A 55250-nucleotide genomic window follows, 5' to 3' on the forward strand; every position below is an offset into this window, starting at 1 on the left:
GCCCGCTGCTGCGCCGAGCGCAGCATCACCCGCGACAGCTCCCGCCGCGCCGACGGCCGTACCGGGCGCTCCCGGCGCGTCACCGCCGCCTGGCCAGGCCCAGAACGCGCCGCCCACCGTTGCGCCAGCCTTCACCCGCGCGCCGCAGGTGACCGCGCCGCTGCCGGCGCCTCCACCGCCGGAACCCGGCGTGAAGGCCATCAGCGCGGGGGGCGTCGCCCCCGGCGCTCCCACCCGTATGGAGGATTTCCGCGGCCAGCGCCGCGAAACCCAGCAGGGCGGCCGCACGGTCTTCACCGAGCCGGGCCGGATCATCGTGGTCGATCCCGGCGGACAGCAATATGTTCGGCACAGCGAGGTCAACCGCTTCCGTTATGGTGCGCGGGACATCCAGACCCGTACCGTCGGCGGCGAGACCCGTACCGTCGTGATCAGGCCTGACGGCACCCAGGTGATCACCGTGGTCGGCCCGGACGGCCAATTGCTGCGCCGGATCCGCCGCGACCAGCGCGGTCGCGAGATCATCATCATCGACAACAGCTTCCGACGTCCCGGCGTGGGCATCGGAATCGGCGGCTTCTTTGTCAACCTCGCGCCGCCGGTGGTGCGGATTCCCTACAACCGCTACATCGTCGATGCGGAATACGCCGAGCCGGAGTTGATCTACGACACCCTGATTGCGCCGCCGGTCGAGCGCATCGAACGGCGCTATTCGCTGGACGAAATCCGCTACAGCCCGACCGTGCGCCAGCGGATGCCGAGCATCGACCTCAACACCATCACCTTCGAAACCGGGTCGTGGGAAATTCCGCCGGATCAGGCATCCAAGTTGCAGGCGATCGCCGATGGCCTGAACCGGGCGATCCAGCGCAACCCGCGCGAGGTGTTCCTGATCGAGGGCCATACCGACGCGGTCGGCAACGACGTCGACAATCTGTCTTTGTCGGACCGCCGCGCCGAATCCGCGGCCACCCTGCTGACGCAGCAGTTTGGCGTGCCGCCGGAAAACCTGACCTCGCAGGGCTATGGCGAGCAGTACCTCAAGGAGCAGACCGACGGGCCGAGCGTGATCAACCGGCGCGTCACCATCCGCAACATTACCCCGCTGCTCAATGGCGGTCAGGCGTCGTTGCCGCCGCCCCCGCCCGGCATCGCACCGCCGCGCCGATGAGCCGGATCGACCACGCATAAGGAATGGCCGGGAGCGATCCCGGCCATTCTTCGCTTCAGGCGCTCAACGCCCGCGGCGGCACGCAGGCCTCGCAAATAGCCCTGGCGTGCCGGTGATCGGTGCCACAGCAGCCGCCGAGCAGACGCATCATCGGAAAATCCCCGCGAAGCTGCCGGTAGCGGCGCCCGAGGTCGGACGGATCGCCGGAATCCAGCGTCTCGGACTCGTCGAGTTCCGCGTGGCTCTTGGTCGAGGCGTTCGCCCTGACCCCGTGGATGCGTTGCGTCCAGGCTTCCCCCGCCTTCAACGCATTCTCGAAATGCGAGGGATGGGCGCAGTTGATCAGGAAGTATTCCGGCGCGCCGCCGGTCTCGCGGTCGACGGCCTCAATCGCCTCCCGCAGCGTTTCGCCGTTCACGAGGCGGCCGTCGGTCTCCACCGTGAACGAGATGGCCGCGGGAATCCGCAGCGCGCGCGCCGCCCGTGCAATCCCGATCGCTTCATTCACCGTATTGAGCGTATAGCCCGTCACCATGTCGGCCCCGCCCTCGACGAAGGCGGCGATCTGCGCCCGGTGATAGGCCTCGGCTTCCCTGGCCGTCATGTTGCCCGATTTGTAGCCATCGCCGCGCGGGCCGATCGCGCCGCTGATGACGCAGGGCGCGCCCGGCCGTTCCCAGCCGGCCCGCAATTCCTCCAGGAACGCGATCGAGCCAGCATTGATCGCCCTGAGCGCGGGCGCATCGTAGCCAAGCTTCGCGCCCCAATCCGGATTGGCCCGCCATGTCGGGCTGTCCAGCACGAAGCCCAATCCGTGGTCGCGGGCGACCGCCAGATAGCTGTCGTAGTAGCGCTTCAATTGCTGCCGCCCCTCGGGACGATCGAGCAGCACAAAGGCGGCGAAGTGCGGCAGGTCGATCCCCTCCTGGAAGATCAGCGTGGTTTCCATGCCGCCATCGGTAAGGAAGGTGCCGCCGCGGCGTTGCGGCAGATCGTGTCGGTATTTGGCCATTTCAACTCTCCGAGAAATTTGGATGCCGCGGATAGGTATCCCCCACCTCGGTCAGGTCCGGCGATGTTGTTGCCTCATAGTGTCGCGGCCGCCTAGGCGGCTTGCGGTACGGATGAACCCGGAGCCTCGAAATGATACGAATTCAAATGCTTGTGGCTAAGGCCCATAGCCGGCGCGCCGGGCGACAACGGAGAAACCGTACCATGAGTGCAGTTTTGGAGACCCGGACGGGAAAGGGCGAGGCGACACGCGAGCGAATTCTCGAGATTGCGGAAGCGTCCGTGCTTGCGAAAGGTTTTGGAGCGACCTCGATCGACGAAGTGATCGCTGAAGCCGGCCTCACCAAGAGCGGCTTCTTCTACCACTTCAAGGACAAGAACGCGCTCGCCCGCGAGATGGTCCGCCGATACGTCGCGACCAACGACCGGCTGTTCGACGAAATCTTCGCGCGCGGTCATCAGCTTTCCGACGACCCGCTGCAGGCTTTCCTTATTTCTCTGAAGCTGCTTGCTGAAACCATGGGCGACCTGCCGAACGGCCATCCCGGCTGCCTGATTGCGAGCATCTGCTATCAGGAGCGGCTGTTCGACCGCGAGGTGCGCGAACTCATGGCGCAATCGGTGCGAGGCTGGAACGCGCGCTTTCGCAATATCCTCGACGGCATCGCATTGGTCCACCCGCCGCGGGAGCCGGTCGATCTCGATGATCTCGCCGATATGCTGTCCTGCGTCATCGACGGCGGCATCATCATGTCGAAATCGCTCAACGATCAGAGCCGTCTCGAACGGCAGATCCTGCTCTACCGAAGCTGCATCAAGCTGATGTTTGCCGCGCCGCCGGCTTCCTGACGGACAAGAGCGGCCGCGCCCAGCTATTGACCGGCGGCGGCAAGACCGAGCGCCTCCGCCATGACGCGGAACACGTCGGTGTTGTCCATCGAGCCGTGGACCCGTTCGCTGCCCGGTCCGGTCGCGGTCAGGATGACGTCCTCGCCGGAATGCACGCTGGCGCCCATCATCGCCGGCAGGTTGCCGAAGCGGAGCACGACGCCGGGGACGTCCTTGTATTTTTCGTTGGGCTTGAAAGTGCCGGGATCGTCGTCCTTGACGGTCGGCTCGTTGGGATTGTCGAGCTTCGGGCGGAAGGTTTCGTAGTGGTCGGGCAGGCTCGCCGAAAAGATCGCCAGCCGCCGGCTGACGTCGACGCGCGCCGGATAGCCTTCGGCATCGGGCGTGGGATAATTTGGAAATCCGGCTTTTTCATACACGCCCACCCGCTCGCGCAGCGGCACGTTGGGCGTCGTGCTCATGTCGTCGTTGATGGTGCCTACAAGGCTGTTGGGATGATTGTGGTCCGCCAGCACCAGGATCAGCGTGTCGTCGCCGCGCGCTCGCGCCCATTTGCGGGCGAGGGCGACCGCGTTGTCGAGCATGATGGTGTCGTAAACCGCACGCTCCATGTCCATGAGGTGCGCGTATTTGTCGATCATCCCTGACTCCACCATCAGGAAAAAGCCGGCCTCGTTCTTCGACAGCACGTTGAGCGCGGCTTGCACCTGCTCGGTCAGATCAGGCTGGTCGGGGAATTTCTTGACGCCGCCGCCCCTCAGGAATTTTCGATCCAGCGCGCCGTCCATGTTTCCTGGAGCGAACAGGCCCAGCAATTGCCGCGTGTCGGACCTGGCGTTCAGCGCCTCCAGTTCGGTCTTCGTCGTCGCAACCGCGTAACCGGCGTCGCGGAATCTGGCGACATAATCGACGTCGTCCTTGCGTTTGGACCCGGGCGCGGCCTGCGGCAGGAAGTTCGCCGCGCCGCCGCCCATCAAGACGTCGGGTCTCGCCGCAAAAAACTGTTCGACGATCTGGTCGTAGGCGGCGCGGCGGCGGGTGTGCGCCACCATCGCCGCCGGCGTGGCATCCTCGACCTCGGTATTGGTGACAATGCCGATGGCCATGCCGCGTCGCCGCTTCGCGAGACTCGTGATGGTCTCCACCCTGGGGTCATCGAACGGATTTGCGGTGCGGTCGGCATAGACACCCATGGCGTTGACGGCGGTCTTGTGGCCGGTGGCGTAGGCGCTGGCGGCATTCGCCGAATCGGTGATGATCGAATCCGAACCGGCGGTCGCCACCAGCGCCATGTGCGGCATGTCGTCGATCGCAAGCTTGCCGAGGCTCTTGCCTTCCGCGATCCCCTTGGAGAGCAGGCGGGCGGCGACGCGGTGCGCCGGCGACAGCCCGTCGCCGATGAACAGGATGACGTTCTTCGCCTTGCGCGGCCCGGTGTCGTACACCGTCCAGGCGACGCTGCGGCTGCGCACGCCGTCGCTGGCTTCGACCTTGACCTCGCCCGGCCTGTTCAGCGTCACGCCGCGAAGCACGAGCGCGGACTGGTCCTTGCCGTCTTCGCGCTCCACGAACGTGCCGGGCTGGCCGAACGCCACAGCGTGGTCTTCGCCGTTCACGGTCACTTTCAGCTTCGACGGATCGACGCGATCGGAAAATTCGATCTTGAAATCGAAGCGCGCGCCGGCGAGGACCGCCGCGCGGTCGATCGGATAAATGGTCTGGGCAAGCGTCGGACATGCCGAGAGCAGGGCGATAAGGGTTGCAGCCGCGATGGGTTTGATCATGGAGTCGCACCGTTTCCGAACTGAAGCAAAGCAAAGCGCGGCCGGCCCTGGGGCCGGACATGGCTTCGCCCTCATCGTAGCGCGGCCGCATGACAACCCCGTTACAATTCATCCGGATGCGCCGACAGCGCCGGCGCCATTCAGCACTTGTCGCTGTCGAGCCTGAAGATGTCGGAGCCTTCCCTGGTCGAAAGCAGACCCGTCTTGCCGTAGATATCCAGCTTGGCGCGGGTATCGGCGATGTCGAGGTTGCGCATGGTCAGCTGGCCGATGCGGTCCGCCGGCGTGAACGCCGCGTCATCGACCTTCTCCATGCTCAGCCGCTCCGGCTGGTAGGTCAGGTTGGGGCTCTCGGTGTTCAGGATCGAGTAGTCGTTGCCGCGGCGCAGCTCGAGCGTGACCTCGCCGGTGACCGCGCGCGCCACCCAGCGCTGCGCGGTCTCGCGCAGCATCAGGGCCTGCGAATCGAACCAGCGGCCCTGGTAGAGCAGCCGGCCAAGGCGCATGCCGCTGATCCGGTATTGCTCGATCGTGTCCTCGTTGTGGATGCCGGTAACCAGGCGCTCATAGGCGACGTGCAGCAGCGCCATGCCAGGAGCTTCGTAGATGCCGCGGCTCTTCGCCTCGATGATCCGGTTCTCGATCTGGTCGCTCATGCCAAGACCGTGCCGGCCGCCGATCGCGTTGGCCTCGAGGAACAACGCCACCGGATCGGAGAAATTCCTGCCGTTCAGCGCGACCGGCTGGCCCTCCGCAAAACGCACCGCGACCGTTTCGGCCTTGACCGCACAGTCATCGCGCCAGAACGGCACGCCCATGATCGGATTGACGATCTTGATGCCGCTGTCGAGGTGCTCGAGATCCTTGGCCTCGTGGGTGGCGCCCAGAATGTTGCTGTCGGTCGAGTAGGCCTTTTCGGCGCTCATCTTGTAGGCGAATCCGTTGGCGGTCATGAACGCCGACATTTCCGCGCGCCCGCCGAGTTCGTCGATGAACAGCTGGTCGAGCCAGGGCTTGTAGATCCGTAAGCCCGGATTGGTCAGCAGGCCGTAGCGGTAGAACCGCTCGATGTCGTTGCCTTTGTAGGTGGAGCCGTCGCCCCAGATATTGACGCCATCCTCTTTCATCGCCGCGACCAGCATCGTGCCGGTGACGGCGCGCCCGAGCGGGGTGGTGTTGAAATAGGCGATGCCGCCGGTGGAGACATGGAAGGCGCCGGACTGGATCGCGGCGATGCCTTCGTGGACCAGCTGCATGCGGCAATCCACGAGGCGGGCTTTCTCCGCGCCGAACTCCAGCGCTTTGCGCGGAATCTCGTCGTAGTCGGCCTCGTCGGGCTGGCCGAGATTGGCGGTATAGGCAAAGACGCGCGCGCCCTTCTGCTTCATCCAAAGCAGGGCCGCACTGGTGTCGAGACCGCCGGAGAAGGCGATGCCGACCTTTTCCCCCTTGGGGAGGCTTTTCAGGATCGTGCTCATGGACCTTCCAATCGGTCGAAATGGCGGATGTCGTCTGCGGCCTTTGTGCGCGCATATCAAATTTGGGGGCGGCGGGCACGCGATTAATGAGCCTCGCGATCAGCCTTGTATTCAGCCTTGGCGTGCTACCCGGCGACCGGGACCGGATTATCCCGCCTCGCGGCCGCGCCAGCGCCGCCATAGCCGATAGCCGGGCCAGCCCCAGCGCGCCAGCGCGGCCTCAATCTGCGCATCCGAGCGCCGCGTCGATGGCCAGCGGTAGATCCAGGCGTAAGCCAGCCAGATCACCAGGAAGCTCACCAATCCAGCGGCGGCGACGTCGGTGAAGAAATGCCCGCCGAACGCCATCCGCAGCACCGAGGTCGCGACCCCGAACACGGTGGCCGCCGCATAGGCCAGAGGTCGCCACGCCGGCGGCGTCAGCGCCGCCGGCGCGTAGGTCCAGAACGCGGTGGCGCCCTCGCCGGAGAAGAACGAGCAGTTCCGCCCGCAAGCCCCGCGCGGATCCCACCACGGCACGAACTGCCAGGGACCGTTGAACTCGGTCACCACCACCGGCCGCGGCCGCCCCCAATAGCTCTTGAAGACGACATTGGTCAGCACCACCGCGGAAAGCAGGATCGTGACCAGCAGAAACACCGCCGCCCGTCCCGGGATCAGCATCGGCCGGTCCGGCCGCACCAGCTTCGCCACGATGGCGATCAGCGAGGGCAGCGCCAGCGCCCATGCGATCCACATCGCAGCGTCGCGCACGAACTCGGCAAGCCAGCTCTGCTTCAGTGGAAACGATGCGCTGGCGGGATCGTAGAACAACGCCGCCAGCTTCAGGTCGAGTTCGGGGTAGATCGCAAACAGCAACCCGGCGACGAGCGCGAGGCCGAGAGCGGTGAAAAGTCCTGATCGATTCATGGCGCGGGGTTTAGCCGAGGCGACTGGTCTTGAAAAGCATCACAGCGACGGCATTGGCGGCGGCGGGCGCGAGGGGAGCGGCGGCGCGCGCCAGGCGCCGGCGGTACGGCCGGCGATCAGCCAATAGACGAGGCCGGCGACGATCCCGGCGCCGGTCATGATTTCGAGATGGCGGCGGACGATACCGTCGAACCGCATGATCTGCGGATCGAACGGGACCAGACCGAGATAGCAGGCCGCGCCGACGATGGCGCCGCCGACCGCATAGGCGAGCACGCTGCGGATGCTGAAGGCTTCGGTAACGAGGACGACGACCAGCGCCGGCAGTAGCGCAAAGCCGGACAGGAAGATGAAACCGAACCCGAGCACGACGTTGATGGCGTCCTGATCGATCGGGCCATAGCCGAGATCGCTGAATTCCGGATACAGCACCGTGCCGACCACGATCATCCCCGCCACCAGGCAGGCGGCAAGGAATGCGAACAGGATGACGAAGACGCGGCCGACCAGCGCCATCGCCCTCAATCCGTCATCGCCATGGCGCGCAGCGCCTGGCGCTCGCGCGCGGAGAGTTTTTCCGTCTCCGACTTGAGCTGGCCGCAGGCCGCCAGAATGTCGCGGCCGCGCGGGGTGCGCACCGGTGAGGAATAGCCGGCGTCAAAAATGTACTCGGAGAATTTTTCGATCTGGTCCCAGTCCGAGCATTCATACTTTGTGCCCGGCCATGGATTGAACGGGATCAGGTTGATCTTGGCCGGGATGCCCTTGAGCAGCTTCACCAGCAGCTTGGCGTCATCAAGGGAATCGTTGACGCCCTTGAGCATCACATATTCGAAGGTGATGCGCCGCGCGTTCGACGCGCCCGGGTAATCGCGGCAGGCCTGCAGCAATTCGGCGATCGGATATTTGCGATTGAGTGGCACCAGTTCGTTGCGCAACTCGTCGCGCACGGCGTGCAGCGAGACCGCCAGCATGACCCCGATTTCGTCGCCGGTGCGCGCGATGTTGGGCACCACGCCCGACGTCGACAGCGTGATACGGCGGCGGGAAATGCCGACGCCTTCATTGTCGGCGACGATCAAGAGCGCGTCGCGCACCGCGTCGAAATTGTACAGCGGCTCGCCCATGCCCATCATCACAACATTGGTGACGAGGCGACTGCCGGTCGGCGTCTCGCGGTCGGCCCAGTCGTTGAGGCGGTCGCGCGCCACCATGACCTGGCCGACGATTTCGCCCGCGGTGAGGTTGCGCACCAGCCGCTGGGTGCCGGTGTGGCAGAACGAGCAGGTCAGCGTGCAGCCGACCTGCGAAGAGACGCACAGCGTGCCGCGATCGGTTTCGGGAATGTAGACGCACTCAACCTCATGCGCCCTCTGGAATGCATCGCCACTCGGCAGCCGCAGCAGCCATTTGCGGGTGCCGTCGCTGGAAATCTGCTCGGCGGCCACCTCGGGGCGGTCGACGGTAAAATGCTGCGCGAGTTGCGCGCGCATTTCCCTGGAAATACTGGTCATCTCGTCGAATGTCCTGGCGCCGCGGACATACATCCAGTGCCAGAGCTGTTGCGTGCGCATCTTGCGCTGCGCGGGCTGAACGCCGATCTCGCCCAGCCGCTGCGCGATCTCGGCGCGCGACAGGCCGATCAGCGACGGTTTGGTAGGAGGGATGTAAGTTTCAAGCGGAAGCTTTTCCAACGGCGAATTCGCCCCGGAACCGGCCGCGCTGGCGCTGGTCAAGATGTCGGTCATCGCCATCAGATAGGCTTTCCGGCGACCGCTGGAAAGCCTCCAAATGCATCGATTGCCGGCTTACTGCCGCCTAGCGCTTGCAATCCTGCGACAGCCGGTCGAGCGCCTGGGACAGCCCCTTCAGCGAGAAGATGTCGGTGGTCTCGGTGCCCTTGGCCGACAGACCCTTGACGGTGAGGTCGGAGGACTTGCGCATGGCATCGACCAGTCTTTCTTCCTCGGCCGCGTTCTTGATCCAGAGCCCGTCGCCCTGAGTGTACATCGCATAGGATGCCCCGCCGACTTCGAGCAGGGATTCCGAACCCGGCTTCAGCGCGTAGCCGATCATGATCGAGACTTCGTTAACGACTTTCTCGGCCGGGCGCGTCGAGACGAAGGCATAGGCCGGATCGCGCGGGCGATTCGGCGGGTTGGTCTTCGACGAAGACGGCTTGGCCAACGCGAAACACACCTTCCTGCCGTTTGGCGTCGCGGTGTAGGCGCCCCAGGTGCCGTACTGGCCGATCAGGGTCGGCTCCGCGCCGCCCGCTGCCGATGTCGCCTCCGGCTTCGCCGCGGACTTGGCCGCCGGCGCGGGCTTGGGTGATTCTTTCGCCGCGTCCTTGGCTCCCTTCGGGGCAGAGCCTTGCGCGTGCGAAAGCGATATCATCCCGCACAACGCCGTCATCGCCATCAGAAATGTCAGGATTCGCCGCACGGACAACTAGTTCCCTCATCATTGTGACTGGAAGATGGCCCAAGGGCGCATCGTGCCGCCTGCGATGGATAGCCGGGAATTGCTTTTTTGGGAAGGCGGTTACAGCTTTCCCCACTGCCGTGTGCGAACCATTCTCGATCTGCGGTCTTCTCCGCAAACCTTACCAAAACCTTACCGGCGAACTCGTCATATAGTCGTGGACTCAACCCTTCGCGCGGCCCTCGCGCTGCCGCGCCCATTGCGCGTCGGTCCACTGCAGCAGATCCTCAGCGCCGGAGCTGCGCAGATGCGAGCCGCCGTCCTGCACCACCATCTCGCCATTGATATAGCCGGCCTGGTCGGAAATCAGGAAGCTCGCCAAATTGGCAAGCTCGCCATGTTCGCCGGCGCGGCCGAGCGGGTTGCGGTGCGACCAGCTCTCGTCGCGGCCCTGGGGACGCAGTTGACCCGAAGCTCCCGGGGTCGGGAACGCGCCGGGCGCGATCGCGACCGTGCGCACGCCCTTCGGACCCCATTCGACCGCCAGGCTTTTCGTCATCGCAAGCACGGCGGACTTCGCCATCGACGACGGCACCGTGAAGGCGCGGCCGGTGATCGTCGATGTCGAGAGAATGCTCAGCACCACGCCCTCGTGTCCGCCTTCGATCCAGCGCTTGCCCGCGGCGAGCGTGCAGTACATCGTGCCGTGCAGCGTCGGCGCCAGGATCGCGTCCGCCGCGCGGAACGACAGATGCTCGGTCTGCGCGATGAAGGTTGCGGCGGCATTGTTGACCAGCACGTCGAGCGGCGCCTCGCGCCAGACCTCGTCCATCAAGGCATCGACCGCCGCGCCGTCGCGGATATCGCACCTTGCCACCGCGACCTTGCCGCCGAAATCAGCGCGCATCTGCGCCGCGGTCGCCTCCAGCAATTCGAGCCGGCGGCCGCAGATCACCAGCTCCGCGCCGAGTTCGACGAAGCGGCGTCCCATCGCAGCGCCGAGCCCCGAGCCGCCGCCCGTGATCAATATCCGCTTCCCAGCCAGCAAACCCTTTTCAAACATCGTTTGAATCCCCTCGATCGCCATAAGCCCACGCATCCGAAACGGATTGTAGCCCGGCTGCAAATCCGGCATGAAGCATCAAGCCTTCCTTTTGCGTCTGAAAATCAGGTGTGTCCATGAAAGCCATCCTCTGCACGCAGTATTGCCAACCCGACGATCTCGTGCTGGCCGAGCTGCCGGATCCCGTGGCCGAGCCGGGCCAGGCGGTGATCAGAATCAAGTCCGCGGCGCTGAATTTCTTCGACATCCTGATGATACAGGGCAAGTACCAGATCAAGCCGCCGTTTCCGTTTTCGCCGGCGGCCGAAGTCGCGGGCGTGATCGAAAGCGTCGGCACCGGCGTCACCGAGCTGAAGGTCGGCGACCGCGTGGTGGCGTCCTGCGGCCATAATGGCGCGCGCGAAAAGATCGCGTTGCCGGCGGATACGATCGTGAAGATTCCCGACAATCTGGATTTCGATCGCGCCGCCGGGATCATCATCATCTACGGCACTGCGCTGCACGCGCTGGAAGATCGCGCCAGCCCCAAGCCCGGCGAGACGCTTGCCGTGCTGGGCGCCGCCGGCGGTACCGGCCTTGCGGCCTGCGAACTCGGCAAGCTGATGGGCCTGAAGGTGATCGCCTGCGCGTCATCGGACGAGAAGCTCGAGTTTGCGAAGGCGCATGGCGCCGAACTCACGCTGAACTACGCCAAGGAAGATTTGAAGGAAGGGCTGAAGCGGCTGACCGGCGGCAAGGGTGTCGACATTGTCTTTGATCCGGTCGGCGGCAGCTATGCCGAGGCGGCGCTGCGCGCCATCGCCTGGGAGGGACGGTTCCTGGTGATCGGCTTTGCGGCCGGCGACATACCGAAGATGCCGCTCAATCTGGCTCTGCTCAAGGGCTGCGACATCCGCGGCGTGTTCTGGGGCGCATGGACCCGGCTCAACCAGAAAAAGAACCGCGCCAATCTTGAAAAGCTCGTCAAGTGGACCGCGGAAGGCAGGATTTCCTCGCACGTCGACCGCACCTTTCCGCTGGCGCAAACCGCCGAAGCGCTGAAAGTGCTCGCCGGCCGCAAGGCGATGGGCAAGGTGATCCTGCATCCCTGAGTCACGGCGCGCAGGCGCCGCCGCGCCTCGCTCGGCGTTTTCCGAACGGCAGTCTTCGCCATGATCGATACGCCGCGGCCCCTGCGCGTCGGGGCCCGCTGACCGGCGACGCGCGTCGTCTCGACGAGATGACCCGCGCGATGTTCGCGTACTGTGTCTATCGGATGCGAAGCTCCGCCCCAATCAAACCAAGATATCTCCCAATTCGCGCGAGCTCAGGTCGTCTTTTGAGCCCATTCCGCGTGCGAGTTTAGCGCCTGGTAAAGCGGGGGTCGGATGCGCCGACAATAGCCAAGAAACGAAGAAACAGCGCGGCGGTGACGCTCGTTATTGCGTTCAGGAGTGGGGAGATCGCCATGGTGGAGAATACGAGGCTGGCTCGGTCCAGAGAAGCGCTCGACAGGTTCGATGAAGCCATCCGCGATCCTCGATTGTATGAGGAGCAAAGATATGACGAGCGGCACGAGCGACCCCACGCGCTGTCCTACGAGCCGGACGAGGCCGCGCCGGGTGAGCCGCCGCCACACGCCCCGGTACCGCTCTTCCTCTCCAATCATGAGGATCGATTCCAGCAGGAGCTTTCCCGGTACACCTTCGCAAGCGGCGGTGAGTTTGCGAGCGGCCGCCTGAAGAAGTCACGGCTGCCGCGTATCGCGACCGGCGTCGTTTCGATATCGGCGATAGGCGCCCTGCTCGCGTTGCTGTCGATCGATTCGACGCGTGCCGTGATCTTCCGGGGCTCGCTCGGCGGCAGTGTGCCTGCTCAATTCGGCGCGGTCCAACCGGAACCGGCCACACCAGCGCAGCAGCGCATCGCCGCGCCGCCCGTCACAGCACCGTCCGCTACATCGCCGCCGGTAACAGCAGAAGCTTCGGCGCCTGACGCTGCCGCAGCCCGGCGCTCGCCGGCCGACGCCATGGCCTGGGCGTCGCCGACACGCGATGAAATCGCCGCTGCCTATCAAGGAACGACCAGGAGCAAGTCGGCGCCTGAGCCGGCAGCGCGCGAGGCCGCCCGTGAGGCGACCTCGACCGCCCCCGCGGTCCGCGAGGCCGCGCCGGCAACCCGCGAAACCGCACCGACACGACGGATCAATCCGGACGAACTCGCCGCGCTCCTGAAGCGGGCCAAGGGCCTGCTTGCGATCGGCGACATCGCGTCTGCGAGGTTGCTGCTCGAACGGGCGGCGGACGCGCGCGAAGCCGAGGCCGCGCTGATGCTGGCCGGAACCTATGACCCGCAGGTGCTGGGTAGCCATGACATGCGCAGCGTTTCGCCCGATCCCGCGGCGGCGCGGGTCTGGTACCAGAAGGCTGCCCAACTCGGTTCGGCCGACGCACAGCGCCGTCTCGGCCAGCTGCAGCGATAGCGACCTCTCGAAGAAACCGAAACCACTCGAACGATATGACGCAGGGGGTTACATGCGACGCTTATTTGGAATGGCCTTGCTTGCCGTGACGGCGACTTGCGGCCCGACCGCCCGAGCCGCCGATACCGAATACGACCCGGCCAAGGTCAGTGAAAGTCTGAAGGCCATTTTCCAGTTCGGTTCGGTCGCCACCAAGCAGGCGCTGAATGCGAATACGGTCACCCTGATTTCCGGCACGATCGGCGGCACCTATGTGCAGTTCGGCGCCGACCTCGCCTCCGTGCTCGACGACGGAAACAAGTTGCGCGTACTTCCGATCGTCGGGCGCGGTTCGGTGCAGAGCGTCGCCGACATCCTGTTCCTGCAGGGCGTCGATCTGGGGATCGTGCGGGCCGACACCCTCGACTACCTCGAAAGGAAGGGCTTCGCAAAGGACATCAAGAAGCAGTTCACCTATGTGACCAAGCTCTACAATGAAGAGATGTACGTCATCGCTTCGAAATCGGTTCGCAGCCTGAGCGACCTTAACGGCAAGAAGGTCAGCGTCGACCTTCCGAACGGCGGCACCTTCGTCACCGCCGCGATCGTGTTCGAACGGCTCGGCATCAAGCCGAGTTTCCTCTATCTCGAACAGCGCATCGCGATGGAAAAGATGCGCGCCGGCGAGATCGACGCGGTGGTTGCCGTGGGCGGCAAGCCGTACAAATCCGTCGCCGCGTTCAAGGACGACCGCTTCCATCTGGTCCCGGTGGATTACTCGAAGCCGTTGCAGAACGACTATTTGCCGGCGAGCCTGACGGCCAAGGATTATCCGAACCTGATTGCGGAAGGTGAAAGCGTCGACACCATCGCGGTGCCGGCGGTGCTGGCCGCCTATAACTGGGCGCCCAACACGGAACGGTACCGCAAGCTGGCCCAGTTCGTGGACGCCTTCTTCACCAAGTTTCCGACCTTCCAGAACCCGCCCTTCCATCCGAAGTGGAAGGAGGTTTCGCTGTCGGCGCCGTTGCCGGACTGGCAGCGGCTTCCGGTTGCCGAGCAATGGTTGAAGAGCCGCAACATCGAGGCCGTGACGCGCGCCAAGTTCGACGACTTCCTGAAACAGAGCCCGGCGACAGCCGCAACGGTGAAGACGGGCGCCGACAAGGAAGCCCTGTTCAAGCAGTTTCAGGCCTGGGAAGCCGAGAGGAACGCCAGGGCGCAGGTTCGACCGGCGGCTCGATAACCGCCGGCTACTGCGTCACATCGGCGGTGTCGATCCCGCGCTTCAGCGCGGCGCGGGCGGCCTCGCGATGCACCTCGGTGATGTGGCCGGCGACCAGGCGGATGGCGGTCGCCAGCACCGCGGCGTCGTCGGTAAAGCCGAGTAGCGGCAGCATGTCCGGCATGAAATCGAACGGCAGGATGAAATAGGCGACGGCGCCGAGCAGCGCCGCCTGAACGTGGCGCGGGGTCTGACTGTCAAACGCGCAATAATAGGCGGCGAGCAAATCCTCGGCGAAGGGCAGCTTCGCCACCACCTGCTTCAGCTTGACCCAGAAGCGCCGACGCACGCCCTCGTGGTCCTGCGCCAGCTGTTCGGCCGGCTCGAAACCCGCGCCATGATCGGAAGATACCATCGCAACGCTCCTTCGAATCCGCCGCGGCGAATCGCCCCCGCTCGGCTCCGTTACGAAGAACAGTTGGGGTTGTCCGGCGGCAGCCGCAAGATCGCCGCCCGGGAACTCAGGAGACCCCCAATTGTCGGGCGATCGCGTTCATGGCCCTGGCCAGATCGATGTCGCGCCGGGTGACGCCGCCGGCATCATGGGTGGTCAGCACCACTTCGACCGTCCTGTAGACGTTCTTCCATTCCGGGTGGTGATCATTCTTTTCGGCCACCAGCGCGGCGCGGGTCATGAAACCGAAGGCTTCGTTGAAATCCTTGAAGGTAAAGGTCCGGGCGATCGCCTCGCGGCCGGCCGTCTCGGACCAGCCGGAAAGCTCCGTCAACGCTGAATTCCGCGCCTCTGCAGACAGCCGCTCCGTCATGACCACCTCCGCTTGCTCGCTGCCGCTACCATAACACCTGGGTGGGTCGTGGCGAGGCGCCAAAAATAGGCCGCAGACCGGCCCAATGCCATTTTGGTGGACGATGGTAACCATGACGCAGATGTCACCACGGCCTGGCAAGAAGTTTGCTAAGAATATTCGGTTAAGCGTGCCGGCGACGTGACCTTTCACATCTAACGATGGTCCAGGGATTGATGACCGACGCCTCCCTTTCGCCGGACAAGCCGACCCCGCCCCGACCGGCGAAGCGGCGGCTGCTGTTTGTCGCGCTGGCCGGCGCACTGGCGCTCCTCGGCGCGTTGGCCGCCAGCTATTACTTCGCGTCGCGGACGGTTACGCTGCGAATCGCGGTCGGCCCCGCCAACAGTGACGATCTCAGGGCAGTCCAGGCGTTGACGCAGGCCTTCAACAACCAGCGCAGCAGCCAGGTTCGGTTGCGTCTGGTGCAGACCGATGGCGCCGCGGCAAGCGCGGCGCTGCTCGGCGAGAGCAAGGCCGACCTCGCCATCATCCGGGGTGACCTTGAGGTGCCGCGAAATGCCCAGGCGGTGGCAACGCTACGCAAGAACGTCGCGGTGCTCTGGGCACCCAATGCCGGCAAGGCCAAGGGCAAGAAGGCCGCGCCCGGCATCACGAAGATCACGCAGCTCTCCGGACGTCGCATCGGCGTCGTCGGCCGCACCGAGGCCAATGTCAGCTTGCTGAAGTTGATCCTGCGACAGTACGGCGTCGATCCGAGCAAGGTTGAGATCCTCCAGTTTCCGGTCAACGAGGCCACCGACGCCATCCGCAGCCAGAAGGCCGACGCCTATCTCGCAGCCGGCCCGGTCAACAGCAAGATTACCGCGGACGCGATCACGGCTTCGATGCGCGACGGCGGAACACCGACATTCCTCGCGATCGACTCGGCCGCGGCGATTGCGCAAAACCACCCCGCCTACGAGGCTTCCGAGATTCCTGCCGGAACCTTTGGCGGCGCGCCGGACCGGCCGGAGGAGGAGGTCAAGACGATCGGCTTCTCGCATCATATTGTGGCGCGCAAAGCGGTCTCCGAATCGACCGTAGCCGCCTTTACCCGGCAGTTGTTCGCAGTCCGGCAAGCGCTGAAGAACGAATTTCCGCTGGCGGCGAAGATAGAGACGCCGGATACCGACAAGGACGCCACGATTCCGGTCCATCCAGGTGCAGCCGCCTTTGTCGATGGCGAGGAAAAAACCTTTCTCGACCGCTACAGCGACTATATCTGGTGGGGACTGATGGGGCTGTCGGCGATGGGTTCGGTCGGCGCCTGGTTTGCCGGCTACCTCAGGAAGGACGAGCGTAGCGTCAACACCCCGCAGCGCGACCGGCTTCTGGACATGCTCACCGCCGCCCGCCAGTGCGATTCGATGGAAGAACTCGACCAGATGCAGTCGGAAGCGGACGCCATTCTGCGCGAGACGCTGCAATGCTACGAGCATGGCGCGATCGAGGAAGGCACGCTGACCGCCTTCAACATCGCGATCGAGCAGTTCCACAACGCGGTGGCCGACCGCAAGGCGCTGTTGATGAGCGCACCGCAGAGCCTGCTACGGGCCAGCGCCCAGTTCCGCGCAGCCAGCAGTTCCTGATCGACCAAGTTCTTCGGCCATGTCAGGATCGAGGGCGCCAGCGGCCAGTTGACGGTCACGTTGCGGGACCGAGCCGATGTCGCGCTGTGGTCGACGACGCTCGATCCCAAACCGCTGTAGCGTCGCGAAAGCTACCGCTTACCGCTAGGAGCCGCCATTTTTCAGCAGCGCCTGCAACGCTTCCGTCGAGTGGGGCTTGGCCAGTCGAGGCTTGCCCGCGAAAACCGCCGGAAGCTTCGCGTCGACGCCGTAGCCGGTGACGAAGGCAAAGGGAACGTCCAGCGACTGCAGCCTTTCGGCGACGGCAAAGCTCTTCTCTCGGATCAGCCCGACATTCAGCAGCGCGAATTCCGGGGCCCGGTGTTCGATCAGCTCAAGCGCCTTGGCCACATTGGCCGCAGTCCGCACTTCCTTCACGCCAAAGCCGAGAAGCGTGTCTTCGAAGTCGAGCGCGATGATCGGATCGTCCTCGACCACCAGCACGTCGCTGGGCATACCGGTAGGCGCGGGTTCCATGTTCTTGCCCCATCAACATTCGGCAGTTTAATTGGAAGACCCGGGCCGAAGCCCCGGGGAGGTGGAGGTCAGTCGACCGCCCATGAGCGCATCGCCGGTTCCGAACCTGAAACCACCACATGTTGGCGCCGTCGTCTGTGCACTAGTGGACATATAGATCCGATGGGATCAATTATTGTCCCCGGTGGGGAAGGGGAACATCCAATGCCTTCGCAACGCCGCGATGCGGTCGCCGATCGGCCGTTCAACAATCTGCTGCGCCGATTGAACGACGCCGACTTCGCGCTGATCGAGCCCGATCTCGCGATGACTGAGGCCAATCCAAGCGATTTGCTTTACAACCCCGGCGACAATGTCGGGACCGTCCACTTCCCCTGCGGCCCCAGTCTGGTGTCCTGCATGGTGACCAACGAGGACGGCCGCGACGTCGAGACCATCCTGATCGGCCGCGAAGGCGCGGTCGGCGGCATCGTCAGCCAGGGACATCTGCCGGCCTATACCCGCATCACCGTCAAGTTTGCCGGCCCGTTCGCGCGGCTGCCGGTCGGCAAGCTCGACGCGGCGAAATCGAAGTCAAGGACGCTCGACAACATCTTCGCGCGCTACGCTGATTGCATGCTGGCCCAGATCTTCCAGTCCACCGCCTGCAACGCGATCCATTCGATCGAACAACGTACCGCGAAATGGATCCTTGCCGCGATGGAGCGCACCGACGGCAAGGACGTGGTGCCCCTGACCCACGAACAGCTGGCGACCCTGCTCGGGGTCGGCCGCTCCTACGCCAGCCGGGTCATCCAGATCTTCAAGGCGGAAGGGACGCTGGAGACGCGGCGCGGCTCGATCCTGGTTCGCAACCCGGACGCGCTGCAGAACCGGTCCTGCCGTTGCAATGAGGCCGTCAAGGCCCATTTCGAGGAGGTGCTGCGGGGGGTCTATCCCGACCCCGAAAAGGGCACTTAGAGCGCTTTCAAGCGGTTCGCGACAGGCTCCATGCCGGTCATGCCAAAATCGATCAACCGAATGCCAAACAAACCATTGTTTTTTGGCGTTTTCTGAATATATTGCGCTGCAACGCGTAAGGTATGCCCGGTCCTTTGGCCGGGCTTCCTTTTTGGGGCGAGGTTCGAGGCCGATAGCCCCATTCGCATTTCAGGTTTTGAGCGCGATCCGGAAAAGTGGGTCCCGGTTTTCCGGAGAGATCGCGCGTTCCTTGCACGACCAGAAGAAGAGCCATGAACCTTCGCAACGTCGCCATCATCGCCCACGTCGACCACGGCAAGACCACGCTGGTCGACCGCCTGCTGCAGCAATCCGGCACCTATCGCGAGAACCAGAAGGTGACCGAGCGCGCGATGGACTCCAACGACCTGGAGCGCGAGCGCGGCATCACCATCCTGGCCAAGGCCGCCTCGGTGCAGTGGAAGGACACCCGCATCAACATCGTCGATACCCCCGGCCACGCCGATTTCGGCGGCGAGGTAGAGCGCATCCTCAACATGGTGGACGGCGCGCTGGTGCTGGTGGACGCCGCCGAAGGCCCGCTGCCGCAAACCAAGTTCGTTGTCTCCAAGGCGCTCAAGGTCGGATTGAAGCCGATCGTCGTCATCAACAAGGTCGATCGCCCCGACGCGCGCCCGACCGAAGTCATCAACGAGGTGTTCGACCTGTTCGCAGCACTCGACGCCAGCGAGGAGCAGCTCGATTTCCCGATCCTGTACGGCTCGGCCAAGCAGGGCTGGATGGCCGAGAGCCCCGACGGCTCCCACGACGCCGGCATGCAGCCGCTGTTCGACCTGATCGTGCGCCACGTCGCGCCGCCGACCGTCGAGGCCGGCCCGTTCCGGATGATCGGCACCATTCTCGAAGCCAACCCTTACCTCGGCCGCATCATCACCGGCCGCATCACCTCGGGATCGATCAAGCCGAACCAGGCCGTGAAGGTGTTAGGCGCCGACGGCAAGACCATCGAGCAGGGACGCATCACCAAGATCCTCGCTTTCCGCGGTATCGAGCGCACCCCGATCGAGGAGGCCGAGGCCGGCGACATCGTCGCCATCGCCGGTCTTTCCAAGGGCACCGTCGCCGACACCTTCTGCGATCCCACGGTGGAGACGCCGCTGGTGGCGCAGCCGATCGACCCGCCGACGGTGGCGATGTCGTTCATCGTCAACAACTCGCCGCTGGCCGGCACCGAAGGCGACAAGGTGACCTCGCGCATGATCCGCGACCGCCTGTTGCGCGAGGCCGAAGGCAATGTCGCGCTGCGCGTGGTCGAGGCTTCCGACAGGGATTCGATGGAAGTGTCCGGCCGCGGCGAATTGCAGCTCGCGATCCTGATCGAGACCATGCGCCGCGAAGGCTTCGAGCTCTCGGTATCGCGCCCGCGGGTGGTGCTGCAGAAGGACGAGGCGACCGGCCAGTGGAAGGAGCCGATCGAGGAAGTCGTGATCGACGTCGATGAGGAGCACTCCGGCGTCGTGGTGCAGAAGATGAGCGAGCGGCGGGCCGAAATGATCGAGATGCGCCCCTCCGGCGGCAATCGCCTGCGGCTGGTGTTCTACGCGCCGACCCGCGGCCTGATCGGCTACCAGGGCGAATTGCTGACTGACACCCGCGGCACCGCGATCATGAACCGGCTGTTCCACGGCTATGCACCCTACAAGGGCGACATCCAGGGCCGCCGCAACGGCGTCCTGATCTCCAACGACCAGGGCGAAGCGGTGGCTTACGCGATGTTCAAGCTGGAAGACCGCGGCCCGATGATGATCGAGCCGGGCTGCAAGGTCTACAAGGGCATGATCGTCGGCGAGCACACCCGCGACAACGACCTCGAGATCAACGTCCTCAAGGGCAAGCAGCTCACCAACATCCGCACCACCTCGAAGGACGAAGCGGTGCGCCTGACGCCGCCGATCAAGATGACGCTGGAAAAGGCGCTGGCCTATATCGAGGAGGACGAACTGGTCGAAGTGACCCCGAAGTCGATCCGCCTGCGCAAGAAGTTCCTCGACGCCAACGACCGCAAGCGCGCGGAAAAGGCCCGGGAAGCAGTGGCGTAGGCCTCCACTCTCGTCATGCCCCGCCAACGGGTCGCGCGAATGCGCGCCCGATGACAGGCTCAGGCGGGGCGTCCAGTACGCTGAGGCCTATCGGCCGTATCACTATCGTCTCTGGGATAATGGATCACCCGCCTTCGCGGGTGATGACGGCCATGCGGGGCAGCTTCAGGCGTGGCGGCGAACGTGCTAGATGCTGCACATGAGATCCCTCCCCTCCACCATCGACGTCGCCATCATCGGCGCGGGCGCCGCCGGCCTCGGCGCCGCCAATGCGCTGAAGGATTCCGGCCCCTCCGTCATTCTGCTGGAAGCGCGAGGCCGCAGCGGCGGCCGCGCGCACACCGTCATGGCCTCGCCTGAGGTCACCTTTGACGTCGGCTGCGGCTGGCTGCACTCGGCCGACCGCAACTCGTTCGTGGAAATCGCCGGACGGCTTGATTTCGCGATCGACAAGACCCGCCCGCCGTGGCGCGAGCAGGCGTTCGACAAGGCCTTCCCGCCGGCCGAGCGCGCCGACTTCATCCGCGCCCTCGACGCCTTCTACGATCGCGCCGAGCAGGCCGCGCAAGCCGGCCGCGACGCCGCCGCCAGTCTCTGTCTGGAGCCCGGCAACCGCTGGAACCCGATGATCGATGCGATCTCCACCTACGTCAACGGCTGCGAACTCGACCAGGTGTCGATATCAGACATGGACGCCTATGAGGATACCGAGATCAACTGGCGCGTCAGGCGCGGCTACGGCGCGCTGGTCGCGGCCTATGGCACTGCCTGTCCGCTGGCGCTGAATTGCGCTGTGACGCTGATCGACCATTCCGGCAAGCGCGTTCGCATCGAGACCTCACAGGGGACGCTGACCGCCGCCCAGGTGATCGTCACCGTCCCGACCAGCCTGATCGCCGATGAGACGATTCGCTTTCATCCGCCGCTGCCGGCCAAGGTCGATGCCGCGCGCGGCCTGCCGCTCGGCCTCGCCGACAAGGTCACGCTGGCGCTGGCCGAGCCTGAAGCGTTGCCGACGGACGGAAATTTGCGCGGCGCCACCATGCGCACCGACATGGGCACCTATCATCTGCGCCCGTTCGGCCAGCCCTGCATCGAAGGCTTCTTCGGCGGCCGCTTCGCGCAGGCGCTGGAGGACGCCGGCGACGGCGCGCTGGCCGCGCAAAGCATCGACGAGATCGTGGCGTTCCTCGGCAGCGATTTCCGCCGCAGACTGAAGCCGCTGGCGGAATCGCGCTGGGCCCACGACCCCTTCGCCCGCGGTTCCTACTCGCACGCGCTGCCGGGGCACGCCGGGGACCGGGCGGTGCTCGCCGCACCCGTCGATGGCAGATTGTTCTTTGCCGGCGAGGCGACCTCGCCGGAATTTTTTTCCACCGCGCACGGGGCAAGGGATTCGGGGGAGCGGGCGGCGGGGGAAGTGCTGGCAGCGCGCGCGGGTTGATCGGGCTATGGCCGCAATCGGCACGGCACGGGCACTCAGACAAAAAAACGCGAAAACAACCCCATGCAAAGCAGAACGGGGCGACCCGGAGAGCCCTTTAGCCGCGCCCAGCGTTCGTCGCTCCGCTCTTCGCGATGACGGCAGGGAAAGCGTTGGCCCCTACTCCATCACCCTTTCCCGCATCTCCGCATCCGGCACGAAGCACGCCTCGTACTTTCCGAAGATGCCATAGCGGTTTCGCGCGACAAGATCATAGACGGCGTCGCGAATCGGCTTTGGGACCGCGCGCAACGCGCGCGTCCAGCCCCATCCCGGCAGCGCGCCCAGCACCGTCAGCGCGGCGTCGGATCTGGAATGCGCGACGCCGCCATGGATCACGGCGTTGGTGTCGGGATCGTCGGGATCGATGCCGAAGGCCTGCGCCAGCCTCGTCCTGTAGCGTGACTGGATCGCGGTGAAGCGGAACCTTCGCGCGGTGTCGCGCGCGGCGACGAAGCGGATCCAGCGCGAGCAGAACACACACAGCCCGTCGTAGAGGATCACATCGTCGTCGGACCAGTCTGTCATCGCTTACCCGCCGGGCTCGGAGACATAGCCTTCAAGGCGCGATCGAGTTCGGGCGCAGCGAGTGCCACCCCGGCTTCGGTTTCCACTAGCCAGTGGCCCTCGCCGCCATGGGCCGGCAGCACGCGGAAATCGGCCTTGCCCCCGGTGCCGCGAAACGCATCGGCCAGTTGCTGCGACAGCGCCGGGGAAAAATAGCTGTCATTGGCGGCGACCAGCCAGGTCACGGCGACGCGCGCGGCCCTGCCGAATTCGCCCGCGGCCGAGATCAGCGCCTGCGGCGCGCAGACCCGGTCGGGGATGTCGTTGGCGTGGCCGCCGCGGCCCGGCGCGAAGGCGACGACGGCGGCGATTTCGCCCGCGTCCCGGCCTGCCAGCGCCAGCGCGCCCCAGGCGCCGGCCGAATGGCCGATCACGACGATGCCGCCCGGCCGGATGAAGGGTTGCCGGCGCAGCGGCGCGGCCGCGGCGGCGATCATGTCGGCGGTGACCCGCCCCGCCCGCGCATAGTCAGCCTCGTCGCAGCCGCCCTGGTCCTCCAGATATCCGCCGCCGGTGGCGCCATGGCCCGGTCGTTCCGGAACCAGCACGGCGAAACCGCGCCCCACCAGCCACGCCGCCAGCGCGCGGTATTCGGGTTGCGGCATCTGCGCCCGCCGCAGCGCGTTCTGGGTGGAGGCGTGCGCGATCACGGCGAGCGGGAACGGTCCATCGCCCGGCGGCCGAAACAGCAACGCGTGCGATGCGGTTGCGCGATCCGGCGACGGCACCAGCCACCGCTGCAAGCGGTGAGGTTCACCTTCCGGCCCTTGCGCGCCGACGCCGGGCTGCGCCGCGACGGTCCCGACGCCGAGCACGGCCAGGATCACCACGGCACAAAACAGGCGTGGACGCATGGATGGTCCCCGGTGAGTCGAAGCAGTCGCCCGTCGCCGGCTAAATATCGCCGCCGAATCAGATGCTTCAAATTTTCCGTGAACGGAGTTGGCACTCGCGTTGTTCCCGGTGCTTTCAGCGATGGTTTTTCCTCCCCGCGGCGGCGAAATGCTGATTAACGCAGCTTGATGTCCTCTTCCGGGACACCCAAGCAAAAAAACTGATGCAGAAAATCCACAGGTTAACCGATAATTAACGATGGACCTTGAAGCCGGCGCGCCGACTTGCTTTGATCTGATCATGAGCACAACCCTGATCGAAGTTCGACCGGCCAAAGCTGCGGACGCCGCCGCGGTGGCGTCCACCCATGACGAAGCCTGGCGCTCGGCCTATCAGGGCATCATCCCCGGCGCCGAGCTGGAAAAGCTGATCAACCGTCGCGGCCCGCAATGGTGGGACAGCGCGATCCGCAAAGGCAGCCGCGTCAGCGTGCTGGTGTTCGGCGACAAGGTCGCGGGCTACGCCAATTACGGCCGCAACCGCGCCCGCAGCCTGCATTTCGAAGGCGAGATTTACGAGCTTTATCTGCGGCCGGAATTCCAGGGCCTTGGCTTCGGCCGCCGGCTATTCACCTCCGCCCGCCGCGACCTGGCGCAGAGCGGGTTGAAGAGCATGGTGATCTGGGCGCTGTCCGATAATGATCCGGCGACGGAGTTCTACCGCGCGCTGGGCGGGCGCATGGTGGCGCGCTCCTCGGAGAAGTTCGGGCCCAAATCGCTCGACAAGGTCGCGTTCGCCTGGAACAACTGAGGCTTATCGCGCTTTTCCCAGCTCTGCTTCGGGTCTAAACCGACCCCAGCGCGGGATGACTGTTCTTCGAATCGTCATCCCGCTCTGACTATTTGTTTGAGCATGATCTTTCCGGAAAACCGCTGCACACTTTTCCGGATCATGCTCTAACGGGCGGCTGATCCCAGCCATGCCCCGAATTCCCAGCGGAGCGCGCCATGCGTATTGACGCCATTTCGATTGGAATAAATCCCCCGCACGACGTCAATGTCATCATCGAAGTGCCTGTGGGCGGCGAGCCGATCAAATATGAGATGGACAAGGAGGCCGGCACGCTGGTGGTCGACCGCTTTCTCTACACGGCGATGCGCTATCCCGGCAATTACGGCTTCATCCCGCACACGCTGTCAGGCGACGGCGACCCCTGCGACGTTCTGGTCGCCAATACCCGCGCGATCGTGCCGGGCGCGGTCATGAGCGTGCGGCCGGTCGGCGTGCTGCTGATGGAGGACGAGGCGGGCGGCGACGAAAAGATCATCGCGGTGCCCTCCTCCAAACTGACCCAGCGTTACGACAAGGTCAGGAACTACAGCGACCTGCCGGATATCACGCTGCAGCAGATCCAGCACTTCTTCGAGCACTACAAGGATCTCGAGCCCGGCAAATGGGTGAAGGTGCTGCGCTGGGGCGACGCCGCGGACGCGCATCGGCTGATCATGGAAGGCATCGAGCGGGCGAAGGCAAAGACGTGAGCCCGTCATTCCGGGGCGATGCGAAGCATCGAGCTATGGTGCGCAATTGCGCACCTGAGAATCTCGAGGTTCCGGGTTCGCCCGCTCCGCGCGCGCCCCGGAACGACGACCATCTACACCCCCGGCTTCGGCAGCCCGGCAATCGCGCAGGCCGCGCGCAGCGTGTTGACCAGGAGGCACGCCACCGTCATCTGCCCGACGCCACCCGGCACCGGCGTGATCGCGCCCGCCACCTCGGCCACTTCCCTGAAGGCGACATCGCCGACCAGCCGGGTCTTGCCGTCGCCGGCTGGCAGCCGGTTGATCCCGACGTCGATCACGGTAGCACCCGGCTTGATCCAGTCGGCGCGCACCATCTCCGGCCTGCCGACGGCGGCGTAGACGAGGTCGGCGCGGGCGCAGAGTCGCGCCAGCTCGCGCGAGCGCGAATGCGCGATCGTCACCGTCGCGTTCTCGTTGAGCAGCAATTGCAGCAACGGCCGGCCAACCAGGTTGGAACGGCCGATGACGATGGCGTTCATGCCCTCCAGCGAGGCATGCACGCTCTTGGTCAGGATGATGCAGCCGAGCGGCGTGCACGGCGACAGCGCCTCGAAACCGCCGGCGAGCCGGCCGGCATTGCTAGGATGCAACCCGTCGACATCCTTGGCCGGATCGATGGCGTTGATGACCGTTTCGGTGTGGATCGACTTCGGCAGCGGCAATTGCACGAGAATGCCGTGCACCGCGGGATCGCGGTTCAGCTTCGCGATCAGCGCCAGCAGGTCGGCCTGCGCGATTTCGGCGGACAGCCGGTGCTCGAACGAGGCCATGCCGGCGGCCTGGGTCTGCGTGTGCTTGCTGCGGACATAGACCTCGCTGGCGGGGTCATTGCCGACCAGCACCACCGCAAGCCCCGGCGTCAACCGATGCGCGCGCTTGAGCCGCGCCACCTCGTCGGCGACGCGGGCGCGAAGCTCGGCTGCGATGAGCTTTCCATCGATGATGCGGGCGGTCATCTCAACACCAGGCGTCCATCAGCGGGTGACGTCCGCCATCAGAAGACGTTGGGGTAGATGTAGTAGGCGATCACGCGCTGGATCAGCAGGATGATCAGGATCAGGATAATCGGCGAGATGTCGAGACCGCCGAGATTGGGCATGAACCGGCGGATCGGCGCCAGCGCCGGCTCGGTGATCCGGTAGAGGAATTCCGCCACCGCCGCGACGAACTGGTTGCGCGTATTCACGACATTGAAGGCGATCAGCCAGGACAGGATGGCTGAGGCGATCAATAGCCAGACATAGAGGTCGAGGATGATGATGATGATGTCGAGGATAGCGCGCATATGGCGGGGGCTCGCAGATGGGTCGTCAAGCTAGATATCGGTTTGGCCCGCCGCAAACAAGTGAAGTTCCCGGCAAAATGACGCTGAAACCGGCTGCTTCAGGTTTCTTGCACCGTTCTTGACTTGACCTTGGGCCGGACGGTAAATGGCGCCGATTGTCGGGCGCTTCGGATCACATCGAGGCGGTCGCGATGGGGCCATAGCTCAGCTGGGAGAGCGCGTCGTTCGCAATGACGAGGTCGGCGGTTCGATCCCGCCTGGCTCCACCAGCCTTCGCTCGCTTCGCGAGCTTCGGCTGGGCAAGCCCGGAAAGTCTATCGTAGCGAAGTGAGCGAAGGCTGCCACGCCATAGCCCGAAGGGCGACGGCGGGCCTGGGCAAGCCTTACCTCGGCGAATTCCGGTAGATCGACCCCTCACCTCCCCGTAAACTTCGGCGCGCGCTTCTCCACGAAGCTCGCCACCCCCTCCTTGAAATCACTTCCCTTCAGCGCGATCTGCATTTCGCGGTTGGCGTCGATGGTGGCTTCCGCGAGCGTCTGGAACGGCACGTCGTAGAGCTGGCGCTTGATCACCGAAATCGCACTCGGCGAAACGAAATCGGCGAGATCGCGGGCATAGGCATAGGTCTGCTCGCGCAACTGGTCCGGCGGATAGAGCCGGTTGACCAGGCCGATGCGCAGCGCCTCGTCGCTTGGGACCCGCCGCGCGGACATCAACAGGTCGAGCGCGTTGGCGTGGCCGACGATGCGCGGCAGCATCCAGCTGATGCCGTGCTCGGCGATCAGCCCGCGGCGGGCGAACGCGGTCGTGAAAACGGTGTTGTCGGCCGCAAACCGCAGGTCGCAATAGAGCGCGTGCACCAGGCCGATGCCGGCAGTGGCGCCGTTGAGCATGCCGATCACCGGCTTTGGGATCGCCGGGTAGTAAGCGTAGCGCGTCTGCCAGTCCGCCCGGCGGTTCATGTCGAACGACGGGGTGCTCTCGCCGCGCCTGACCTCGTTGGGGTCGATGCCCTGCAACGCCTCCATGTCGGCGCCCGCGCAGAACGCGCGCCCGGCGCCGGTGAGGATGATGACGCGGACATTGTCGTCGGCAGCGCAAGCCTCCATCGCGTGGCGCACGTCGCGCTCCATGACCGCGGTCCAGGCGTTCATGCGCTCAGGCCGGTTGAGCGTGATGGTCGCGATCTTGTCGCTCACCTCGTAGAGAATATGCTGATAGTTCACCCGCGACCTCCCTTGTGATTTCCAGCGTTTGGCGCGCTTTGGACAGCGATACTATCACAATCGGAGATTTTCGGAGCCAATCGGCCGGCGGCGGACAAATTCCGGCAAGCGGCTATTCGGCGGCTTGCAGCACGCTCGATCGTGGCGCGCGCGCGAGCCAGCGCGCGATGAAGTTCGTCAGCCACGCGCGTTCGCACGCGTCATGCATCGCGCGACCTTCGAAGTGAAGATGACGGGGATGCGCGCCCGGCGAATCCAGCCGCGCGCATCCCTTGGTGGTCCAGCGGTGCATCAGCGCGTAGGTCACATCGGGATGAAACTGGAAGCCGAACGCGTGGCCCGACTGGAACGCCTGCACCGGGAAATCGTCGCCTTCGGCGAGCAGTTCGGCGCCGCGCGGCAGTTGGAACCCTTCGAGATGCCAGTGATAGACCCGCTCCGGCCAGTCCGGGCACAGCGCATGCCCGGCGGCGGTGGGACGGATCGGATAGTAACCGACCTCGACCCGGCCCTGGCGATGCGGCGCGACCGGCGCGCCGAGTTGCCGGGCGAGCATCTGGGCGCCGAGGCAAATGCCCAGAAACGGCCGCTGCTCTCGCAAGGGCACCTTGATCCAGTCGATCTCCCGGCGCACATACTCGTCGGGATCGTTGGCGCTCATCGGGCCGCCGAAAATCACCGCGCCGGCATGCTGTTCGAGCGTTTCCGGCAGGGGGTCGCCGAACCGCGGGCGCCTGATGTCGAGGGGATGGCCGAGCGCGCGCAGCGCATTGCCGACCCGGCCCGGCGTTGATGTCTCCTGGTGCAGGACGATCAAGACCGGCAGCGGATTCCACCGCGTCTGCCCGGTAAAAGGCTGGACGATATGGCCTTTTTTGATCGACCGGAACGACATTGACGTGGCCTCGGGCGCACCTCGAACGCAAATCATGCCGAGGTGAGTGTTAATTTCAGGTGATCTGACGCGGACTTGCGGGAGATTATAAGCAAGGCGCGGGCCATCTGTGCGCCTGGTCACACTGCCCACACGGGCCGGCCTGGACTTCGAAAATGCCGCCTTAGCGCTTGCGCAGCTGGAATCGGCCGACGGCTCCGAGCACAAACGAGCGTGGGAAGAAACGGAGCAGGATCGGCACGATCTTGATGCCAAAGCCGGGCAACACCGCGCGCTTGTTGGACATCAAGCCGCGATAGGCCTGGCGGGCGACGGCGGCCGGCAGGACGTTGAGGACCACCGAGTCAAATCCGGGTTTCAGCCCGGCGCGGGCCTGAAATTCCGAAGGGACCGGGCCGGGGCATACGACCGTGACACGCACGCCGTGCGGCGCCAGCTCGGCACGCATCGCCTCGGTGAACGAAAGCACATAGGCCTTGGATGCGTAATAGACCGCCATTCCCGGTCCCGGCATGAACCCCGCGATCGATCCGATGTTGAGGAGACCGCCGCGATGGCGGATCAGATGGTCGGAAAACCGCAACGACAGCTCGGTCAGCGCCCGGATGTTGACGGCGATCATGTCGAGCTGATCGCCGAGATCCTGCTGGTTCGCCCTGCCGAACAGGCCGTATCCAGCGTTGTTGACGACGTACTCGATCTCAACGCCGGCGGCGGCCAACGCCTCGGCGATCCTGTCGCCGGAGTCCGGCTGCATCAGGTCGCAGGGAATCACGATCGGCGCCATGCCGCCGGCGGCCGTGATTTCTTCCGCAAGCGCCGTGAGGCGATCACCACGCCGGGCCACCAGGGCCACGCGATGGCCTTCCGATGCAAAGACGCGCGCCAATTCGCTGCCAATGCCCGCCGACGCGCCGGTAATCAGCGTCACACGCTCAGTCACGATCGAATGCTCTAAATCAATGGTCGATGTCGCGGGCGGACGAGAGCATAGGCCGGTGGTCAGACGCAAGTCGTGTCAGCCATGTCAGCGGCCGTCGCGCCGCGCGGCGGGCTTGTTTTCAGGCCTTTTGAGGCCTGTGGGCGCGATGACGACTGGTTGCGCCGCCCGTTGCACGCGTGCGCAGCTTCCAACGAGGCCGCGCCAACGCCCGCCAATCATGACGTCGGATCAGCCGTGATCGCCTTGTTTCGATTCCATCGAGACGAAAAATCGGGTCTCAACCCGTCGCCTGCGCCGCATCGGCCGGCCGCCCCGCTTGCCGTTCCGCCACCCGGTGCTTGAGCTCGATGCGGTCTCGCGACGAAATGCCCAGAAGGTCCGCCGCCCGCCAGACCACGTTGTCCTCGAATTCGCTGACCTGACCATCGGCATAGACCACTTCCCACATCATCTCGATGATGCGCAGCCTGCCCTCCTCATTCACCGAACGCATGATGACGCTGGTGAAATTGTAGAGATCAACCGCCTCGCCTTCGACGCGCGTGGCCGACGCGATCAGCTGGTCCGCGGTGCCGGGATCGAGCTTGAACCTGGTTTCGATCAGGCTGTGCAGTTTGCGCTTCTCGACCCGGCTCGGCTCGCCGTCGAGCGAGACGACATGGACCAGCAACGCGGTTGCCGCCAGGAGATAGCCGGTATCGTCAAACGTCCGGTCGGCCTCGGCGCTGGGAGCAAGGATGTCGGCAATGAATTGGCGCAGTCCGTCCAGCATCAACCTGCTCGCAAGAATCGGGGGGAAGGCGGTTCGATCGAATATGGGATAGCGATCCCGCATTCGCAATCGGCGCGACAAAGCCGCCCCAACCGGGGCTGCCCCTAGATCAGCCGCTTCGCCGCAGGGATGGCGAACTATTACTTGCAAATCATTCGCATTTGCATTATTAGAAAAATCGTTGTTTCATTTGGATAATTTCAGGAGGGACACATGCCCAAGAGGTCACCCCGCTCAGCGATCGGCGTCGCCGTGGCGCTGGGGCTTGCTTCGGGAGCGGCGCTGGCGGCCGGCGACCTGTCGCGACAGGCCCCGATCGAAATCACGGTCGATCTCGGCTCGCCCGGCAAGCATGAATTCACGCCAAGGCAGTTGCGGCTCGAAACCGGCAAGCTCTACAAGCTGGTGCTGCGCAACGGCAGCAGCGACCCGCATTACTTCACCTCGCATGCGTTCTCGCAGATGGTGTTTACGCGCAAGGTGCAGGTCACGCAGCAGCAGAGCGGCAAGCCGGTGACGCTCGCCGAATTCAAGGGCGCGATCCGCGAGATTGAGGTCTATCCCGGACAATCCGCCGAATGGTGGCTGGTGCCGATCGCCGCCGGCCGGGCCAGCGACCTGCGCTGCGACATCAAGACTGCGGATGGCAAGTCGCACGCGGAGCTCGGCATGCTTGGTGAGATCATTATCGAATAAGCCCCTCAGGGAATCTCGTACACCACGATCTTGTCGGCGATGCCGCGCAGCGCCGCCTGCTTCTGAATCGGCCTGATGGCCTCCTTCTCGAGAAGCGCGGCCACCGCGGGCGAATCGATCACCGGGCCGGTGATGTGAATCTCCTGCGAAGTCGAAAGGCTCTGCACGCGGGCGGCGATATTGACGGTCTGGCCGAAATAATCCTGCCGCTCGTTGAGCATCACGGCCAGACATGGGCCTTCATGAATCCCGATCTTGACGATCAGGTCCTCGGTGCCGCGCTGGGCGTTGAGCGCCGCCATCGCGGACCGCATCCGAAAACTGGCGGCAAGTGCGTGTTCCGGCCTCATGAACGTCGCCATCACAGCGTCGCCGATGGTCTTGACCACCGCGCCCTTTTCGGACGAAATGATTTCCAGCAGCGCACGGAAATGCGCGCGCACCAGGTCGAAGGCGGAGAGATCGCCGACCCGCTCGTACAGCGCCGTCGATCCCTTCAGATCGGTGAACAGGAATGTCAGCGACGTGATCTTCAGCCGCTGGTCGATATTGAGATTGTCAGCCTTGTAGACGTCGCGGAACGTCTGGTTGGTCAGCATCCGCTTGGCAGTCAGGAATGGCTTCCTCTTTCCGAGCAGATGATGGAGGCCATCGGCGGCGATGAACACCGATGGCAGTACCCGCGCACCGGTCTGATTGTCGAGCGACAGCCGCAACGGCCCGGGACGCATGGTAGTGGTTCCGGTCGGCGCATGGACGTTGTTGTACATCAGGGATAGTTGCTGACGTTCCTTGGTGGGCTCGCCCTGGACGTCGATGAATTGCGCAGAATGGGTCACCGGCTCGAACACGATGATGAACTGCGCCGGCAATTGCAGCGACAGCACCGCCTTCTCGCCCGCCGGGAGTTCAAGTGCGTCGATCACCACCTCCTCGGTCAGGGACTCAAACGATTCCTTGTTGAGTTCGATGCCCGAGCTCCAGAATACCTGCTTGAAATAATCCCAGATCGGCAGCGTGTTCGGGTCGTGCGCGGCGATGCGCCGGACACGCGGGCTGACGGTAAAGGCAACTTCCACCTGTTCGTCGACCGAGGCCTCGTAACCCGCCGCGCACAGCGCGCAATTGTAATCGTCATGACGCAATGATTTCAGCGTCGAATGGGCATCGAGCACGCCGCCACAGCCCGGGCACAGCACGTTCCAGGTCAGTTCGAACAGGCCCAGCCGCGAAGCGTGGAGAAAGCCGGAAATCACCCGCTCTTCGTCGAGCCCGGTCCGCTTCGAGAAATCCAGGACGTTGATCCGGTTGAGCTGGTGATCCTCGCCGGTCTCGATGAGCGCGGCAATGGCCTCGGCCACCGCCGGGTCGGCGGTTTGCCTCAAGACCGAAAACTGTGCCTGAACGTCGCTCATGCCGGTGCCTTAGATGATGGTTCGAGAATGGCGGCGCAAGACGCGCTTTTTTGCAACGCTCTTCTTCACTCGAACCGGCATTCACCCCCGGATCAGGTCCGGGGGTATGCTGATGCCATGCTATCGCGGCGTGATCGCAAACATCGGCGAGCGGTCGGGCTGGGTCGTCACCACGCCGACCGGCATCACCGGGGCCTTGTCGGCCAGGCCGACCCGGAACGCGCCGATCATCTTCGCCAGCGCCAGGGTCGCTTCCACCAGCGCGAAATGCGCGCCGATGCAGACCCGCGCGCCGACGCCGAACGGCAGATAGGCGAAGCGATCCGGCGGCGTGCCGGTCATGAAGCGCGACGGCATGAAGGCGTTCGGTTCGCGCCAGAGCTTTTCGTGCCGGTGCAGCAGCCATGGCGCGATCAGGATCACGTCCTTGGGCTTGACCGGCCTGCCCGCGATTACATCCGGCCCGGCCGCCGCGCGCGCGATCAGGAACGCCGGCGGATAGAGCCGCATGGTCTCGTCCATCACCGCGCGGGTGAATCTGAGCCGCTCGATATCGAGCGCGCCGTTGACGGTCGCAGCCGAGACCTCCCCCGCCACCTGCTCCTGCGTCGCAGGATCAAGCGCGAGCAGGTAGAGCGCCCAGAACAGCGCCGTCGCCGTCGTCTCATGGCCGGCCAAAATCATCGTCGCGACCTGGTCGCCGAGCTGTTCATCGGTGAAGGCCTCGCCGGTTTCCGGATCGCGCGCGTCGCCCATCAGGTCGAACAGGTCGCGCGCCGGCGCGCCCGCGTTCTTGCCGGCAACGCGGCGCTCGGCCATCAGCATGGCGACGAACGCGGTCCAGCGCTTGCGAAAGCGGGCGCGTGCGAAATCCTGCGGGCTCGGCCAGTTCAGCGGCAGCAGCAGATCGAGAACATGCGGGCGCGCCAGCCGCTCGCCATACTCCATCACGAAATCGCGCAGCGCGGCGCCGTGGCGGTCCATCCCGAACGAGAACATGGTGCGGCCGGCGATTTCCAGCGTCATCCGCTGCATCGCCTCGCGCAGGTCGACGGGGGCGTTGCTGGAAGCCCTGAGCTTGGCGATCGTGTCGTCGGTCGCAGCCAGCATGTGCGGAACCAGCGTCATCACCGCCCGCGGGGTAAAGGCCGGCGCCAGGGTGCGCCTCTGGTGCTTCCATGCGCGCCCTTCCGCGATCAGCAGGCCTTCGCCGAGGATCGGCCGCAACACCCGGATGCCGGCCGGCGTGCGGGTATAGTTTTCGTAATTGTCTACCAGCACGTGCCGGATCGCATCCGGCGTGTTGAGAATGAAACTGCTGCGCCCGAAGAAGCGGCCCTGGACGATATCGTCCTCATAGGCGCGCTGTCCCCAGCTGCCGATCGGGCTGATGCGGATCGCCCTGATCCGGCCGAACACCGTCATGTCGTCGGGCGCGCGCGGCGGGCTCGGCGGCACCAGCGGGGCGCGGGCCAGTGGCGCATCGTGGGCTTCGGCCAGGCTCATCGCGTTCCCTTTCGCAGCCCGGAAACCGCTATCTTTGGGCTGAGTTTTCAATCTATGTCTTCGATCCCGGCAATGCAAAGAAACGCCGGCCGTGAAATACGGTCGGCCGCTGCGGAAACGCCGACCCTTCGGGCGCGGAACCCAGGAATGATCTTTCACCAAGCCGGGTTCCGGCGCGCCTGGGAGGTGCGGCGGCTGGACAGGTCGGGCCTTTCGCGGGCATCACTCTCAAGGGAATCAGGCCGGCGACGGCGGGGCCAACGGAACGGACCATGACCGACCAACCGAAGCGTTCGCTTCTTGCGTCCGACAGCATCGCGGCGCCGTTGCGGCACGCCGTGTTCCGTCGCATCTGGATCGCCAGCCTCGTCTCCAATCTCGGCATCCTGATCCAGGGCGTCGGTGCGGCCTGGGCGATGACGCAGATGACGTCTTCGGCCGACAAGGTTGCGCTGGTGCAGACCGCGTTGATGCTGCCGGTGATGCTGATCGCGATGCCGGCCGGCGCCATCGCCGACATGCATGACCGGCGCATTGTCGCACTGGTGGCGCTGGCGATCGCGCTGGTCGGCGCGACCGTGCTGACCGTGCTGGCGTGGCTCGGCCTGGTCACGCCGAACGTGCTGCTGGCGCTGTGCTTCGTGATCGGCAGCGGCATGGCGCTGTTTGGTCCGGCCTGGCAGGCCTCGGTCAGCGAGCAGGTGCCGGCGGAAACCCTGCCGTCGGCCGTCGCGCTCAACGGCATCAGCTACAACATTGCGCGCAGCTTCGGGCCGGCGGTCGGCGGCATCGTGGTCGCGACCGCGGGCGCGGTTGCGGCGTTCGCGGCCAACGCGCTGCTCTATCTGCCGCTGATGTTTGTGCTGTTGCTGTGGAAGCGCGCCAACGAGCCATCGCGGCTGCCGCGCGAGCGTCTCAACCGCGCCATCGTCTCGGGCGTGCGCTACATCGCCAATTCACCCTCGATCCGCACCGTGCTGGCGCGGACGCTGGTCACCGGAATCATCGGCGGTTCGGTCTCGGCGCTGTTGCCGCTGGTTGCGCGCGACCTGCTGAATGGCGGCGCGCAGACCTACGGCATCATGCTCGGGGCCTTCGGCATGGGCGCGGTGATCGGCGCGCTGAATATTGCCGAGGTGCGCCGGCGCATGAGCGGCGAGGCGGCGGTCCGCGCCTGCGCGATCTCGATGGCCGGCGCGATCGCGGCCGTCGCCATGAGCACGCATCCGGTACTGACGGCGATCGCCCTGGTGCTGGCCGGCGCGGTCTGGATGCTGGCGGTGGCCTTGTTCAATATCGGCGTCCAGCTCTCGGCGCCGCGCTGGGTCGCGGGCCGCTCGCTGGCGGCGTTCCAGGCCTCGATCGCCGGCGGTATCGCGGTCGGAAGCTGGGGCTGGGGCCATCTCACCGATCTCGCCGGGGTCGAGGTCGCGCTGCTGGTTTCGGCCGGGTTGATGCTGGTATCCCCGCTGCTCGGCATCTGGCTGCGGATGCCGCCGGTCGGCGCACGCAACGAGGACTCCACCGAAATTCTCGCCGACCCCGAAGTGCGGCTGTCGTTGACCGGGCGCAGCGGCCCGCTGGTGGTCGAGATCGAGTATCGCGTCGCGCAGGCCAGCGCCCGCGCGTTCCACAACGTGATGCAGGAAGTGCAACTCAGCCGCCAGCGCAACGGCGCCTATGGCTGGTCGATCGCGCGCGACATCGCCGACCCCGAATTGTGGACCGAACGCTATCACTGCCCGACCTGGCTGGATTATCTGCGCCAACGCAACCGCCCGACCCAGTCCGAGCGGGCATTGCACCAGCGCGCGATCGACTTTCATCTCGGGCCCGAGCCGGTACGGGTTCGCCGCATGCTGGAACGGCCGTTCGGCTCGGTGCGCTGGAAGGAAGACACCCCCGACCGCGCCGCCAACGAGGTCCTGCCGGTCGCGACCGCGGCAGGCAGCAGCACCTGACCGGACCCGCTACCCGCGATCGCCTGTTCTCGGTTGCACCCTTAACCTTAACCCGGTGGGGAGCCTGGCGCCGCGCCGGTTTCTGCCCACGACTTTAGCCGCATGGACGCAACGCCTGCTTGCCAAAACTCGCGGCCCGCCTCTAGAGTTCGCCCCAATCCAGCCGGCCAGCAAGGGCCGGTTCAACCGGGAGGACGTCGATGACCAAACCGACCAAGGGCAAGAGTTCAACACGTCGCAACTTTCTGAAGGCCGCCGCCGCCGGCGCCGCGGCAACCGTCGCTGCGCCGAACATCGCAAGCGCACAGGGTCCGGTCAGCATGCGCTGGCAGAGCACCTGGCCCGCCAAGGACATTTTCCACGAATACGCGCTCGACTTCGCCAAGAAGGTCAACGACATGACCGGCGGCGACCTGAAGATCGAGGTGCTTCCGGCCGGCGCGGTGGTCCCGGCTTTCGGCCTGCTCGACGCGGTATCCAAGGGCACGCTCGATGGCGGCCACGGCGTGCTGGTCTATCACTACGGCAAGCAGAACGCGCTGGCGCTGTGGGGCTCCGGACCGGGCTACGCGATGGACGCCAACATGCTGCTGGCCTGGCACAAATATGGTGGCGGCAAGGAACTGCTGGCCAAGCTCTACGCCTCGATCAACGCCAATGTGGTCTCGTTCCCCTACGGACCGATGCCGACCCAGCCGCTCGGCTGGTTCAAGAAGCCGGTGACCAAGGCGGAAGATCTCCAGGGCGTCAAGTTCCGGACGGTCGGCATCTCGATCGACGTGTTTACCGGGCTCGGCGCCGCCGTCAACGCGCTGCCGGGCGGCGAGATCGTTTCGGCGATGGACCGCGGCCTGCTCGACGCGGCCGAGTTCAACAACGCGACGTCGGATCGCATCCTCGGCTTCGCCGACGTTTCCAAGGTCTGCATGCTGCAGAGCTACCACCAGAACGCCGAGCAGTTCGAAATCATGTTCAACAAGACGAAATACGACGCCCTGCCCGAAAAGATGAAGGCGATCATCGCGGTCGCCACCGAGGCCGCGGGGCAGGACATGGCCTGGAAGGCGATCGACCGCTATTCCAAGGATTACGAAGAGCTGCAGACCAAGGACAAGGTCAAGTTCTACAAGACGCCGGACTCGATCCTGCAGAAGCAGCTGGAGATCTACGACCAGGTCGTGGAGAAGAAGTCGGCGGAAAATCCGCTGTTCAAGGAAATCGTCGAATCCCAGATCGCGTTCGCCAAGCGGGCGACGCAGTGGGAGCAAGACACGGTGGTCAGCCGCCGCATGGCCTACAACCACTATTTCGGCCCCAACGCCAAGAAGCGGACTTGACGTAGCCGTCCACGCGAATAAGCCATCATCCGGGACAGCAATGTCCCGGATGATGCTTTTTCTGCGATACATGCTGCTCTGACCATTCCCTCGATTTGCGGCCCGGCCCCATGAACGCGCAGCGCTTCCTGCACACCATCGACGGCATCAGCACCTGGTTCGGCAAGGCCGCCGCGTGGCTGATCGTCGGGCTGATGGCGCTGGTCTGCGCCGAGGTGTTCAAGCGCTACGTTCTCAACATGCCGACGGCGTGGATCTTCGACGCCTCCAACATGCTCTACGGCACGCTGTTCATGGTCGGCGGCGCCTACACGCTGGCGCAGAACGCCCATGTCCGCGGCGACTTCCTCTACAGCTCGATGCGGCCGCGGACCCAGGCGTCGCTCGACCTCGTGCTCTACATCGTGTTTTTCCTGCCCGGCATTGCCGCACTGGCCTATGCGGGCTGGGACTACGCGTCGGCGTCGTGGGTCATCAACGAGCATTCCAACGTGACCGCCGACGGGCCGCCGGTCTACCCCTTCAAGTTCATGATCCCGCTCGCCGGCGCGCTGTTGCTGCTGCAGGGCGCGGCCGAGATCACCCGCTGCGTGGTGTGCCTGAAGACCGGCGTGTGGCCGAGCCGGCTCAAGGACGTCAGCGAGATCGACGTCGTCGAGGAACAGCTGGCGCACAGCGAGCATGTCGACGAGGCGACGCGCAGGGAGGCGATCGCGCACGCCCAGGAGATCGAGGAAAGCGCGCGGCAGCGCGGCATGGGCGGGGACTTGCAGCGATGAGCGATCCGGCACTCGGACTTCTGATGCTCGGGCTCATCGTGGTCGTGATCATGATGGGCTTCCCGACGGCGTTTACGCTGATGGGGCTCGGCATGTTCTTCGGCTTCTTCGCCTATTACCGCGGCGGCGAGGCCTGGTCCGACAATCACATCTTCGACCTGATGGTCCAGCGCACCTATGGCGCCATGACCAATGACGTCCTGATCTCGATCCCGCTGTTCGTGCTGATGGGCTACGTGATGGAGCGCGGCGCGCTGGTCGACAAGATGTTCTATTCGATCCAGCTTGCGTTCCGCCGCGTGCCGGCCTCGCTCGCGGTCGCAACGCTGATCGTCTGCACGTTCTGGGGCATCGCTTCCGGCCTGGTCGGCGCCGTGGTGGTGCTGATGGGCGTCATCGCCTTCAACCCGATGCTGAAGGCCGGATACGACGTCAAGCTCGCGTCCGGCGTCATCACCGCCGGCGGCACGCTCGGCATCCTGATCCCGCCCTCGGTGATGATCATCGTCTATGCGGCGGTGGCCGGACAATCGGTGGTGAAGCTTTATGCCGCGGCGATGTTCCCGGGATTCTTCCTGGCGTTCCTGTATCTCGTCTATGTCATCGGCTGGGCGCTGCTGAATCCGAAGATCGCGCCAAAGCTTCCCGAATCCGAAACCCGCGTGCCGGTCCGGCCATGGATCACCGAGTTGCAGCGGGCCTATTCGCGCAAGATGCTGCCGACGCTGGCTGCCGCGGTGCTGGCGCCGGGCCGGGCCATGAACATCCAGGTCGACGGTGCGCGGCTGCGCTATCCGGTGCTGCTGAAGAATTTCGGCTTTGCGCTGGTGCCGCTGGTGTTGACGGCGGCGACGCTGTGGGCGGCGTGGTGGTACGTGGTGATTCACCAGCAGCCGGACCTCCCGCCAACCGTGGCGGCCTCGACGCTGCAAAAGGCGAACGACGCGCCGCAGCCGCTTGGCGCCGGCGCCGCTTCCCAGCCGGCGGAAGAGAAGCTGCAGGAGCTTGGCGGCGGCCGGTCCGGCGCCGCGACCCACAGCGAGCCGGAAGCGCTGCAGCAGATGGGCAGCGCCGAACTGCGCAGCACCATCGCCACGCCCTCCTACACCGGGCCGCCGCCGGAGTTCTATGTCTACTTCGCGTTCATCGCCGGCATCTTCGGGCTGGTGCTGCTGTATTATTACTGGATCATGGAAGCCGAGCAGTTCGAGATCCTGCGACTGCTGGTCTCATCGGTGATGCCGCTCGGCATCCTGACGGCGGTGGTGCTGGCGGTGATCCTGCTCGGACTCACCACCGCCACGGAATCGGCCGCGGTCGGCGCCGCCGGCGCGTTCCTGCTGGCGTTCATGGCCCGGACGCTGGACTGGAAACGCACCAAGGAGGCGGTGTTCCTGACCGCGAAAACCACCTCGATGGTGTGCTGGCTGTTCGTCGGCTCGGCGCTGTTCTCGGCGGTGTTCGCCCTCCTCGGCGGCCAGGCGCTGCTGGAAAACTGGGTGCTGTCGCTCAACATGACGCCGGTCCAGTTCATGATCCTGTCGCAGGCGATCATCTTCATCCTGGGCTGGCCGCTGGAATGGACCGAGATCATCGTGATCTTCGTGCCGATCTTCCTGCCGATGCTCAAGCACTTCGGCATCGACCCGATCCTGTGGGGCGTGATGGTGTTCGTGAACCTGCAGGCCGCGTTCCTGTCGCCGCCGGTAGCGATGTCGGCGTTCTACCTGAAAGGCGTCGCGCCCAAGCATGTCACGCTGAACCAGATTTTTTCGGGCATGATGCCCTACATGTTCATCGTCATCGTCTGCCTGGTGCTGATGTATATCTGGCCCGGCATGACGCTGTGGCTGCCGAACTATCTGTACGGAAACTGACGCGTTTTCCGGCGAAGCGGCCGCGGGTGCGCGTCAGGCTCAGGTGCCTATTTCAACGGTCGGAACGGCCGATCACGGCCATCAGCTCCGCGATTTTTGCCCGCTGATCGGCCTTGTCGCCGCTACGGATGGCGCCTTCGACACAGTGCGACACGTGATCCCTCAGCACTTCTTCCTCGACGCGCCGCAGCGCGGCCCGCACCGCCGCGATCTGGGTGACGATGTCGATGCAATAGCGGTCCTCCTCGACCATCCTGGCGAGGCCGCGGACCTGGCCCTCGATCCGGTTGAGGCGCTTCTGACAGGAAGCCTTGATGTCTTTTCGCATGCGGCCTATATACCCCTATAGGGTATATCTTTTCAAGCCGGGTGAGCTCATGGACAGGCCGGAAAGCGCTACCGGGAACACCGCGCGGATGCGCGATCCCGTTTGCGGGATGCACGTCGATCCCCTGACCAGCAGGCACCGCTTCGACTACCGCGGCGAGACCTTCCATTTCTGTTCGGCGGGCTGCCGCACCAAGTTCGCCGCCGATCCCGTCGCCTGGCTGGAAAAGGACAAGCGGCCGCAGGCCGCGGCGCCGGAGGGCGCGATCTACACCTGCCCGATGCATCCGCAGATCCGCCAGGTCGGCCCGGGAAGCTGTCCGATCTGCGGCATGGCGCTGGAGCCTGAGGTCGCAAGCCTTGATGCGCCGGCCAACCCGGAGCTTGCGGACATGACGCGCCGGTTCTGGATCGGGCTCGTGCTCACGCTGCCGACGGTTGCGCTGGAAATGGGCGGCCATCTCGTCGGCGGTCACGGCTGGGTCGACCCAATCATGTCGAACTGGATTCAGCTCGTCTTCGCCACGCCCGCGGTGCTGTGGGCCGGCTGGCCGTTCTTCGTGCGCGGCTGGCAATCATTGCAGACCCGCAACCTCAACATGTTCACGCTGATCGCGATCGGCACCGGCGTCGCCTATGTCTACAGCGTCGTTGCAACCACCGCGCCCGGCAGTTTCCCGGCGGCTTTCCGCGGCCATGGCGGCGCGGTCGCGGTCTACTTCGAGGCGGCGGCGGTCATTACCGTGCTCGTGCTGCTCGGCCAGGTGCTGGAACTGCGCGCCCGCGAGGCGACTTCGGGCGCGATCAAGGCGCTGCTTCAGCTCGCGCCGAAAACCGCCCGCCGCATCGGCGACGATGGCGTCGATCATGAGGTGGCGATCGACACGCTTGTTGTCGGCGATCGCCTGCGGGTGCGGCCGGGCGAGAAGGTGCCGGTGGACGGCGTCATGCTCGAAGGCCGCTCCTCGCTCGATGAATCCCTGGTGACAGGCGAATCGATGCCCGTCTCCAAGGAAGCCGGCAGCAAGGTCATAGCAGGCACGCTCAACCAGTCCGGCGGATTCGTGATGCGCGCCGACAAGGTCGGGCGCGACACGCTGCTGTCGCAGATTGTCAGGATGGTGGCCGACGCCCAGCGCTCGCGCGCGCCGATCCAGGGGTTGGCCGATCAGGTTTCCGGCTGGTTCGTGCCTGTCGTCATGGTCGTGGCGGGGCTGGCCTTCGCCGCCTGGGCCTGGTTCGGGCCGGAGCCGCGGATGGCGTTTGGCCTAGTCGCCGCCGTCAGCGTGCTGATCATCGCCTGCCCCTGTGCGCTCGGCCTCGCCACGCCGATGTCGATCATGGTCGGCGTCGGCCACGGCGCGCAGGCCGGCGTGCTGATCAGGAACGCCGAGGCGCTGGAGCGCATGGAGAGGGTCGATACGCTGGTGGTGGACAAGACCGGCACCTTGACCGAGGGCAAGCCGAAGGTGGTCGCAACGGTTCCGACCGCGGGATTTGCGGAAGCCGATATTCTGCGGCTGGCCGCCAGCGTCGAGCGCGCCAGCGAGCATCCGCTGGCCGACGCCATTGTGCGGTCCGCCAAAGAACGCAATCTCGATCTCGCCACGGTGGAAGAGTTTGATTCGCCGACCGGCAGGGGCGCGACCGGCAAGGTCGACGGCAAGACCATCGTTCTCGGCAACGCGAATTTCCTGCAATCCCTTGGCATCGACGCCCGGTCCCTCGACGGCGCGGGCGAACGTTTGCGCGGTGAAGGCGCCACCGTCATTTATATCGCCATCGACGGCAAGCTTGCCGGGCTTTTCGCCATTGCCGATCCCGTGAAGGCGTCAACCCCGCAGGCGCTGGCGGCGCTGGCGGCCGAGGGCATCAGGGTCATCATGCTGACCGGCGACAACATGACTACAGCGAACGCCGTCGGCCGAAGCCTCGGCATCGCCGAGGTCGAGGCGGAAGTGCTGCCCGATCAGAAGAGCGCCGTGGTGGCGAGGCTGCAGAAGGCGGGCAGGATCGTCGCGATGGCCGGCGACGGCGTCAACGACGCCCCGGCGCTGGCCGCCGCCGACGTCGGCATCGCCATGGGCACCGGCACCGACGTCGCGATGGAAAGCGCCGGCGTCACGCTGCTGAAGGGCGATCTAACCGGCATCGTCCGCGCCCGCCGGCTGTCGCAGGCGACCATGCGCAACATCAGGCAGAACCTGTTCTTTGCGTTCATCTACAACGCCGCCGGCATCCCGATCGCCGCAGGCATCCTCTATCCCAGTTTCGGCCTGCTGCTGTCGCCGATCATCGCCGCCGCGGCGATGGCGCTGTCCTCGGTCAGCGTCGTCGGCAACGCCCTGCGGCTGCGGATGACGCGGCTGTAACAACTTGATGTGCGTCAAGGCTACGGCCTGCGTTGGGGCTATACTTTTCAATGAAATGCTGAACCCGCTATGGGAGTTTTGGTCATGACGCGATTGACGATGGCGACGGCTCTCACGCTCGCGGCGCTTGCGGTTCCGGCATCGGCGCAGGCCCCGGCCGGACATGATCACTCCCACGCCGCGGACAGCGGAAAATCAACTCCGGCGACACCGGCACCGGCGCCGGGCCCGTCGGCCAATGCCGCGCCGCAAGGCGGCGCCGGCATGATGGGCGGCATGGGCGACATGCCGATGATGAGCATGATGAAGGACATGAGGGAGATGATGAGTAACATGTCCATGATGCACTCCATGGACATGATGCAGCGGATGGGCATGATGGGCCCGGGCATGGGCGGCATGGCGACCGTGGATCGCATCGAAGGCCGCATCGCTTTTCTGCGCGCCGAACTCAAGATTACCGACCCGCAGGCAAGCGCCTGGAACGGCTTTGCGGACGCGTTGCGTGCGAATGCAAGAAAGCTTGCCGACGCTCGCGCGGCGATGACACCCAAAGGCGATGCATCGGCGGCTACCGTGACCGCGCGTCTTGAACTCCAGGAGCGATGGCTGGTCGCGCAGCTCGATGGCCTGCGCGCGATGAAATCCGCCTTCGCCAAACTGAACGAGGCCCTGTCTGACGATCAGAAGAAGGCGGTCGATGACCTCCTCGCCCCGCACATGGGCTTCGGCATGGGCGCGATGGCAATGATGCCGGCGCAAGGCGGAATGCCTGGCATGGGCATGGGCATGGGCAGGAAATAATAAGCGCTGACGATCAGAGTCAGGGTCAAGCCACCCTGGCCGCCGTCCCGCGCGGCAGCCCGGCCCGCGCCAGGCCGCCATACAACGCCTCTTCAGGCATTTCCGATTTCAGGATTCCGCGCACCGCGATCAGCTTCTCGATGTCGATGCCGGTCGCAAAGCCCTTGCTCTCGCACAGGAACGCCAGGTCCTCGAACACCACATTGCCGGTCGCGCCCGGCGCGAACGGGCAGCCGCCGAGCCCGCCCAGCGAGCCGTCGAGCACGCGCGCGCCGGCGTCGAGCGCGGCGGAGGCGTTGGCGACGCCCATCCCCCTGGTATCGTGCAGATGGATGCAGATCGGCTTTGCGCCGGCGATCTTCACCGCCGCCGCGGTCAGTTCGCCGACCTGCTTCGGGCCGGCATAGCCGACGGTGTCGGCAATCGCGACCATGTCGACCCCGGCCTCGAACAGTTTTTCGGTCAGTCGCAGCACTTCTTTCGGATCGACCGCGCCGACGATCGAACAGCCCAGCGCCATCGAGATCGCGGCATTAACCACCGGCCGGTGCGCGCTGGCGTCGCGCAGTTCGCACAGCCGCCTGACATTGGCGATCGCCGATTCGCGCGAACGGTTGGCGTTGGCCTGGCTGTGCTCCTCGGTGGCCGAAACCACCGACGCCACTTCGGCGACTCCCGAGGCCAGCGCCTCGTTGACGCCGCGCTCGTTCAATGTCAGCGCGATGCCGTAGGCGCCGGGCAGCGATGCTGCGGTCGCGATGATGTCGCGCACGTCGGCGAACTGCGGAAAGGTCTTTGCCGGCAGGAACGAGCCGACCTCGAAGTGCCGCACGCCCGCGGCGTACTCCTCGCGCATCCAGCGCTGCTTGGCCGCGGTGGACGGGAATTTCTTCACGAGCTGCAGCCCGTCGCGCAGGCCTACCTCGCGCAGCACGATTCTGTTGTCGGGATAGATTTCGTTGACGCGGGTCATGCTGGCCTCATGCGGCGTTGGTTTTTTGCAGGCGGGGTTCGCTGTTCGAGTTCGGCGCGGACGGCCTCGGTATCGGCGCCGAGCACCGGCACGCGCAGTCCTTCACCGATATTGCCGCCATTCCACTCCACCGGCAATGCGGGAACGCGGAACGGCGCGCCATCGGCGTTGAAATTCTGCACCAGCCCGCCCGGCCGCAGCACATGGGGATCGTGCAGCAGATCTTCGGGCCGATTGATCGGGGAATAGGCGATGTGCAGCGCATCGAGCCTGGCGGAGAGATCGGCCATCTTCCATTGCCCGATCACGTCGGCGACGCGTGGAATGATCCTGCCGCGCGCCAGGATCCGGTCGGTGGTGTTGCGCAGGTTCGGATCGTCGGCGAATTCCTGCAGGCCGAATTCGCGGCAGAAGCTCCGCCAATGGCCCTCGGTGACGACGGCGATGAAGATGCGGTCGCCGTCCGCGGTATCGAAGATGTCGTAGATCGGCCAGGCGTGCTCGCGCTCCGGCATCGAGCGCGGCTTGCGGCCGGTCATCTCATGTTCGACCATGTGCTGGGCCACCAGGAACAGGCAGTTCTCGAACAGGCCGATGCGGATGTCGGCGCCCTCCGTGTGGCCGCCGCGCTTCTGGTAGAGCGCGGCAAGGATCGCGATGGCGCCGAACATGCCGCCCATGATGTCGTTGGCGGAAGAGCCGACGCGTTGCGGCTTCTCGCGCGTGCCGGTCATGGCGGCCAGGCCCGACATCATCTGCACCACCTCGTCGAGCGCCGGGCGATGCTCGTAGGGGCCGGACAGAAACCCCTTGTGGCCGGCGACGATCAGATGCGGGTGGCGGCGGCGCAGCTCTTCGGCGCCGAGCCCCTGCTTGTCGAGCTGGCCGTCGCGAAAGTTCTCCAGGAACACGTCGGCGCTGTCGAGCAGCCGATGCATGGTTTCGCGGTCCTGCTCCACCGCCAGATCGAGCACCACGCTGCGTTTTCCCCGGTTGAACAGCGGGAAGAACGAGATTCCCATGCCGCCGAGCGATCGGGTCTTGTCGCCGACGGGCGGCTCGACCTTGATCACCTCGGCGCCGAGCTGGGCGAGGATCATGCCGCAGGTCGGACCCATCACCATATGGGTCATCTCGACGACCCGCACGCCGTCCAGCGGCATTCCCGTCCCGGCCATCGCAGCGCGCTCCCCTTAACCAGCCATTTCTCTTGCGGCGGAGACTACGGCTTTGACACGCCCCGGGAAAACATAATCTGCCGAAAGGCGCATTCACTGCTGCATAACGCAAATGCAATTCATGCGCCGCCCGCGCCTGCGCGGCGCCCTATCCGGCCTTGGCCCTTGCCGAAGGGCTGCCGCGTGTCTACCTCTCGCGAGAGTTTTCCACGCGAGGTCACCGCCATGCTGGACGCCGCCATCAAGGCGCTTTCGCAGATCCTGTCGCCGCCGATGCGCACCATCCTGTGGCGCTCGGTCGGGCTTGCGCTGGTGCTGGTCGCGGTGCTGGCCATCGGCCTGCAGCGCGCCTTGAGCTGGTTTGCCGAATCCGGCGAGGTCTGGGCCGAGGCGATGCTGGGGCCGGGCTTCCAGACCTCGCTCAACGTGCTGTCCTGGATCATCTCGATCGCCGCCGGCCTCGGCGTCGTCCTCGGCGCCATTTTCCTGATGCCGGCGGTGACTTCGCTGGTGGCGAGCGTATTCGTCGACGACGTCGCCGAGCATGTCGAGCGCGCGCATTATCCGGCGGAGCGCCCCGGCGACGCGCTGCCGCTCGGCGTCGCGATCCCCGAAGGGGTCAAGACCGCGCTGCTGACGATCCTGGTCTACCTGGTCGCCTTGCCCTTCGTGCTGTTCGCAGGCGCCGGCTTTTTGATTTTCTTCTTCGCCACCGCCTGGCTGCTCGGCCGCGAATATTTCGAGCTCGCGGCGATGCGCTTCCGCTCGCCCGCCGAGGCCAAGGCGATGCGCAAAGACCATGCCGGGATCATCTTCACCGCCGGCCTGTTCATCGCGGCGTTCGTCTCGATCCCGATCGTCAACCTGGCGACGCCGCTGTTCGGCATGGCCTTCATGGTCCACATGCACAAGCGCCTCTCCGGCCCGCGCCCGGAACTGATCGAGCCGGCGCGGAAACCGGGTATGCCGGTGGCGTGACTCCCCCTCGCCCCGCTTGCGGGGAGAGGGTCGGGGTGAGGGGCTCTCACCGCGAGCGTGATCTGTCGATCGAACTGTACCCCCTCACCCGGATCGCAAGAGCGATCCGACCTCTCCCCGCAAGCGGGGCGAGGTAAGAAAGCCTCACACCGTCTTTTCCGGCCACCGGCAGAGATCGCTGATCACGCACGCCTCGCAGCGCGGCTTGCGGGCGAGGCAGGTGTAGCGCCCATGCAGGATCAGCCAGTGGTGGGCGTGCAGCATGAATTCCGCCGGGATGATTTTCTCCAGCCCCAATTCGACCGCGAGCGGCGTGTCGCCGGGCGCGAGGCCGGTGCGGTTGCCGACGCGGAACACATGCGTATCCACCGCCATGGTGTGTTCGCCAAAGGCCATGTTGAGCACGACATTGGCGGTCTTGCGCCCGGCGCCCGGCAGCGTCTCGATCTCGGCGCGCGTGCGCGGCACCTCGCCGCCGAACTCGGCGATCAGCTTTTCCGACAGCGCGATGACGTTCTTCGCCTTGTTGCGGTAGAGCCCGATGGTCTTGATGTAGTCGCGCAGCTTCTCCTCGCCGAGCGCCAGCATCTTCGCCGGCGTGTCGGCGACCGCAAACAGCGGCCGCGTCGCCCTGTTGACGCCGGCGTCGGTCGCCTGCGCCGACAGCACCACGGCGACCAAGAGCGTGTAGGGATTGAGATGTTCGAGCTCGCCCTTGGGCTCGGGATTGGCGTCACGGAACCGGCTGAACGCTTCATGGACCTCCGCCGCCGTCCAGGGTTTCGGCCCAGCTGGTTTTTTCGCAACCCGTTTCGGCAGCGCGCTCGCGGCGGGCTTTGCCGATTTTTTCGGCGCGGCCGGCAGCCGGGATTTCTCGACGCGGACGGGACGGATGATTTTGGCCATGATCCGGATATACTGATACGCGATGATCGCAAGCAACGACTTTGATCCGGAGCCGGGCCAGCCGACGCTGTTTTCGGCGCGGCTGACGCCGCACCGCTCGCTCAGCCACACCGGCTTCCTGGTGCTGATGGCGTTTCTCAGTGTCGTCAGCTTTGCCGCCGGCACCGCGTTCTGGCTGATGGGCGCCTGGCCGGTGCTCGGCTTTTTCGGCCTCGACCTGCTCGTGATCTGGTGGGCGTTCCGGGTCAATTTTCGCAGTGCTGCCGCCACCGAAGACATCATGGTGACGCCGTCGGAATTGCGGGTGCGCCGGGTCAGCCATCGCGGCCAGGTCGCGGAGTGGACGCTCAATCCGCTCTGGGTGCAGCTGGAGCAGACCGGCGACCCCGAATTCGGCATCGAGCGGCTTTATCTGGTCTCCCGCGGCCGCCGGGTCTCGGTCGGCTATTTCCTGGGGCCCGATGAAAAGGCAAGTTTTGCCAAGGCGTTATTGGCTGCGTTGCACGCCGCCAAACGCGGCGTTTCCTATAACCCGGCCGGCTGACACGTCCGCACCCGAAAACGCGGCCTTGTCAGAAATCGGGTGGCTTGAACCCCGCGCGCCCTCTAAACCAGACCCCATGATGATCACAGCCCTCCATGACCAGCGCCTGACCAGGCCCGGCCCCCAGCACGCCGCGCTGCGCGACTACGATTCGGTGCGGCGCGCCATCGCCTTCATCTCGGAGCACTGGCGCAGCCAGCCGACCATCGAGGCGATGGCGGATGCCGCCGCCGTGACGCCGGATGAATTGCACCATCTGTTTCGCCGCTGGGCCGGGCTGACGCCCAAGGCATTCATGCAGGCGCTGACGCTCGACCACGCCAAGGGCCTGCTGCGCGATTCCGCCAGCGTGCTCGACGCTGCGCTCGACTCCGGATTGTCAGGCCCCGGCCGGCTCCACGATCTCTTCGTCACCCATGAGGCGATGTCGCCGGGCGAATGGAAGAACGGCGGCGCGGGGATGACGCTGCGCTTCGGGTTCCACGCCTCGCCATTCGGCGCCGCGATCGTGATCGCCAGCGATCGCGGCCTGGCGGGGCTCGCCTTTGCCGACCCCGGCGAGGAGCCGGCGGCGCTCGCCGACATGAAGCGACGCTGGCCGAACGCGACCTATGTCGAGGACCACGACGGCACGGCAGCGCTGGCGCAGCGCATCTTCGACACTGATCTGTGGCGGCCGGACCAGCCGCTGCGGGTGGTGCTGATCGGCACCGACTTCGAGGTGCGGGTGTGGGAGACGCTGTTGAAGATCCCGATGGGCCGCGCGGTCTGCTATTCCGACATCGCCAGCAAGATCAGCAAGCCGAAGGCTTCGCGCGCGGTCGGCGCTGCGGTCGGAAAGAATCCGGTGTCCTTCGTGGTGCCCTGCCACCGCGCGCTCGGCAAGGGCGGCGCGCTGACCGGCTATCACTGGGGCATCACCCGCAAGCAGGCGATGCTGGGCTGGGAAGCCGGCCAGGTCGGGATGCATTGAGGGTGGATGATCGAATGCGCAGATCGTAGCGCGGATTGTAGGGTGGGCAAATCGTATGCGTGCCCACCATTTCATTTCGCTCGCGCCAGTGGATAGATGGTGGGCACGGCGCTAACGCGCCTTTGCCCACCCGCACGCCCTACGATCTGTACCATCACCCCGCCAGGTCGAGCTTCGAGGCCACCGTCGAATCCGCGTTGAGGCGGTAGATCACCGGCGCGCCGGTGGCGAGTTCGCGCTTCAATATCTGCTCCGGCGAGAGCTTTTCCAGCACCATGATCAGCGCCCGCAGCGAATTGCCGTGGGCGGCGACCAGGGTGCGCTCGCCGCGCAGCACGCAGGGCAGGATCTCCTGGACGTAATAGGGCAGCGCGCGCGCCAGCGTGTCCTTCAGGCTCTCGCCGCCTGGCGGCGGCACGTCGTAGGAACGCCGCCAGATCAGCACCTGCTCCTCGCCCCATTTCTTGCGGGCGTCGTCCTTGTTGAGGCCGGACAGATCGCCATAGTCGCGCTCGTTGAGCGCGAGGTGTTTGTGCGTCTTCAGTTCGGTCTGGCCGATCTCGGCCAGCATCAGTTCGAGCGTGCGCTGCGCGCGGGTCAAGACCGAGGTAAAGGCGATGTCGAACGACAGCCCCTGCGCCTTCAGCTTGCGGCCGGCCTCGCTGGCTTCAGCGACGCCCTGCGCGGTGAGGTCGGGGTCCTTCCAGCCGGTGAACAGGTTCTTCAGGTTCCATTCGCTCTGGCCGTGGCGCACGAGCACGAGAAGGCGGTCGCTCATTCCGGGATTCCGTTTTGGGTTCGGGAAACAAACAATATCAGGATTCAGAAAGCCCTAGCACGTCGGCCATGGAGTAAAGGCCGGGCTGCTTGCCATGGGCCCAGAGCGCGGCCTTCAGCGCGCCGTGCGCGAAGATCATGCGGTCCTCGGCTTGGTGCGACAGCGTGATCCGCTCCGAGGGTCCGGCAAAGATCACGCTGTGGTCGCCGGCCGCGGTGCCGCCGCGCAGCGAGGCGAAGCCGATATCGCCCGCACGCCGCGCGCCGGTATGGCCGTCGCGGCCGCGCGCCGAATGGGCATAGAGGTCGATGCCGCGGCCGCTTGCGGCGGCCTCGCCCAGCATCAAGGCGGTGCCCGACGGCGCGTCGATCTTGGCCTTGTGATGCATCTCGAGAATTTCGATGTCGAAATTCTCGTCGAGCGATCGCGCGACCCGCTTGACCAGCGCCGCCAGCAGATTGACGCCGAGGCTCATATTGCCCGACTTCACCACGATGGCGCGCGAGGTGACGCTCTTGATCACGGCATCGTCCGACGACGACAGCCCGGTGGTGCCGATGATGTGCACCAGCTTGCGCTCGGCGGCGATGGCGACATTGGCGATGGTGGCGCCGGGGACGGTAAAATCCAGAATGCCGTCGGCCTCGGCCGACAGCGACCACAGATCGGCCGAGAGCTTGACGCCGTTGGCCGAAAGCCCGGCGAGCAGGCCGGCATCCTTGCCCAGCAATTCCGAACCCGGCGCCTCCAGAGCGCCGGTCAGCACCGCGCCCGGGGTCTCCGAAATGACGCGCACCAGCGCACGCCCCATCCGGCCGCCGGCTCCCGCAACGATCAATCGCATGTCGGCCATGGCTTTCCCTCTCAACGCCCTATAGCGGGAGCGACCCGTTCCGGCAACCGATCAGGCCCAGCGCTCAGGGTTGCGGGCCGTCATAGCCTTCGATGATGATGAGCTCGGCCAGCGAATGCGGCTGGCGGACCTTGATATTGGCCTGATATTCCGGCGACTGGTAGCAGGCCAGCGCTTTCTCGTAGCTGTCGAACTCGATCACGACGTTGCGCGACCGGCTTTGGCCCTCGGGCGCGGTGAACTTGCCGCCGCGCACCACGTAGCGGCCGCCGAACTTCTTGAAGATTGCAAGATTGGCCGCCGCATACGGCTTGTAGCCGTCATCATTGTGCACATCGACCCGCGCGACCCAGTATCCCTTCGCCATCTTCATTCTCCCTTTCGTTCAGGCCAAGGCCTGGTTGATCTCGGCCTGGATCGCCTCCGCCGCCGCCCTGGGGTCGGCGGCTTCGGTGATGGGGCGTCCGACCACCAGATAGTCCGCGCCCGCGGCAATCGCCCGCGCCGGCGTCATGATACGCTTCTGGTCGCCCCTTGCAGCACCCGCGGGCCGGATGCCCGGCGTCACCAGCTTCATCCGATGGCCGACGATCCTGCGCAACGACGCCGCCTCTTCCGGCGAACTCACCAACCCGTCGACGCCGAGCACCAGCGCCTGCTGGGCGCGCGCCTCGACCAGGTCCGACACGCCGAGGCGATAGCCGGCAGCATGCAGGTCGCCGTCGTCATAGGAGGTAAGAACGGTGACGGCGAGAATCCTCAGGCCGGATCCGGCGCGCGCCTCGACCGCGGCCTTCATGGTCTGCGGATAGGCGTGGACGGTGAGGAAGGTGGCGCCGAGTTTGGCCACACTCTCGACGCCGCGCGCCACCGTGTTGCCGATGTCATGCAGCTTGAGGTCGGCGAACACCTGCTTGCCTGACTTCACCAGCTGGCCGGCCAGCGGCAGGCCGCCGGCATAGGCCAGTTGATAGCCGATCTTGTAGAAGCTGACGCTGTCGCCAAGCCGCGCGACCAGCGCTTCCGCTTCCGCAACGCCCGGCAGATCAAGCGCCACGATCAGCCGGTCCCTTGGCGCTATGTTGGCTGGCTGCATCTCACCTCACATCATGCGTTGGGAAATGTCGATCAGCTGCCGCGCCATCGCCTTCAGCGCCTCGGCGTCGGCGGCGTTCTTCAGGTGGTCCATCTCGTCATAGGCCTCGTTGGCGAACGGCAGCGCGAACTGGTCCGCTATCACGGTGGCATGACAGGCCGACAGGATCAGCCGCAGCGCCGCCAGCGCGCGGACGCCGCCGAGCCTTCCGCTGGAGGCGGAAGCGACCGCAAACGCCCGCTCGCGGAAAACCTGGCCGCGAATCTCGTGCGCGTCCTGCACCCGGCTCAGCCAGTCGATCGTGTTCTTGACCAGCGCCGGCACCGAGGAATTATGCTCCGGTGTCACGATCAGGACGCCATGATGGGCCGCCATCATGCGCTTGAGGTTGACGGCGTGCTTGGGCACGCCGGACTTGGCCTGCAGGTCGCCGTCATAGATCGGCAGCGGAAAATCGGCGAGCGAGATGCGGGTGACCTCGGCGCCCGATCGCGCCAGCTCATGCGCGGCGACCGCCGCCAGCCTCGCGTTGAGCGAGCCGGTGCGCAGCGATCCCGGGATCACGAGAATTTTCAGCGCGGACATATCGTAGAAACCGCGTTCGGGGCGGCCCGCGACGGCGCAGGACGGCTCAGCCCTTGCGATACACCCAGACGCGGGCGGGCGGAAGGTTCATCCAGATCCGCTCGGACGCTTCGGTGGACACGCCCGGCAGCGACTTCGGAATCGGCGGCGCGACCGAATAGGTGAATTGCACGAATGGCGCGCCCGGCGTCAGCGCCGCGAACGCATCGCGGATCAGCCTCAACCGCGTCAGCATCGGCTTGGTCACCAGCGGCAGGCCGGACACCACGGCGGATGCGGGGGTTTTCAGGACGCCCCAGAGCGAGTCCCGCAGCGCATAGGCATCGCCCTGCACCACCTGGGCTTGCGGATAACGCTCGCGCAGCAGCGCGCAGAAGCCCGGATTGTACTCGACCAGCACCAGCCGCTTCTGATCGACGCCGCGCTCGATCAGCGCATTGGTGATCGCGCCGGTGCCGGGCCCGAGTTCGACGACCGGACCCTCGGAATTGACGTCGACATATTGCGCCATGGTCCGGGCCAGCACCCGGCTCGAGGGCATCACCGCGCCCATGTGAAGCGGTTTTTCAATCCACGACCTGATGAAGCGAACCTCATCGTCAAGACGAAGCGGTTTCTTCAGCGCGCGCGCGGAGGATTGCAGAGGCATTTCGCTACCAGGCGGGGCCGCAAATTAAGCGGGATTGTCAGAAAACGGTCATAAAGAGGTATAGGTCCAAGCCGGCACGGTCAAGCGAATCGGCGGCGTCGCATCCGCGTCCGTGTTGGTGCTTTTTTGAGACATAGCGGCCTGCGCGAAGGCGATTATGCGCCAATCCGCGACGCAACCAGAGGCGGCGCAATCATGAACCCGCGCGGGCGCCAAAGAAATCCTTAACCTTGGTGAAGAAGCCGGCCGCTTCCGGCTGGGTGACGCCGGACGACAATTTTTCGAACTCTGACAGCAATTCCTGCTGCTTCCTGGTCAGATTCTGCGGCGTCTCGACCATCACCTGGACATACATGTCGCCGGTTTGGCGCGAACGAAGCACCGGCATTCCTTTTGACGCAATGCGGAAACGGCGGCCGGACTGCGTGCCCGCCGGCACTTTCACCTTGGTCTTGCCCTTGTCGATGGTCGGGACCTCAAATTCGCCGCCGAGGGCGGCGGCCACCATCGAGATCGGGACCCGGCAATGCAGGTCGGCGCCATCGCGCTGGAAAAACTCGTGCGTCGCCAGCGACAGGAAAATATAGAGATCGCCGGGCGGCCCGCCGCGAACGCCGGCCTCGCCTTCGCCGGCCAGGCGAATCCGCGTGCCGTCTTCGACGCCTTGCGGAATGTTGACCGACAAGGTCCGGTCGCGAGTCACCCGCCCCGAACCGCCGCAACCCGGACAGGCATCCTCGATCATCTGCCCACGACCCTGACAGCCGGGGCAGGTCCGCTCCAGCGTGAAGAAGCCTTGCGCCTGCCGCACACGGCCAGCCCCGCCGCAGGTCGAACAGTTCTTCGGCTTGGTGCCGGCCTTGGCGCCGGTGCCCGAACACGGCTCGCAGGTGACCGAAACCGGAATCTCGATCTGCGCGGTCTTGCCGAGATAGGCGTCCTCGAGCGTGATCTCCATGTTGTAACGCAGGTCGGCGCCGCGCTCGCGGCCGCCGCCGCGCCCGCGTTGCCCGGCCATGCCGAACAAATCCTCGAAAATATCCGAGAATGACGAGGCGAAGCCGGCGCCGAAACCGGGACCGCCGCCGCCGGTGCCCTGCTCGAACGCGGCATGGCCGTAGCGGTCATAGGCGGCGCGCTTGTCGCCGTCCTTCAGCACTTCGTAGGCTTCGTTGATTTCCTTGAACTTCACTTCGCTGCTGGCGTCGCCCGGATTCTTGTCCGGATGCCACTTCATCGCGAGCTTGCGGAACGCCGCCTTGAGTTTGGATTCGTCCGCGGTCCGCTCGACTTCCAGGGTTTCGTAGTAGCAGCGCTTGGTGGACATCCGTCAAACCCGCCCGAAGTTCATCTTCATTCCACAGGAATCGCCCTGGCGAAAGATGCCGCTTTCGGCTTAACGAAAAATGACCCCCATCCATCGAACGCAATCTGCGCGCGCTGCTGGACGAGGGTCATGATCGAAAGCCCGCTTTAAGCCGACTTCTTGTTGTTCTTGTCGTCGTCGACCTCGGTGAACTCGGCGTCGACCACGTCATCCTTGGCGGCGTCCTTCTTGGCGTCCGCTTCGGCCTGCTGCCTGTACATCGCCTCGCCGAGCTTCATCGACGCCTGCGCCAGCGTGCTGGTCTTGGCCTTGATGGCTTCGGCGTCGTCGCCCTTCAGCGCTTCCTTGAGGTCGCTGACCGCGTCCTCGATGGCCCGGCGCTCGGCATCTTCGACCTTCGAGCCGTGCTCGGCCAGCGCCTTTTCGGTGGAATGCACCAGCGCGTCGGCATGGTTCTTGGCATCGACCGCCTCGCGGCGCTTCTTGTCCTCGGCCGCATTGGCCTCGGCGTCCTTGACCATCTTCTGGATGTCGGCTTCCGACAGGCCGCCCGACGCCTGGATCCGGATCTGCTGCTCCTTGCCGGTCGCCTTGTCCTTGGCGGACACGTTGACGATGCCGTTGGCGTCGATGTCGAAGGTCACCTCGATCTGCGGCATGCCGCGCGGCGACGGCGGAATGCCCATCAGGTCGAACTGGCCCAGCACCTTGTTGTCGGCCGCCATCTCGCGCTCACCCTGGAACACGCGGATGGTGACCGCGTTCTGGTTGTCCTCGGCGGTCGAGAACACCTGGCTCTTCTTGGTCGGGATCGTGGTGTTGCGGTCGATGATGCGGGTGAACACGCCGCCCAGCGTCTCGATTCCGAGCGAGAGCGGAGTGACGTCGAGCAGCAGCACGTCCTTGACGTCGCCCTGCAATACGCCGGCCTGGATCGCCGCGCCGATGGCGACCACTTCGTCCGGGTTGACGCCCTTGTGCGGCTCCTTGCCGAACAGCTGCTTCACGACTTCCTGGACCTTCGGCATGCGGGTCATGCCGCCGACCAGCACCACTTCGCCGATCTCGGCGGCGGTGAGCCCCGCATCCTTCAGCGCCTTGCGGCACGGCTCGATCGTCTTCTGGACCAGATCATCGACCAGCGCCTCGAACTTGGCGCGCGTCAGCTTCATGGTCAGATGCTTCGGCCCGGACTGGTCGGCGGTGATGAAGGGCAGGTTGATTTCGGTCTGCGTGGTCGAGGACAACTCGATCTTGGCCTTTTCGGCGGCCTCCTTCAGCCGCTGCAGCGCCAGCTTGTCGTTACGCAGGTTGATGCCCTGCTCCTTCTGGAACTCGTCGGCCAGGTAGCTGACCAGGC

At 65.3% G+C, this 55250-nt stretch carries 55 protein-coding genes and 1 tRNA gene (1 of these 56 running past the window's edge); 22 read left to right on the forward strand and 34 right to left on the reverse strand.

What is annotated here, in order from left to right; genetic code table 11:
• The coding region (locus Q0D31_RS06245) for an OmpA family protein (RefSeq protein WP_291846892.1) at nt 1-1171 on the forward strand (1171 nt) is incomplete at its 5' end.
• Between the two features lie 55 nt (nt 1172-1226).
• Here Q0D31_RS06245 and Q0D31_RS06250 read toward each other — a convergent pair.
• Nucleotides 1227-2183, reverse strand: coding sequence for a homocysteine S-methyltransferase family protein (locus Q0D31_RS06250; protein WP_291846895.1), 957 nt, complete (start codon nt 2181-2183; stop codon nt 1227-1229).
• A 203-nt stretch (nt 2184-2386) separates the two neighbouring features.
• Here Q0D31_RS06250 and Q0D31_RS06255 point away from each other — a divergent pair, with 203 nt between their 5' ends.
• On the forward strand, nt 2387-3031 hold the full coding sequence (locus Q0D31_RS06255; protein ID WP_291846898.1) for a TetR/AcrR family transcriptional regulator: 645 nt from the start codon (nt 2387-2389) through the stop codon (nt 3029-3031).
• 23 nt (nt 3032-3054) lie between these two features.
• Here Q0D31_RS06255 and Q0D31_RS06260 read toward each other — a convergent pair whose 3' ends face one another.
• The 8 genes from Q0D31_RS06260 to Q0D31_RS06295 form a co-directional block, all read right to left on the reverse strand.
• Nucleotides 3055-4815 (reverse strand): alkaline phosphatase, encoded by a 1761-nt coding sequence (locus Q0D31_RS06260; RefSeq protein WP_291846900.1) that lies wholly within the window; start codon nt 4813-4815, stop codon nt 3055-3057.
• Between the two features lie 140 nt (nt 4816-4955).
• Nucleotides 4956-6293, reverse strand: coding sequence for an argininosuccinate synthase (gene argG, locus Q0D31_RS06265; protein ID WP_291846904.1), 1338 nt, complete (start codon nt 6291-6293; stop codon nt 4956-4958).
• A gap of 147 nt (nt 6294-6440) precedes the next feature.
• Nucleotides 6441-7202: a phosphatase PAP2 family protein gene (locus tag Q0D31_RS06270; protein ID WP_291846908.1), complete on the reverse strand. Its 762-nt coding sequence runs from the start codon at nt 7200-7202 to the stop codon at nt 6441-6443.
• A 39-nt stretch (nt 7203-7241) separates the two neighbouring features.
• Nucleotides 7242-7718 carry a hypothetical protein gene (locus Q0D31_RS06275; RefSeq protein WP_291846912.1) on the reverse strand — a complete coding sequence of 159 codons (477 nt, stop codon included), beginning with the start codon at nt 7716-7718 and terminating at the stop codon, nt 7242-7244.
• A 5-nt stretch (nt 7719-7723) separates the two neighbouring features.
• On the reverse strand, nt 7724-8950 hold the full coding sequence (rlmN, locus tag Q0D31_RS06280; protein ID WP_291846915.1) for a 23S rRNA (adenine(2503)-C(2))-methyltransferase RlmN: 1227 nt from the start codon (nt 8948-8950) through the stop codon (nt 7724-7726).
• 70 nt (nt 8951-9020) lie between these two features.
• On the reverse strand, nt 9021-9599 hold the full coding sequence (locus tag Q0D31_RS06285) for an invasion associated locus B family protein (protein ID WP_291848125.1): 579 nt from the start codon (nt 9597-9599) through the stop codon (nt 9021-9023).
• 250 nt (nt 9600-9849) lie between these two features.
• A complete protein-coding gene (locus Q0D31_RS06290; RefSeq protein WP_291846919.1) occupies nt 9850-10689 on the reverse strand; it encodes an SDR family oxidoreductase in 840 nt (279 codons plus the stop codon).
• Complete coding sequence (locus Q0D31_RS06295) at nt 10682-10807, reverse strand: hypothetical protein (RefSeq protein ID WP_291846922.1); 126 nt, start codon at nt 10805-10807, stop codon at nt 10682-10684. The genes Q0D31_RS06290 and Q0D31_RS06295 overlap by 8 nt, the downstream gene beginning before the upstream one ends.
• Here Q0D31_RS06295 and Q0D31_RS06300 point away from each other — a divergent pair.
• The 3 genes from Q0D31_RS06300 (at nt 10806) to Q0D31_RS06310 (ending at nt 14375) form a co-directional block, all read left to right on the forward strand.
• Complete coding sequence (locus tag Q0D31_RS06300; RefSeq protein ID WP_291846926.1) at nt 10806-11780, forward strand: NADPH:quinone oxidoreductase family protein; 975 nt, start codon at nt 10806-10808, stop codon at nt 11778-11780. The genes Q0D31_RS06295 and Q0D31_RS06300 overlap by 2 nt on opposite strands.
• Before the next feature lie 356 nt (nt 11781-12136).
• Nucleotides 12137-13150, forward strand: coding sequence for a hypothetical protein (locus Q0D31_RS06305; protein ID WP_291846930.1), 1014 nt, complete (start codon nt 12137-12139; stop codon nt 13148-13150).
• Nucleotides 13151-13202: 52 nt separating this feature from the next.
• Nucleotides 13203-14375 carry a TAXI family TRAP transporter solute-binding subunit gene (locus Q0D31_RS06310; RefSeq protein ID WP_291846933.1) on the forward strand — a complete coding sequence of 391 codons (1173 nt, stop codon included), beginning with the start codon at nt 13203-13205 and terminating at the stop codon, nt 14373-14375.
• A gap of 7 nt (nt 14376-14382) precedes the next feature.
• Here the strand turns inward: Q0D31_RS06310 and Q0D31_RS06315 are convergent, their stop codons facing one another.
• On the reverse strand, nt 14383-14769 hold the full coding sequence (locus Q0D31_RS06315) for a YkvA family protein (RefSeq protein ID WP_291846936.1): 387 nt from the start codon (nt 14767-14769) through the stop codon (nt 14383-14385).
• Nucleotides 14770-14875: 106 nt separating this feature from the next.
• Complete coding sequence (locus Q0D31_RS06320) at nt 14876-15181, reverse strand: 4a-hydroxytetrahydrobiopterin dehydratase (RefSeq protein ID WP_291848128.1); 306 nt, start codon at nt 15179-15181, stop codon at nt 14876-14878.
• Nucleotides 15182-15459: 278 nt separating this feature from the next.
• Here Q0D31_RS06320 and Q0D31_RS06325 point away from each other — a divergent pair, with 278 nt between their 5' ends.
• Nucleotides 15460-16812 carry a TAXI family TRAP transporter solute-binding subunit gene (locus Q0D31_RS06325; RefSeq protein WP_366518505.1) on the forward strand — a complete coding sequence of 451 codons (1353 nt, stop codon included), beginning with the start codon at nt 15460-15462 and terminating at the stop codon, nt 16810-16812.
• Nucleotides 16813-16956: 144 nt separating this feature from the next.
• Here Q0D31_RS06325 and Q0D31_RS06330 read toward each other — a convergent pair whose 3' ends face one another.
• Nucleotides 16957-17307: a response regulator gene (locus Q0D31_RS06330; protein WP_366518504.1), complete on the reverse strand. Its 351-nt coding sequence runs from the start codon at nt 17305-17307 to the stop codon at nt 16957-16959.
• 225 nt (nt 17308-17532) lie between these two features.
• Here Q0D31_RS06330 and Q0D31_RS06335 point away from each other — a divergent pair, with 225 nt between their 5' ends.
• From Q0D31_RS06335 to Q0D31_RS06345, 3 genes are all read left to right on the forward strand, one after another.
• Nucleotides 17533-18288 (forward strand): helix-turn-helix domain-containing protein, encoded by a 756-nt coding sequence (locus Q0D31_RS06335; RefSeq protein ID WP_291846963.1) that lies wholly within the window; start codon nt 17533-17535, stop codon nt 18286-18288.
• A 272-nt stretch (nt 18289-18560) separates the two neighbouring features.
• Nucleotides 18561-20387: a translational GTPase TypA gene (gene typA / locus Q0D31_RS06340; RefSeq protein ID WP_291846966.1), complete on the forward strand. Its 1827-nt coding sequence runs from the start codon at nt 18561-18563 to the stop codon at nt 20385-20387.
• 199 nt (nt 20388-20586) lie between these two features.
• The gene (locus tag Q0D31_RS06345; RefSeq protein WP_291846971.1) at nt 20587-21831 is read left to right on the forward strand and encodes an NAD(P)/FAD-dependent oxidoreductase; all 1245 of its coding nucleotides are present in this window, start codon (nt 20587-20589) and stop codon (nt 21829-21831) included.
• 159 nt (nt 21832-21990) lie between these two features.
• Here Q0D31_RS06345 and Q0D31_RS06350 read toward each other — a convergent pair whose 3' ends face one another.
• Together Q0D31_RS06350 and Q0D31_RS06355 are read right to left on the reverse strand one after the other, a co-directional pair.
• Nucleotides 21991-22398: a DCC1-like thiol-disulfide oxidoreductase family protein gene (locus tag Q0D31_RS06350; RefSeq protein WP_291846987.1), complete on the reverse strand. Its 408-nt coding sequence runs from the start codon at nt 22396-22398 to the stop codon at nt 21991-21993.
• Nucleotides 22395-23291: an alpha/beta hydrolase gene (locus tag Q0D31_RS06355; protein ID WP_291846994.1), complete on the reverse strand. Its 897-nt coding sequence runs from the start codon at nt 23289-23291 to the stop codon at nt 22395-22397. Before Q0D31_RS06355 ends, Q0D31_RS06350 begins: the two co-directional genes overlap by 4 nt.
• A gap of 280 nt (nt 23292-23571) precedes the next feature.
• On the opposite strand from Q0D31_RS06355, the gene Q0D31_RS06360 reads away from it, so the two are divergent.
• Both Q0D31_RS06360 and ppa read left to right on the forward strand, forming a co-directional pair.
• On the forward strand, nt 23572-24081 hold the full coding sequence (locus Q0D31_RS06360; RefSeq protein ID WP_291846998.1) for a GNAT family N-acetyltransferase: 510 nt from the start codon (nt 23572-23574) through the stop codon (nt 24079-24081).
• Nucleotides 24082-24278: 197 nt separating this feature from the next.
• Nucleotides 24279-24812, forward strand: coding sequence for an inorganic diphosphatase (ppa, locus tag Q0D31_RS06365; RefSeq protein WP_291847000.1), 534 nt, complete (start codon nt 24279-24281; stop codon nt 24810-24812).
• Between the two features lie 113 nt (nt 24813-24925).
• Here ppa and folD read toward each other — a convergent pair whose 3' ends face one another.
• Together folD and Q0D31_RS06375 are read right to left on the reverse strand one after the other, a co-directional pair.
• Complete coding sequence (folD, locus tag Q0D31_RS06370) at nt 24926-25810, reverse strand: bifunctional methylenetetrahydrofolate dehydrogenase/methenyltetrahydrofolate cyclohydrolase FolD (RefSeq protein ID WP_291847003.1); 885 nt, start codon at nt 25808-25810, stop codon at nt 24926-24928.
• A 38-nt stretch (nt 25811-25848) separates the two neighbouring features.
• Nucleotides 25849-26139, reverse strand: coding sequence for a YggT family protein (locus Q0D31_RS06375; RefSeq protein WP_291847006.1), 291 nt, complete (start codon nt 26137-26139; stop codon nt 25849-25851).
• Between the two features lie 193 nt (nt 26140-26332).
• Here Q0D31_RS06375 and Q0D31_RS06380 point away from each other — a divergent pair.
• Nucleotides 26333-26408: transfer RNA gene (locus Q0D31_RS06380), tRNA-Ala, on the forward strand.
• Nucleotides 26409-26553: 145 nt separating this feature from the next.
• On the opposite strand, the gene Q0D31_RS06385 is transcribed toward Q0D31_RS06380, so the two are convergent.
• The 4 genes from Q0D31_RS06385 to Q0D31_RS06400 all read right to left on the reverse strand — a co-directional run bounded on the left by Q0D31_RS06385 (nt 26554) and on the right by Q0D31_RS06400 (nt 29976).
• Nucleotides 26554-27366 carry an enoyl-CoA hydratase gene (locus tag Q0D31_RS06385; RefSeq protein WP_291847014.1) on the reverse strand — a complete coding sequence of 271 codons (813 nt, stop codon included), beginning with the start codon at nt 27364-27366 and terminating at the stop codon, nt 26554-26556.
• Nucleotides 27367-27478: 112 nt separating this feature from the next.
• Nucleotides 27479-28192 (reverse strand): glutamine amidotransferase, encoded by a 714-nt coding sequence (locus tag Q0D31_RS06390; protein WP_291848131.1) that lies wholly within the window; start codon nt 28190-28192, stop codon nt 27479-27481.
• 232 nt (nt 28193-28424) lie between these two features.
• Entirely contained in the window at nt 28425-29204 is a 780-nt protein-coding gene (locus Q0D31_RS06395) for an SDR family oxidoreductase (protein WP_291847016.1), read from the reverse strand.
• Nucleotides 29205-29481: 277 nt separating this feature from the next.
• Entirely contained in the window at nt 29482-29976 is a 495-nt protein-coding gene (locus Q0D31_RS06400; protein WP_291847021.1) for a TerB family tellurite resistance protein, read from the reverse strand.
• A gap of 213 nt (nt 29977-30189) precedes the next feature.
• Between Q0D31_RS06400 and Q0D31_RS06405 the strand changes: the two genes are divergently transcribed.
• Nucleotides 30190-30672 carry a hypothetical protein gene (locus tag Q0D31_RS06405; protein WP_291847024.1) on the forward strand — a complete coding sequence of 161 codons (483 nt, stop codon included), beginning with the start codon at nt 30190-30192 and terminating at the stop codon, nt 30670-30672.
• Between the two features lie 5 nt (nt 30673-30677).
• Here Q0D31_RS06405 and Q0D31_RS06410 read toward each other — a convergent pair whose 3' ends face one another.
• Nucleotides 30678-32087 carry an adenylate/guanylate cyclase domain-containing protein gene (locus Q0D31_RS06410; protein WP_291847028.1) on the reverse strand — a complete coding sequence of 470 codons (1410 nt, stop codon included), beginning with the start codon at nt 32085-32087 and terminating at the stop codon, nt 30678-30680.
• Between the two features lie 120 nt (nt 32088-32207).
• Entirely contained in the window at nt 32208-33593 is a 1386-nt protein-coding gene (locus Q0D31_RS06415) for a cytochrome P450 (RefSeq protein WP_291847049.1), read from the reverse strand.
• 272 nt (nt 33594-33865) lie between these two features.
• Here Q0D31_RS06415 and Q0D31_RS06420 point away from each other — a divergent pair, with 272 nt between their 5' ends.
• From Q0D31_RS06420 to Q0D31_RS06435, 4 genes are all read left to right on the forward strand, one after another.
• Entirely contained in the window at nt 33866-35554 is a 1689-nt protein-coding gene (locus tag Q0D31_RS06420; protein ID WP_291847058.1) for an MFS transporter, read from the forward strand.
• 200 nt (nt 35555-35754) lie between these two features.
• Nucleotides 35755-36891, forward strand: coding sequence for a TRAP transporter substrate-binding protein (locus Q0D31_RS06425; RefSeq protein WP_291847062.1), 1137 nt, complete (start codon nt 35755-35757; stop codon nt 36889-36891).
• A gap of 110 nt (nt 36892-37001) precedes the next feature.
• Nucleotides 37002-37670 (forward strand): TRAP transporter small permease subunit, encoded by a 669-nt coding sequence (locus Q0D31_RS06430; RefSeq protein WP_291847065.1) that lies wholly within the window; start codon nt 37002-37004, stop codon nt 37668-37670.
• Complete coding sequence (locus Q0D31_RS06435; protein ID WP_291847068.1) at nt 37667-39547, forward strand: TRAP transporter large permease subunit; 1881 nt, start codon at nt 37667-37669, stop codon at nt 39545-39547. The genes Q0D31_RS06430 and Q0D31_RS06435 overlap by 4 nt, the downstream gene beginning before the upstream one ends.
• A gap of 52 nt (nt 39548-39599) precedes the next feature.
• Here Q0D31_RS06435 and Q0D31_RS06440 read toward each other — a convergent pair whose 3' ends face one another.
• Complete coding sequence (locus Q0D31_RS06440) at nt 39600-39875, reverse strand: metal-sensitive transcriptional regulator (RefSeq protein ID WP_291847073.1); 276 nt, start codon at nt 39873-39875, stop codon at nt 39600-39602.
• Between the two features lie 49 nt (nt 39876-39924).
• Between Q0D31_RS06440 and Q0D31_RS06445 the strand changes: the two genes are divergently transcribed.
• Both Q0D31_RS06445 and Q0D31_RS06450 read left to right on the forward strand, forming a co-directional pair.
• Nucleotides 39925-42246: a heavy metal translocating P-type ATPase gene (locus Q0D31_RS06445; RefSeq protein ID WP_291847076.1), complete on the forward strand. Its 2322-nt coding sequence runs from the start codon at nt 39925-39927 to the stop codon at nt 42244-42246.
• Nucleotides 42247-42510: 264 nt separating this feature from the next.
• On the forward strand, nt 42511-43050 hold the full coding sequence (locus Q0D31_RS06450) for a Spy/CpxP family protein refolding chaperone (protein WP_291847092.1): 540 nt from the start codon (nt 42511-42513) through the stop codon (nt 43048-43050).
• A 25-nt stretch (nt 43051-43075) separates the two neighbouring features.
• On the opposite strand, the gene Q0D31_RS06455 is transcribed toward Q0D31_RS06450, so the two are convergent.
• On the reverse strand, nt 43076-44023 hold the full coding sequence (locus Q0D31_RS06455; protein WP_291847095.1) for a hydroxymethylglutaryl-CoA lyase: 948 nt from the start codon (nt 44021-44023) through the stop codon (nt 43076-43078).
• Nucleotides 44020-45201: a CoA transferase gene (locus tag Q0D31_RS06460; RefSeq protein WP_291847098.1), complete on the reverse strand. Its 1182-nt coding sequence runs from the start codon at nt 45199-45201 to the stop codon at nt 44020-44022. The genes Q0D31_RS06455 and Q0D31_RS06460 overlap by 4 nt, the downstream gene beginning before the upstream one ends.
• 225 nt (nt 45202-45426) lie before the next feature.
• On the opposite strand from Q0D31_RS06460, the gene Q0D31_RS06465 reads away from it, so the two are divergent.
• Nucleotides 45427-46179, forward strand: a complete 753-nt coding sequence (locus Q0D31_RS06465) for a sulfate transporter family protein (protein WP_291848134.1) — start codon at nt 45427-45429, stop codon at nt 46177-46179.
• A gap of 144 nt (nt 46180-46323) precedes the next feature.
• On the opposite strand, the gene nth is transcribed toward Q0D31_RS06465, so the two are convergent.
• Nucleotides 46324-47085, reverse strand: coding sequence for an endonuclease III (gene nth / locus Q0D31_RS06470; protein WP_291847101.1), 762 nt, complete (start codon nt 47083-47085; stop codon nt 46324-46326).
• Between the two features lie 22 nt (nt 47086-47107).
• Here nth and Q0D31_RS06475 point away from each other — a divergent pair, with 22 nt between their 5' ends.
• Nucleotides 47108-47629: a DUF2244 domain-containing protein gene (locus Q0D31_RS06475; RefSeq protein WP_291847104.1), complete on the forward strand. Its 522-nt coding sequence runs from the start codon at nt 47108-47110 to the stop codon at nt 47627-47629.
• A gap of 76 nt (nt 47630-47705) precedes the next feature.
• Nucleotides 47706-48602 carry a bifunctional helix-turn-helix domain-containing protein/methylated-DNA--[protein]-cysteine S-methyltransferase gene (locus Q0D31_RS06480; RefSeq protein ID WP_291847107.1) on the forward strand — a complete coding sequence of 299 codons (897 nt, stop codon included), beginning with the start codon at nt 47706-47708 and terminating at the stop codon, nt 48600-48602.
• A 154-nt stretch (nt 48603-48756) separates the two neighbouring features.
• Here Q0D31_RS06480 and Q0D31_RS06485 read toward each other — a convergent pair whose 3' ends face one another.
• The 8 genes from Q0D31_RS06485 to dnaK form a co-directional block, all read right to left on the reverse strand.
• Entirely contained in the window at nt 48757-49380 is a 624-nt protein-coding gene (locus Q0D31_RS06485) for a 2,3-bisphosphoglycerate-dependent phosphoglycerate mutase (protein ID WP_291847122.1), read from the reverse strand.
• Between the two features lie 37 nt (nt 49381-49417).
• Nucleotides 49418-50233, reverse strand: a complete 816-nt coding sequence (dapB, locus tag Q0D31_RS06490) for a 4-hydroxy-tetrahydrodipicolinate reductase (protein ID WP_291847154.1) — start codon at nt 50231-50233, stop codon at nt 49418-49420.
• Between the two features lie 64 nt (nt 50234-50297).
• Nucleotides 50298-50600 carry a DUF1330 domain-containing protein gene (locus Q0D31_RS06495; RefSeq protein ID WP_291847168.1) on the reverse strand — a complete coding sequence of 101 codons (303 nt, stop codon included), beginning with the start codon at nt 50598-50600 and terminating at the stop codon, nt 50298-50300.
• 18 nt (nt 50601-50618) lie between these two features.
• A complete protein-coding gene (gene pyrF / locus Q0D31_RS06500; RefSeq protein WP_291847170.1) occupies nt 50619-51329 on the reverse strand; it encodes an orotidine-5'-phosphate decarboxylase in 711 nt (236 codons plus the stop codon).
• A 6-nt stretch (nt 51330-51335) separates the two neighbouring features.
• On the reverse strand, nt 51336-51914 hold the full coding sequence (locus tag Q0D31_RS06505; RefSeq protein ID WP_291847173.1) for an NAD(P)H-dependent oxidoreductase: 579 nt from the start codon (nt 51912-51914) through the stop codon (nt 51336-51338).
• Nucleotides 51915-51960: 46 nt separating this feature from the next.
• Nucleotides 51961-52563, reverse strand: coding sequence for an rRNA adenine N-6-methyltransferase family protein (locus tag Q0D31_RS06510; RefSeq protein WP_291847177.1), 603 nt, complete (start codon nt 52561-52563; stop codon nt 51961-51963).
• Nucleotides 52564-52756: 193 nt separating this feature from the next.
• A complete protein-coding gene (dnaJ, locus tag Q0D31_RS06515) occupies nt 52757-53890 on the reverse strand; it encodes a molecular chaperone DnaJ (RefSeq protein WP_291847182.1) in 1134 nt (377 codons plus the stop codon).
• 146 nt (nt 53891-54036) lie between these two features.
• Nucleotides 54037-55250, reverse strand: partial view of a molecular chaperone DnaK gene (dnaK, locus tag Q0D31_RS06520; protein WP_291847185.1) — the 3' portion only. The gene runs 688 nt beyond the window's last position; only the last 1214 of its 1902 coding nucleotides appear in the window; its start codon lies off the right edge, out of view — the gene reads right to left on this strand; the stop codon is at nt 54037-54039.

Source organism: Bradyrhizobium sp., assembly GCF_022844465.1.
In the GTDB taxonomy this organism is placed as follows: Bacteria; Pseudomonadota; Alphaproteobacteria; order Rhizobiales; family Xanthobacteraceae; genus Bradyrhizobium.

What these genes read in the sequence shown, in the direction of transcription:
- Q0D31_RS06505 (WP_291847173.1), bottom strand. Translation starts at nt 51,914, where the DNA reads ATGTCCGCGCTGAAAATTCTCGTGATCCCGGGATCGCTGCGCACCGGC.
- Q0D31_RS06320 (WP_291848128.1), bottom strand. Translation starts at nt 15,181, where the DNA reads ATGACGGAGCGGCTGTCTGCAGAGGCGCGGAATTCAGCGTTGACGGAG.
- Q0D31_RS06445 (WP_291847076.1), top strand. Translation starts at nt 39,925, where the DNA reads ATGGACAGGCCGGAAAGCGCTACCGGGAACACCGCGCGGATGCGCGAT.
- Q0D31_RS06495 (WP_291847168.1), bottom strand. Translation starts at nt 50,600, where the DNA reads ATGGCGAAGGGATACTGGGTCGCGCGGGTCGATGTGCACAATGATGAC.
- Q0D31_RS06355 (WP_291846994.1), bottom strand. Translation starts at nt 23,291, where the DNA reads ATGCGTCCACGCCTGTTTTGTGCCGTGGTGATCCTGGCCGTGCTCGGC.
- nth (WP_291847101.1), bottom strand. Translation starts at nt 47,085, where the DNA reads ATGGCCAAAATCATCCGTCCCGTCCGCGTCGAGAAATCCCGGCTGCCG.
- Q0D31_RS06430 (WP_291847065.1), top strand. Translation starts at nt 37,002, where the DNA reads ATGAACGCGCAGCGCTTCCTGCACACCATCGACGGCATCAGCACCTGG.
- Q0D31_RS06275 (WP_291846912.1), bottom strand. Translation starts at nt 7,718, where the DNA reads ATGGCGCTGGTCGGCCGCGTCTTCGTCATCCTGTTCGCATTCCTTGCC.
- Q0D31_RS06475 (WP_291847104.1), top strand. Translation starts at nt 47,108, where the DNA reads ATGATCGCAAGCAACGACTTTGATCCGGAGCCGGGCCAGCCGACGCTG.
- Q0D31_RS06480 (WP_291847107.1), top strand. Translation starts at nt 47,706, where the DNA reads ATGATGATCACAGCCCTCCATGACCAGCGCCTGACCAGGCCCGGCCCC.
- typA (WP_291846966.1), top strand. Translation starts at nt 18,561, where the DNA reads ATGAACCTTCGCAACGTCGCCATCATCGCCCACGTCGACCACGGCAAG.
- Q0D31_RS06305 (WP_291846930.1), top strand. Translation starts at nt 12,137, where the DNA reads ATGGTGGAGAATACGAGGCTGGCTCGGTCCAGAGAAGCGCTCGACAGG.
- Q0D31_RS06270 (WP_291846908.1), bottom strand. Translation starts at nt 7,202, where the DNA reads ATGAATCGATCAGGACTTTTCACCGCTCTCGGCCTCGCGCTCGTCGCC.
- Q0D31_RS06455 (WP_291847095.1), bottom strand. Translation starts at nt 44,023, where the DNA reads ATGACCCGCGTCAACGAAATCTATCCCGACAACAGAATCGTGCTGCGC.
- dnaJ (WP_291847182.1), bottom strand. Translation starts at nt 53,890, where the DNA reads ATGTCCACCAAGCGCTGCTACTACGAAACCCTGGAAGTCGAGCGGACC.
- Q0D31_RS06250 (WP_291846895.1), bottom strand. Translation starts at nt 2,183, where the DNA reads ATGGCCAAATACCGACACGATCTGCCGCAACGCCGCGGCGGCACCTTC.
- Q0D31_RS06345 (WP_291846971.1), top strand. Translation starts at nt 20,587, where the DNA reads ATGAGATCCCTCCCCTCCACCATCGACGTCGCCATCATCGGCGCGGGC.
- pyrF (WP_291847170.1), bottom strand. Translation starts at nt 51,329, where the DNA reads ATGCAGCCAGCCAACATAGCGCCAAGGGACCGGCTGATCGTGGCGCTT.
- Q0D31_RS06450 (WP_291847092.1), top strand. Translation starts at nt 42,511, where the DNA reads ATGATGGGCGGCATGGGCGACATGCCGATGATGAGCATGATGAAGGAC.
- Q0D31_RS06375 (WP_291847006.1), bottom strand. Translation starts at nt 26,139, where the DNA reads ATGCGCGCTATCCTCGACATCATCATCATCATCCTCGACCTCTATGTC.
- Q0D31_RS06420 (WP_291847058.1), top strand. Translation starts at nt 33,866, where the DNA reads ATGACCGACCAACCGAAGCGTTCGCTTCTTGCGTCCGACAGCATCGCG.
- Q0D31_RS06485 (WP_291847122.1), bottom strand. Translation starts at nt 49,380, where the DNA reads ATGAGCGACCGCCTTCTCGTGCTCGTGCGCCACGGCCAGAGCGAATGG.
- Q0D31_RS06440 (WP_291847073.1), bottom strand. Translation starts at nt 39,875, where the DNA reads ATGCGAAAAGACATCAAGGCTTCCTGTCAGAAGCGCCTCAACCGGATC.
- Q0D31_RS06410 (WP_291847028.1), bottom strand. Translation starts at nt 32,087, where the DNA reads ATGAGCGACGTTCAGGCACAGTTTTCGGTCTTGAGGCAAACCGCCGAC.
- Q0D31_RS06510 (WP_291847177.1), bottom strand. Translation starts at nt 52,563, where the DNA reads ATGCCTCTGCAATCCTCCGCGCGCGCGCTGAAGAAACCGCTTCGTCTT.
- Q0D31_RS06300 (WP_291846926.1), top strand. Translation starts at nt 10,806, where the DNA reads ATGAAAGCCATCCTCTGCACGCAGTATTGCCAACCCGACGATCTCGTG.
- Q0D31_RS06335 (WP_291846963.1), top strand. Translation starts at nt 17,533, where the DNA reads ATGCCTTCGCAACGCCGCGATGCGGTCGCCGATCGGCCGTTCAACAAT.
- Q0D31_RS06405 (WP_291847024.1), top strand. Translation starts at nt 30,190, where the DNA reads ATGCCCAAGAGGTCACCCCGCTCAGCGATCGGCGTCGCCGTGGCGCTG.
- Q0D31_RS06400 (WP_291847021.1), bottom strand. Translation starts at nt 29,976, where the DNA reads ATGCTGGACGGACTGCGCCAATTCATTGCCGACATCCTTGCTCCCAGC.
- rlmN (WP_291846915.1), bottom strand. Translation starts at nt 8,950, where the DNA reads ATGACCGACATCTTGACCAGCGCCAGCGCGGCCGGTTCCGGGGCGAAT.
- Q0D31_RS06285 (WP_291848125.1), bottom strand. Translation starts at nt 9,599, where the DNA reads ATGATATCGCTTTCGCACGCGCAAGGCTCTGCCCCGAAGGGAGCCAAG.
- Q0D31_RS06290 (WP_291846919.1), bottom strand. Translation starts at nt 10,689, where the DNA reads ATGTTTGAAAAGGGTTTGCTGGCTGGGAAGCGGATATTGATCACGGGC.
- Q0D31_RS06460 (WP_291847098.1), bottom strand. Translation starts at nt 45,201, where the DNA reads ATGGCCGGGACGGGAATGCCGCTGGACGGCGTGCGGGTCGTCGAGATG.
- Q0D31_RS06255 (WP_291846898.1), top strand. Translation starts at nt 2,387, where the DNA reads ATGAGTGCAGTTTTGGAGACCCGGACGGGAAAGGGCGAGGCGACACGC.
- Q0D31_RS06425 (WP_291847062.1), top strand. Translation starts at nt 35,755, where the DNA reads ATGACCAAACCGACCAAGGGCAAGAGTTCAACACGTCGCAACTTTCTG.
- Q0D31_RS06465 (WP_291848134.1), top strand. Translation starts at nt 45,427, where the DNA reads ATGCTGGACGCCGCCATCAAGGCGCTTTCGCAGATCCTGTCGCCGCCG.
- Q0D31_RS06350 (WP_291846987.1), bottom strand. Translation starts at nt 22,398, where the DNA reads ATGACAGACTGGTCCGACGACGATGTGATCCTCTACGACGGGCTGTGT.
- argG (WP_291846904.1), bottom strand. Translation starts at nt 6,293, where the DNA reads ATGAGCACGATCCTGAAAAGCCTCCCCAAGGGGGAAAAGGTCGGCATC.
- Q0D31_RS06415 (WP_291847049.1), bottom strand. Translation starts at nt 33,593, where the DNA reads ATGAGCCTGGCCGAAGCCCACGATGCGCCACTGGCCCGCGCCCCGCTG.
- Q0D31_RS06310 (WP_291846933.1), top strand. Translation starts at nt 13,203, where the DNA reads ATGCGACGCTTATTTGGAATGGCCTTGCTTGCCGTGACGGCGACTTGC.
- Q0D31_RS06260 (WP_291846900.1), bottom strand. Translation starts at nt 4,815, where the DNA reads ATGATCAAACCCATCGCGGCTGCAACCCTTATCGCCCTGCTCTCGGCA.
- Q0D31_RS06315 (WP_291846936.1), bottom strand. Translation starts at nt 14,769, where the DNA reads ATGGTATCTTCCGATCATGGCGCGGGTTTCGAGCCGGCCGAACAGCTG.
- Q0D31_RS06330 (WP_366518504.1), bottom strand. Translation starts at nt 17,307, where the DNA reads ATGCCCAGCGACGTGCTGGTGGTCGAGGACGATCCGATCATCGCGCTC.
- Q0D31_RS06435 (WP_291847068.1), top strand. Translation starts at nt 37,667, where the DNA reads ATGAGCGATCCGGCACTCGGACTTCTGATGCTCGGGCTCATCGTGGTC.
- Q0D31_RS06360 (WP_291846998.1), top strand. Translation starts at nt 23,572, where the DNA reads ATGAGCACAACCCTGATCGAAGTTCGACCGGCCAAAGCTGCGGACGCC.
- ppa (WP_291847000.1), top strand. Translation starts at nt 24,279, where the DNA reads ATGCGTATTGACGCCATTTCGATTGGAATAAATCCCCCGCACGACGTC.
- dapB (WP_291847154.1), bottom strand. Translation starts at nt 50,233, where the DNA reads ATGGCCGACATGCGATTGATCGTTGCGGGAGCCGGCGGCCGGATGGGG.
- Q0D31_RS06295 (WP_291846922.1), bottom strand. Translation starts at nt 10,807, where the DNA reads ATGGACACACCTGATTTTCAGACGCAAAAGGAAGGCTTGATGCTTCAT.
- folD (WP_291847003.1), bottom strand. Translation starts at nt 25,810, where the DNA reads ATGACCGCCCGCATCATCGATGGAAAGCTCATCGCAGCCGAGCTTCGC.